This window comes from Erythrobacter sp., from assembly GCF_039988855.1.
Classification (GTDB): domain Bacteria; phylum Pseudomonadota; class Alphaproteobacteria; order Sphingomonadales; family Sphingomonadaceae; genus Erythrobacter.
The window spans coordinates 509,539-567,209 of sequence record NZ_JBDXIY010000016.1; the positions used below are offsets into that span (position 1 = coordinate 509,539).

47 protein-coding genes (2 of these 47 only partly in view) are annotated in these 57,671 nt (G+C 54.9%); 19 read left to right on the top strand and 28 right to left on the bottom strand.

Features of this window, described 5'->3' with window-relative positions; genetic code table 11:
• Positions 1–237, bottom strand: partial view of a tRNA (guanine(46)-N(7))-methyltransferase TrmB gene (locus ABJ205_RS10170; protein ID WP_348159076.1) — the 5' end (the start) only. 468 nt of this gene lie to the left of the window's left edge; only the first 237 of its 705 coding nucleotides appear in the window; the start codon lies at positions 235–237; its stop codon lies beyond the left edge, outside the window.
• A 138-nt stretch (positions 238–375) separates the two neighbouring features.
• Here ABJ205_RS10170 and ABJ205_RS10175 point away from each other — a divergent pair, with 138 nt between their 5' ends.
• A complete protein-coding gene (locus ABJ205_RS10175; RefSeq protein WP_348159077.1) occupies positions 376–1,572 on the top strand; it encodes a mechanosensitive ion channel family protein in 1,197 nt (398 codons plus the stop codon).
• On the opposite strand, the gene ABJ205_RS10180 is transcribed toward ABJ205_RS10175, so the two are convergent.
• From ABJ205_RS10180 to lptB, 7 genes are all read right to left on the bottom strand, one after another.
• A complete protein-coding gene (locus ABJ205_RS10180; protein ID WP_348159078.1) occupies positions 1,569–2,615 on the bottom strand; it encodes an alpha/beta hydrolase in 1,047 nt (348 codons plus the stop codon). The genes ABJ205_RS10175 and ABJ205_RS10180 overlap by 4 nt on opposite strands.
• 69 nt (positions 2,616–2,684) lie before the next feature.
• Positions 2,685–3,356 (bottom strand): LytTR family DNA-binding domain-containing protein, encoded by a 672-nt coding sequence (locus ABJ205_RS10185; protein ID WP_348159206.1) that lies wholly within the window; start codon positions 3,354–3,356, stop codon positions 2,685–2,687.
• A 151-nt stretch (positions 3,357–3,507) separates the two neighbouring features.
• On the bottom strand, positions 3,508–4,203 hold the full coding sequence (locus tag ABJ205_RS10190; RefSeq protein WP_298305869.1) for a response regulator transcription factor CtrA: 696 nt from the start codon (positions 4,201–4,203) through the stop codon (positions 3,508–3,510).
• A 526-nt stretch (positions 4,204–4,729) separates the two neighbouring features.
• On the bottom strand, positions 4,730–5,641 hold the full coding sequence (locus ABJ205_RS10195; protein ID WP_348159080.1) for a hypothetical protein: 912 nt from the start codon (positions 5,639–5,641) through the stop codon (positions 4,730–4,732).
• Positions 5,642–5,675: 34 nt separating this feature from the next.
• The gene (locus ABJ205_RS10200) at positions 5,676–5,876 is read right to left on the bottom strand and encodes a hypothetical protein (protein ID WP_348159082.1); all 201 of its coding nucleotides are present in this window, start codon (positions 5,874–5,876) and stop codon (positions 5,676–5,678) included.
• A gap of 275 nt (positions 5,877–6,151) precedes the next feature.
• Complete coding sequence (gene rpoN / locus ABJ205_RS10205) at positions 6,152–7,663, bottom strand: RNA polymerase factor sigma-54 (protein WP_348159083.1); 1,512 nt, start codon at positions 7,661–7,663, stop codon at positions 6,152–6,154.
• A gap of 11 nt (positions 7,664–7,674) precedes the next feature.
• Positions 7,675–8,475, bottom strand: a complete 801-nt coding sequence (gene lptB, locus ABJ205_RS10210; RefSeq protein ID WP_348159085.1) for an LPS export ABC transporter ATP-binding protein — start codon at positions 8,473–8,475, stop codon at positions 7,675–7,677.
• Positions 8,476–8,720: 245 nt separating this feature from the next.
• Between lptB and ABJ205_RS10215 the strand changes: the two genes are divergently transcribed.
• A complete protein-coding gene (locus tag ABJ205_RS10215) occupies positions 8,721–9,104 on the top strand; it encodes a hypothetical protein (RefSeq protein ID WP_348159087.1) in 384 nt (127 codons plus the stop codon).
• A 32-nt stretch (positions 9,105–9,136) separates the two neighbouring features.
• Here ABJ205_RS10215 and ppa read toward each other — a convergent pair whose 3' ends face one another.
• Complete coding sequence (gene ppa, locus ABJ205_RS10220; protein ID WP_348159089.1) at positions 9,137–9,664, bottom strand: inorganic diphosphatase; 528 nt, start codon at positions 9,662–9,664, stop codon at positions 9,137–9,139.
• A gap of 155 nt (positions 9,665–9,819) precedes the next feature.
• Here ppa and hisS point away from each other — a divergent pair, with 155 nt between their 5' ends.
• The 8 genes from hisS to ABJ205_RS10260 all read left to right on the top strand — a co-directional run bounded on the left by hisS (position 9,820) and on the right by ABJ205_RS10260 (position 19,372).
• Positions 9,820–11,067, top strand: coding sequence for a histidine--tRNA ligase (gene hisS, locus ABJ205_RS10225; RefSeq protein WP_348159090.1), 1,248 nt, complete (start codon positions 9,820–9,822; stop codon positions 11,065–11,067).
• Positions 11,067–12,134 (top strand): peptide chain release factor 1, encoded by a 1,068-nt coding sequence (gene prfA, locus ABJ205_RS10230; RefSeq protein ID WP_348159092.1) that lies wholly within the window; start codon positions 11,067–11,069, stop codon positions 12,132–12,134. The genes hisS and prfA overlap by 1 nt, the downstream gene beginning before the upstream one ends.
• Entirely contained in the window at positions 12,131–12,955 is an 825-nt protein-coding gene (prmC, locus tag ABJ205_RS10235) for a peptide chain release factor N(5)-glutamine methyltransferase (RefSeq protein ID WP_348159094.1), read from the top strand. Before prfA ends, prmC begins: the two co-directional genes overlap by 4 nt.
• 257 nt (positions 12,956–13,212) lie before the next feature.
• Positions 13,213–13,863, top strand: a complete 651-nt coding sequence (locus ABJ205_RS10240; protein WP_348159096.1) for a DUF4167 domain-containing protein — start codon at positions 13,213–13,215, stop codon at positions 13,861–13,863.
• A gap of 50 nt (positions 13,864–13,913) precedes the next feature.
• A complete protein-coding gene (lnt, locus tag ABJ205_RS10245) occupies positions 13,914–15,572 on the top strand; it encodes an apolipoprotein N-acyltransferase (RefSeq protein ID WP_348159098.1) in 1,659 nt (552 codons plus the stop codon).
• A gap of 107 nt (positions 15,573–15,679) precedes the next feature.
• Positions 15,680–16,927, top strand: coding sequence for a methionine adenosyltransferase (gene metK / locus ABJ205_RS10250; protein WP_348159100.1), 1,248 nt, complete (start codon positions 15,680–15,682; stop codon positions 16,925–16,927).
• A 19-nt stretch (positions 16,928–16,946) separates the two neighbouring features.
• On the top strand, positions 16,947–18,164 hold the full coding sequence (locus tag ABJ205_RS10255) for a DUF418 domain-containing protein (protein ID WP_348159101.1): 1,218 nt from the start codon (positions 16,947–16,949) through the stop codon (positions 18,162–18,164).
• 113 nt (positions 18,165–18,277) lie between these two features.
• Entirely contained in the window at positions 18,278–19,372 is a 1,095-nt protein-coding gene (locus ABJ205_RS10260) for a hypothetical protein (RefSeq protein WP_348159102.1), read from the top strand.
• 21 nt (positions 19,373–19,393) lie between these two features.
• On the opposite strand, the gene ABJ205_RS10265 is transcribed toward ABJ205_RS10260, so the two are convergent.
• The 7 genes from ABJ205_RS10265 to ABJ205_RS10295 form a co-directional block, all read right to left on the bottom strand.
• A complete protein-coding gene (locus ABJ205_RS10265) occupies positions 19,394–19,786 on the bottom strand; it encodes a hypothetical protein (RefSeq protein WP_348159104.1) in 393 nt (130 codons plus the stop codon).
• 32 nt (positions 19,787–19,818) lie between these two features.
• Complete coding sequence (locus ABJ205_RS10270; RefSeq protein ID WP_348159106.1) at positions 19,819–20,337, bottom strand: hypothetical protein; 519 nt, start codon at positions 20,335–20,337, stop codon at positions 19,819–19,821.
• 26 nt (positions 20,338–20,363) lie between these two features.
• Positions 20,364–20,909 carry a MarR family transcriptional regulator gene (locus ABJ205_RS10275; RefSeq protein WP_348159108.1) on the bottom strand — a complete coding sequence of 182 codons (546 nt, stop codon included), beginning with the start codon at positions 20,907–20,909 and terminating at the stop codon, positions 20,364–20,366.
• Positions 20,910–20,987: 78 nt separating this feature from the next.
• Positions 20,988–22,151 (bottom strand): CoA transferase, encoded by a 1,164-nt coding sequence (locus ABJ205_RS10280; protein WP_348159110.1) that lies wholly within the window; start codon positions 22,149–22,151, stop codon positions 20,988–20,990.
• Positions 22,152–22,165: 14 nt separating this feature from the next.
• On the bottom strand, positions 22,166–22,831 hold the full coding sequence (locus ABJ205_RS10285) for a CoA transferase subunit B (protein ID WP_348159111.1): 666 nt from the start codon (positions 22,829–22,831) through the stop codon (positions 22,166–22,168).
• Positions 22,832–22,847: 16 nt separating this feature from the next.
• Positions 22,848–24,029 carry a hypothetical protein gene (locus tag ABJ205_RS10290; RefSeq protein ID WP_348159113.1) on the bottom strand — a complete coding sequence of 394 codons (1,182 nt, stop codon included), beginning with the start codon at positions 24,027–24,029 and terminating at the stop codon, positions 22,848–22,850.
• A 13-nt stretch (positions 24,030–24,042) separates the two neighbouring features.
• A complete protein-coding gene (locus ABJ205_RS10295; RefSeq protein ID WP_348159114.1) occupies positions 24,043–24,765 on the bottom strand; it encodes a CoA transferase subunit A in 723 nt (240 codons plus the stop codon).
• A 621-nt stretch (positions 24,766–25,386) separates the two neighbouring features.
• Between ABJ205_RS10295 and ABJ205_RS10300 the strand changes: the two genes are divergently transcribed.
• Positions 25,387–27,696, top strand: coding sequence for a CDC48 family AAA ATPase (locus tag ABJ205_RS10300; protein ID WP_348159116.1), 2,310 nt, complete (start codon positions 25,387–25,389; stop codon positions 27,694–27,696).
• A gap of 18 nt (positions 27,697–27,714) precedes the next feature.
• On the opposite strand, the gene polA is transcribed toward ABJ205_RS10300, so the two are convergent.
• Positions 27,715–30,552, bottom strand: coding sequence for a DNA polymerase I (gene polA / locus ABJ205_RS10305; protein ID WP_348159118.1), 2,838 nt, complete (start codon positions 30,550–30,552; stop codon positions 27,715–27,717).
• Positions 30,553–30,814: 262 nt separating this feature from the next.
• Here polA and ABJ205_RS10310 point away from each other — a divergent pair, with 262 nt between their 5' ends.
• Complete coding sequence (locus ABJ205_RS10310) at positions 30,815–31,138, top strand: hypothetical protein (protein WP_348159119.1); 324 nt, start codon at positions 30,815–30,817, stop codon at positions 31,136–31,138.
• Positions 31,139–31,239: 101 nt separating this feature from the next.
• Here ABJ205_RS10310 and ABJ205_RS10315 read toward each other — a convergent pair whose 3' ends face one another.
• The gene (locus ABJ205_RS10315) at positions 31,240–32,295 is read right to left on the bottom strand and encodes a serine hydrolase (protein ID WP_348159121.1); all 1,056 of its coding nucleotides are present in this window, start codon (positions 32,293–32,295) and stop codon (positions 31,240–31,242) included.
• A gap of 282 nt (positions 32,296–32,577) precedes the next feature.
• Here ABJ205_RS10315 and ABJ205_RS10320 point away from each other — a divergent pair, with 282 nt between their 5' ends.
• A complete protein-coding gene (locus ABJ205_RS10320) occupies positions 32,578–34,926 on the top strand; it encodes a DUF305 domain-containing protein (protein WP_348159123.1) in 2,349 nt (782 codons plus the stop codon).
• 4 nt (positions 34,927–34,930) lie between these two features.
• Here ABJ205_RS10320 and ABJ205_RS10325 read toward each other — a convergent pair whose 3' ends face one another.
• The 5 genes from ABJ205_RS10325 to ABJ205_RS10345 form a co-directional block, all read right to left on the bottom strand.
• Entirely contained in the window at positions 34,931–36,346 is a 1,416-nt protein-coding gene (locus tag ABJ205_RS10325; protein ID WP_348159125.1) for a tetratricopeptide repeat protein, read from the bottom strand.
• A 120-nt stretch (positions 36,347–36,466) separates the two neighbouring features.
• On the bottom strand, positions 36,467–38,305 hold the full coding sequence (locus ABJ205_RS10330; RefSeq protein WP_348159127.1) for a DUF885 domain-containing protein: 1,839 nt from the start codon (positions 38,303–38,305) through the stop codon (positions 36,467–36,469).
• A 190-nt stretch (positions 38,306–38,495) separates the two neighbouring features.
• Complete coding sequence (gene groL / locus ABJ205_RS10335) at positions 38,496–40,151, bottom strand: chaperonin GroEL (RefSeq protein ID WP_348159129.1); 1,656 nt, start codon at positions 40,149–40,151, stop codon at positions 38,496–38,498.
• A 69-nt stretch (positions 40,152–40,220) separates the two neighbouring features.
• Complete coding sequence (locus tag ABJ205_RS10340) at positions 40,221–40,508, bottom strand: co-chaperone GroES (RefSeq protein ID WP_348159131.1); 288 nt, start codon at positions 40,506–40,508, stop codon at positions 40,221–40,223.
• Positions 40,509–40,636: 128 nt separating this feature from the next.
• Positions 40,637–42,064 carry an MATE family efflux transporter gene (locus ABJ205_RS10345; RefSeq protein ID WP_348159132.1) on the bottom strand — a complete coding sequence of 476 codons (1,428 nt, stop codon included), beginning with the start codon at positions 42,062–42,064 and terminating at the stop codon, positions 40,637–40,639.
• Between the two features lie 200 nt (positions 42,065–42,264).
• Here ABJ205_RS10345 and ABJ205_RS10350 point away from each other — a divergent pair, with 200 nt between their 5' ends.
• On the top strand, positions 42,265–43,548 hold the full coding sequence (locus tag ABJ205_RS10350) for a hypothetical protein (RefSeq protein ID WP_348159134.1): 1,284 nt from the start codon (positions 42,265–42,267) through the stop codon (positions 43,546–43,548).
• Between the two features lie 135 nt (positions 43,549–43,683).
• Here ABJ205_RS10350 and rplL read toward each other — a convergent pair whose 3' ends face one another.
• From rplL to ABJ205_RS10375, 5 genes are all read right to left on the bottom strand, one after another.
• On the bottom strand, positions 43,684–44,058 hold the full coding sequence (gene rplL, locus ABJ205_RS10355) for a 50S ribosomal protein L7/L12 (RefSeq protein ID WP_348159136.1): 375 nt from the start codon (positions 44,056–44,058) through the stop codon (positions 43,684–43,686).
• A 73-nt stretch (positions 44,059–44,131) separates the two neighbouring features.
• A complete protein-coding gene (gene rplJ, locus ABJ205_RS10360) occupies positions 44,132–44,647 on the bottom strand; it encodes a 50S ribosomal protein L10 (protein WP_348159137.1) in 516 nt (171 codons plus the stop codon).
• Positions 44,648–44,903: 256 nt separating this feature from the next.
• Positions 44,904–45,158, bottom strand: a complete 255-nt coding sequence (locus tag ABJ205_RS10365) for a helix-turn-helix transcriptional regulator (RefSeq protein ID WP_348159139.1) — start codon at positions 45,156–45,158, stop codon at positions 44,904–44,906.
• Positions 45,155–45,670 (bottom strand): hypothetical protein, encoded by a 516-nt coding sequence (locus ABJ205_RS10370; RefSeq protein WP_348159140.1) that lies wholly within the window; start codon positions 45,668–45,670, stop codon positions 45,155–45,157. The genes ABJ205_RS10365 and ABJ205_RS10370 overlap by 4 nt, the downstream gene beginning before the upstream one ends.
• Positions 45,670–46,194, bottom strand: coding sequence for a DUF2975 domain-containing protein (locus tag ABJ205_RS10375; RefSeq protein ID WP_348159141.1), 525 nt, complete (start codon positions 46,192–46,194; stop codon positions 45,670–45,672). Before ABJ205_RS10375 ends, ABJ205_RS10370 begins: the two co-directional genes overlap by 1 nt.
• A 382-nt stretch (positions 46,195–46,576) precedes the next feature.
• Between ABJ205_RS10375 and rpoB the strand changes: the two genes are divergently transcribed.
• The 5 genes from rpoB to gltX all read left to right on the top strand — a co-directional run.
• Entirely contained in the window at positions 46,577–50,764 is a 4,188-nt protein-coding gene (rpoB, locus tag ABJ205_RS10380) for a DNA-directed RNA polymerase subunit beta (RefSeq protein ID WP_348159143.1), read from the top strand.
• Positions 50,765–50,834: 70 nt separating this feature from the next.
• Positions 50,835–55,142 (top strand): DNA-directed RNA polymerase subunit beta', encoded by a 4,308-nt coding sequence (rpoC, locus tag ABJ205_RS10385; protein ID WP_348159145.1) that lies wholly within the window; start codon positions 50,835–50,837, stop codon positions 55,140–55,142.
• A gap of 125 nt (positions 55,143–55,267) precedes the next feature.
• Positions 55,268–55,993 carry a hypothetical protein gene (locus ABJ205_RS10390; RefSeq protein ID WP_348159147.1) on the top strand — a complete coding sequence of 242 codons (726 nt, stop codon included), beginning with the start codon at positions 55,268–55,270 and terminating at the stop codon, positions 55,991–55,993.
• Between the two features lie 84 nt (positions 55,994–56,077).
• Positions 56,078–56,530 carry a DNA-directed RNA polymerase subunit beta' gene (locus ABJ205_RS10395; RefSeq protein ID WP_348159148.1) on the top strand — a complete coding sequence of 151 codons (453 nt, stop codon included), beginning with the start codon at positions 56,078–56,080 and terminating at the stop codon, positions 56,528–56,530.
• Positions 56,531–56,585: 55 nt separating this feature from the next.
• Positions 56,586–57,671, top strand: partial view of a glutamate--tRNA ligase gene (gltX, locus tag ABJ205_RS10400; RefSeq protein WP_348159150.1) — the 5' portion only. 240 nt of this gene lie beyond the right edge of the window; only the first 1,086 of its 1,326 coding nucleotides appear in the window; it begins with the start codon at positions 56,586–56,588; the stop codon falls past the right edge of the window.

The following is a 57,671-nucleotide window of genomic DNA, read 5'->3' on the forward strand; positions in this document are numbered from 1 at the left end:
GGGCAAGAGATCAGCCCGGTATGCGAGATGCTCACCCCCGCCAAAGCCGATTTCGAAATGCAAGGGGCAGTCTTCGCCAAATAGACCTTCGGCAGTCACCGGACCTTCTGCTGGCACCGCGATTTGCGGTAACAGATTGTCGACCAAATCCTGCTGCTTGGCACTCAATGGCTTGCCGACGCTGCGGCCATACAGCCGGCTCAGAGTGGTGGGATCGCCTTCTTTATATGCGCTCATAATGGGTCCGCTAGTCGGGGAAGTGACTGTTTGTCTACCCCTAGTCCGCCCGCCAACACGCCCACCCCCAAGAAACATGCCTCCTTACCTTGAGGGGGAGGGGGCTCTTCCTATATCGCGGGTCATATGGAACAGCTTATGGCGATTTTCACAGCGCAGCCCATTTGGTTGCAGACCATTGTTGGCGCAGCGGGGCTCGTTGTTGCGGCTCTTGTGGTCAACTTCATCCTGAAAGATGTGATCCTGCGGCTTGCGGCTCCTTATCTGGATGGGAAGACCAAGACAATTGACGCGTCGGCGACCTGGTTCGCAACGGTCGCGCCTTTGTTGATTGTGTCTAATGGCATTGGATGGGTTCCCGGACTGTCCGAGGTCGCGGTGACTATCATCGCCAATGTGACACAGGCCTTGATTGTGCTCTCCATCGCGATGGGGATCGTGCGGGCGCTAACTTACGCAAATGAGGTTTACGAAAGACGCCCTCAGTCGAAGAACCGGCCGATCAAAGGTTACCTTCAGGTGGTTAAGATCATCGTTCTTTGCGGCGCGGCGATCATCCTCATCTCGATCTTGATAAACGAGTCTCCGTTCCTGTTGTTGAGCGGCCTGGGTGCAATCACTGCGGTTCTTCTGCTTGTCTTTAAGGATACAATCCTTAGCCTTGTCGCCTCGGTTCAACTTACAACCAATGACATGCTGCGCGTAGGCGATTGGATTGAAATGCCGGGCATGAATGCTGATGGCGACGTGATCGATATCTCACTTCACACTGTAAAGGTGCAGAATTTCGATAAGACCATCACCACCATTCCCACTCATCGCCTGGTTTCAGACAGTTTCCGAAATTGGCGCGGCATGAGCGAAAGTGGCGGGCGGCGGATTAAACGGTCACTCGTGATCGATCAGAATTCGGTGCGTTTCCTTTCCGATGATGAGGTGATCAGCCTTAAGAAATTCAATATTCTCAAAGACTATCTCGCCAATGCCCGCGATGCGTTGGCGAAGTGGAACGAAAGCGAGCTTGCCAAGGATGATGCGCCCGTCAATGCGCGGCGCCTGACCAATATCGGCACTTTGCGTGCCTACATCGCCGCCTATATTAAATGGCATCCCCGTATCAGCGAGAACTTCACGCTTCTGGTCCGGCAATTGCCGCCGGGGCCTCAAGGCCTGCCAATTGAGATTTATTGCTTCACGGATACGACCGATTGGAACACTTACGAAGGTATCCAATCAGATATCTTCGACCACCTGATTGCGATTGTGCCTGAGTTTAAACTCAGCCTATTCCAAGAGCCAAGCGGGCACGATCTGCAACAGATTGTGAGAAGCTAACTCAGGCCGCGCAGCCACTGCGCTACTGGTTCAACGAGCACGTCATGCTGCCGAACTCCCCCGTCAAACAGGAAGGCGGAATAGGGATCGGTATAGAGGCTCATTCCATGACCGGCTTGAGGTATTTCGAGCCATCTCGCACTGCCTGGACGCAGCCGGTTGATTGTGTCGACAATCACACGGTGGCCGTGCCTCTGTTCAAATTGCTCGTATTCCCCAAAAACAACCATGACGGGCGCCTCTACCTTCGCCCATGCGGCGAGCCAGTTTTGGTCTGCTGCCTGCCAATGCCATGCATAGGGCCGGCCATAATGGGGCGCTGCATCAGTCCCTCTTAGTGATTGCCAGACGCCGCGAAGGTCCGGGCGCAGTCTTTCGATCTGATCTGGCATCATTTTATGATGGAGATAAAGTCGATGAAACTCCATCCGGCGCCGGATTTCGCCATCAAGCTCCTCCGGCCGAAAATCTGGCTGGCGTTCAAGTTGTATCCGGTCAAAATGCAGCATTCTTTCGAAATACGTCAGAGCGCCGCCTCCCTGCACAACAACTCCGGCTACGGGTTTGCCCATTGCTACTAGGGGGGCAGTTGTTGAACCTAGGCTTGAGCCAAAGATTACAACTCGCGCCTGATCGACCCATGCGTGCTGGGTAAGTTGATCAAAAGCCTCTCGATAATGGCGAACTTCAGTGTTGTAGTCGAGTTTGTCGCAACCTGGCCCTTCGCTCTTCCCCGTTCCTGCTCGGTCGATTCTGATTAATGCGTAGTTAGACGCTAAGGCGATGCGTTCGGCTTCACTTAAACGCTCTGGACTTGGTGCGATTGAGCCGCATGACACCCATTGAGTAAGCATCAAGGAGGGCAAGGGTGAAGCACTTCTAATAGGCCGAGTGACATAGCCAGAGAGTGAGAGACCTTCACTTGTTTCGATGCGAATCTCGTCATGCTCAAGGTCGGCTGGCGAAGGTTGAGCGAAAGCTGGAAAAGCGAAAGACATGATCGCAAATCCAGCGGCGACAATCTTGGAAAAAGCGTGTTTCATATCTCTTCAGTTGCAAATTGATTGCTTGCCGCAAGCAGTTTGGGACGAAGGGACGAAACGGTTTGCAGACTAAAGGTTGTCAAGGGCAGAGCGATAGGCATTGCCGATGGGTAAACGCTTGCCGTCTGTAAGCCTGACATGGTGTCGTTCACAGACTTCGACCACTTCTGGTGCGACCGCAAACGATCGGTGGATACGTACAAGCTCAGACCCGCTCGACTCTACAAAATGCGCTAACGAGGAGCGTTTCAAAACTGGCCTGCTACCCTGATATTTAATCTCGACATAATTGCCCGCAGCTCGGATCCATTCGCATTTATTGGTTGCGGCTTCGCCTGAAATAGAGGCTGTTTGATGAGCCCGCCGCCCTTGCCAAAGGGAAAGTCCAATGAGGCAGGCTACGGAAAATACCGCGCCCGGAAGGCGCCGCACCACTTCCAACGAATTTGGTAGCTCGCCATCGTAAACTGCACCAAGCAGGAGTGAGATCGAAAACGCACCGACGACAAGAAAGAAGATGTTTCGCGCGCGCCGGATTTCTCTTCCGATTTCGATCACGGCGACCCAAGGGGCAAGGTTTATCGCTCCCCATGAAAACGCGTCGGATAAGGTCGCCGGGCGGCCCGCGCTATAGGTGTAGGCAAGGCAATAGGCAGCGCTCAACGCTACCACTGCGCCGATTGCGACGATCAACCGCAGATGAAGTGCGTTTGAGTTGTATGAGGCAATCGCGGCATGCATTTGACCCAAGTTTGGTAGGTTTCTGACCTCACAGCGAGAGCAATTCGACCAACGTCCTCTTTGTCCCGACAAGTTTTCCTAGCGGCAAGAAAAATGCGTCCGGAAGCCATGGGCACTCCGGACGCATCGATCAATTTCATTGGTGCGAAGCTTAAGCGGCTTCGACTTCCTCTTGCGGGTCGCGCAGCACATAACCGCGGCCCCACACTGTTTCGATGTAGTTCTCACCGCCGCATGCATGGCTGAGCTTTTTGCGCAGCTTGCAGATAAACACGTCGATGATCTTGAGCTCTGGTTCGTCCATCCCGCCGTAAAGGTGGTTGAGGAACATCTCTTTGGTAAGAGTCGTGCCCTTGCGAAGCGAGAGAAGCTCAAGCATCGCATATTCTTTACCGGTGAGGTGCACACGGGCGCTGTCGACTTCGACGGTCTTGGCGTCGAGGTTAACCGCAAGCTTGCCAGTGCGGATGATTGATTGGCTGTGGCCTTTCGAACGGCGCACAACAGCGTGAATACGCGCCACCAACTCTTCGCGGTGGAAAGGCTTGGTCACATAATCGTCTGCGCCAAAGCCAAATGAGCGGATCTTACTGTCCATCTCGGCAATGCCAGAGAGGATAAGAACCGGCGTTTGCACCTTGGCAACGCGCAGCTTCTTAAGCACGTCATAGCCGTGCATATCCGGCAGATTAAGGTCTAACAGAATGATGTCGTAATCATACAGTTTACCCAGATCGAGGCCTTCTTCGCCCAGATCGGTTGAATAGACATTAAAGCCTTCGGTTGTCAGCATAAGCTCAATGGCTTTCGCCGTTGTCGGCTCGTCTTCAATCAACAGCACTCGCATTACTGTTCCCCTAATTGCGCCCCATCGTGTGGAGGGAGGTGTGCATGGTAACGTCTCGCTAAGAGATGTTGCACTCTATTAACCACACAAGTTCTGAACGGAAAAGGTTAATTTAGCGTAAACCCTAGTTTTCCGGCGAGTCGCAGGGTTAATACGTAATGTCTAGAGGGTGTGTCGGTGCGGTTTGAGACACTGTTCAAGGGGTAAAAAACTGTATTTCGCAATTGATCCGGGTGTGTGCGTTAAGAAAGGTAAGCGTTTGGTCAACATAACACGGCATCTAACGCGCCAGCCATCGTGTAGGAAAACGGTTTTGCTTTCAGGGTGGAGTGAGGTTGGCCGCATTGGGTTAAGGTATGGATTCTTTTGAATGACCGAAACTGGGTGTGGGAGCGGACGCCTGACTGAGTTCATTCGAGCCATTGACCAATGCAGTTATTTGGAAACCTTCAATTTCACCATGGATACTATCTACTCGACTTTCAGATTTTCTTGAGGGATCCAGGTGCCAATACGATTGTTCTCATCACTTTTCCGCCGTTGATTCTTGAATAAGTAGGTCTGCTATCGCTTCACTAATCGATAGTCCCGCCAATTTCTCGATCCATAACCATTGGCCAACGGGATTTACCTCGAGGAATACGGGATTTTGCTCTCCATCCAGCATAAAATCATAAGCGCCGTAATGCAGTCCGAAGTTTTGATGTAAATCCAACAAACGGTCCTTGAGGCCCTTGTCCAATTCGAATTGGACAATTTCGTTTCTTGCATGAGACCGACGCCAATCTAGGTCGTTCTCAATAGGCTTCTGGATTGCTGCCGCGAAAGCTCTTTTGCCTACGACGGTCACTCTCCATTCGACTGGAGACGATATGTACTCTTGGTAGAGTGACGGGGCAACTCGAACGTTTTTCGCCATCTCATTGGCCATCTCGATCGTAAAAAACCGTGTGTAAGATGTTCTGCCAGTTGGACTATCGAAAGATGTCAGCGGCTTTTGGATGCACAACCCATCTTCTAGGCCAGCAATGAAAGCCGAGATTTGGTCTGGATCGTTTGAGCACAGAGTCTTTGGGACGCGAAACCCACATTCCGCAGCAAAACCAAGTTGTCGGAGTTTGTTGCTGCTAACCCCCTCACTTGCATAGGAATTTACGCACTTAATGCCGCTGCCGCTAAGCGAAATTCCCGCAAATAGTGAGCGCCATTCATCGATGACAAATCGCGTGTGATAATATTCGTCTAAGTTTGCGTAATCAAGAATGAACGGAGGCTTTAGTCGCCGCCAAATGACTGAAAAAGGCTGATCATCAAGGCGTGAAAGGGGCTCCACACTAAGTCGATGTGGATTGTAGATGTCAAACCTGAAATGCTCCGCGCCTCTGGCCTTTAAGGCTTGAGCGACCTCATCAATGTGGACGTCGTCATTCGCACCCAATAAGCAGATCATAAACCCAAATCAGCCAAGATCACTAGTGATCTACCCCGACGTCGGAACCACCGTCGGTAGGTACCGGGTGGCCTGTAGTCCATTTCGTAGGTACAGTTACTCCAGCGCTATCGCTAACCATGTCGCCCGTTGGCGTTTCTGAAAGTTCGGCCGCTACAGCTTCGAATTTCAGGTTCTTGACATCATCCTCGTCGCTCAAATCAATCTCGATATTAATCTTCATAGGAGCCTCCAAAAGAAATACCGAGACAAACTGTATGAATAGATTGTCCTTGGCAAGAGTTTTTAATTGAAGAGATGTTTCAGTTTCGCGACAAAACTCGACCTAATCGTTATTCGTTGACATTTCAAACGTCTAAAGGTCAATCTTAATTGATGAATAATGAGCAGCCAATTTTCGTTAGACTGAACGTCCGCTTTGATACACAAAATCCCAAAACGAGATGCTCAGCAATCGACGGGCCACGATCGATGGCGAGGCCCAGAAGCCGGGTATTCTCAAAGCCCAGACAACTTCTTCGCTCTGCGCCGCTCAGCGCTTGATCCGATCCCGATCGCTTCGCGATATTTGGCCACCGTGCGCCGCGCTAGGCCAAAGCCTTCTTCGTTCAATAGGTCGGCAAGTTTTTGGTCGGACAGTACTTTCTTTGGCTCCTCGGCATCGGTGAGGGCCTTGATGCGGGCCTTGATCGCCTCTGACGATGCGCCTTCGCCATCCGATGAGGCTACCCCGCTGGTGAAGAAATATTTGAGCTCAAACGTGCCCCGGTCGCAGTGAAGATACTTATTCGATGTCACCCGGCTGACCGTGCTTTCGTGCATATCAATTTGTTCCGCTACTTCGCGCAAAGTGAGCGGGCGCAGTTCAGAAACCCCGCGACGGAAGAAGCCTTCCTGTTGCTTCACAATCTCGGCGGCCGTTTTCAGGATCGTTTTCTGGCGTTGGTCCAATGCCCGGATCAACCAATGCGCATCGGCGAGCTTTTCTTTGAGCCACCCTTGCGTCTCTGCATCCGCGCTTTTGCTCTCTCCGCCGAGCTCTACATAATAGTCGCGGTTAACAATCAGGCGCGGCAAGGTCTCTTCGTTAAGAGTAATGTCCCAGCCGCCATCGTCCTTGGCCGCCAACAAGACATCGGGCACGACGGCCTCAATCATCGACGAGGTAAAGGCGAGGCCAGGTTTTGGATCGAATTGCCGGATTTCGCTTAACATGTCGGCAAAATCTTCATCATCGACACGGCACAATCGCTTCAGCCGCGCAACCTCGCCTTTGCCCAATAGCTCCAGATTGGAGAGCATCGTCGCCATGGCTGGGTCATAACGGTCGGCGTCCTTGGCTTGCAGGGCCAAACATTCCCCCAAATCACGCGCGCCAATTCCGGTGGGGTCGCACATCTGAACGACTTCCAAAGCATCCTCGATGCAATCCATGTCGACATTCAGATCGAAGGCGACTTCGCGCAAAGAGGCCGAAAGATAACCCGTATCATCAAGCAGCCCTGCAATATGACGAGCGACGAACTCTTCACGCGGATTGGTCGCAATTCCTCCGATTTGAGCGTCCAAATGCTCAGCCAGAGTAAGCTCTGCGGCCTTTGTTGCTTCGATGCCGGGAAGATCGTCGATCCCCCCGCCGGCGCCGGCTGCCGAGCCCCATTCCGCATCCGATGGACCACCGCTCCCAATTCTCGCTTCGCCCGTATCCCGGTCGCGGTCGATTGCGCTCACGTCGATATCAAGCGGCGCTTCGCTTTCGCCTTGAACCTGACCCATCAATTGATCGGCTGTGAATTCCTCGCGGGGGATATCGTCGGGTTCAACGGCTGGACCTTGGTCGTCAGAGGAAACAGCCCCAGCTTCGAGCAAAGGATTGCTTTCCAGCGCATCACCAATGAAGGTTTCGATCTCAAGATTGGAGGCCGCCAGCAGCTTGATCGCCTGCTGCAGCTGAGGCGTCATAACCAGCTGTTGGGATTGGCGTAAGTCGAGGCGGGGGCCTAATGCCATACGCAGTATCGTTAGAGCGTAAAGCTCTCACCGAGGTAAAGACGCTTTACGTTCTCATCAGCGACCAACGCCTGCGGGGTTCCTGCAAACAGCACTTGGCCGCCATAGATGATGCAAGCACGATCCACGATGTCCAATGTCTCGCGAACATTGTGATCCGTGATCAAAACGCCAATGCCGCGACTTTTGAGGTCTTTCACAAGATCGCGAATATCGCTGATCGAAAGTGGGTCAATCCCTGCAAAGGGTTCATCCAGAAGCATGATCGATGGTTTGGCCGCCAACGCACGCGCAATCTCACAGCGCCGCCGTTCACCACCTGAGAGCGCCATGGCTGGGCTTTCGCGAAGCCGGGTTAGGCCGAATTCGTCGAGCAAGCGCTCCAACTCGCGCGCGCGTGTTTCTGCGTCAGGTTCGACCATTTCGAGGACGCAGTTGATATTCTGCTCAACCGTCATCCCGCGAAAGATGCTGGTTTCTTGAGGCAAGTATCCAAGGCCAAGGATCGCCCGCCGGTACATCGGCAGAGTGGTGACATCTTCGCCGTCCATCAGGATGCGCCCCGAATCCGGCTTCACCAAACCCATGATTGAATAAAAGCAGGTCGTCTTACCTGCACCATTGGGACCAAGCAGCCCAAGCACTTCGCCTTTGGCAACGGTAAGGGAGATGTCCGTTAGGACCGCTCGTTTATCGTAGCTTTTGGCGATGGATATGACTTCAAGCCCGCCATCGGGCATCGGTGCAGTGGCATCCGCAGCGCCGTCTTGAGGGGCGCTTGCAGCGTCATCAATGGTCGTTGTGTCGCTCATATGATTCTCATGTAGCACCCTTGTTTTTACATGAAAGGGGCAGATGGTGCATTTTGGCAAGATTTTTGCTTAACTCGGCATACTAAAGAGCGAACCTTGGGAAAACCCCGCGATTCCAAAGCTTTTGGGCCCTGTCGGATCTCGAGCAGATCGAATATTTCAAATTGGTTACTGACCTTGCAACATTGCGCTGTCTTTGAGATACTCCTTTTCAGAGAGAGAAGAAGTCGTTGGGGAACGCACTGATGAATGAGCTGATAAACAGCCACGACGTCGCCGAACATACGGCAACAGACGTGAAGGTGCGCGATTGGCGCAAATCCATGAGTGACCACGTCGCTTATGCTTTGCTGGTTTACACCGGCCTCCAAATTTTCGCGACGGTAAAAGCCATGAGCGGGGGGACGTCCTCGCTTTTGCCTTATGCGGCTTTGGTCATTTTGGTTGCGGCCATCATCCCGGCCTGCCGTTGGTTTGAACGCCGTTGGACCGGAATGTCTAATGAAGAGGCGACGGATCAATCCTATGCTGGCGCATTTCGCCGTGACATCACCATGTTGTGGCTTCTTGCAATCGGCCTACCGCTTGTGCTGACATGCGTTTGCATGGCGATCTTCGCGGTTATGTGATCCGTTTTGGCAATTTGGACTGAGGCGGCGGCCTATTTTTGGGCCCGCTCGATCGCTTCCAACACAATTTGACGCGCCTCTTTGGCATCGCCCCATTTGCCGATCCGCACCCATTTTTCTGCTTCTAAATCCTTGTAGTGCGTGAAGAAATGCTCGATCTGTTGCAGGATGATCGAAGGCAAGTCCTTGGTCTCACCCACATCTGAATAATATGGGAAGGTTGTGTTCACGGGCACACAGATCAGTTTTTCATCTCCGCCATGCTCATCTTCGAGGTTCAGCACACCGATCGGGCGCGCTTTCACAACGCAGCCCGGAATAAAGGGCGAGCGCGCAATCACCAGTGCATCAAGTGGGTCGCCATCGGGTGAAAGCGTGTGCGGAACAAAGCCATAATTAGCCGGATAACGCATAGGGGTGTGCAAGATACGGTCGATGAAAAGCGCGCCGCTTTCCTTGTCGAACTCATACTTTACTGGTTCGCCGCCCAAGGGCACTTCGATAATGACATTGAGGCTTTCGGGCGGTTTGTCACCAGTAGGGATCTTGTCGATACGCATATGAGTGTCCTGACTGTAAGTATGCTTCGTTTATGCCTTCGCCCCTCTCCCAAAAGGCTTGAGGCGCGCCACTTAGCGAAGGGCGGAGGATTGCGAAAGACCTTAGTTACCCCTAATCGCTGCCACAAAGAACCAGACCAAAGATCAAAAACGCTATGAGCAAGAACACTCCCAAAGCCATTCGCGGCACTCAGGACATTTTCGGGGCAGATGCCGAGGCCTTCGCCTTTGTCGTCGAAACCTTTGAGCGCGTGCGCAAGCTTTACCGCTTCCGCCGCGCGGAAATGCCGGTGTTTGAAAAAACCGAAGTGTTCAGTCGTGCGATTGGCGAAACAACCGATGTTGTCTCGAAAGAGATGTATTCTTTCAACGACCGCGGCGATACTTCGCTCACCCTCAGGCCAGAATTCACCGCTGGAATTGCGCGCGCTTATCTCACTAATGGTTGGCAACAACACGCGCCGCTAAAACTGGCAACGCACGGCCCCTTGTTCCGTTATGAGCGTCCGCAAAAGGGCCGCTATCGCCAATTCCATCAGATTGATGCGGAGATTTTGGGCGCAGGCGAACCGCAGGCTGATGTTGAACTTCTCGCCATGGCCGATCAGCTTCTAAAAGAGCTGGGCATTGAAGGGGTCACGCTGCATCTCAACACGCTGGGCGATGCGCAAAGCCGCGATGCATGGCGCGCCGGCTTGATCGAGTATTTCGAAGCGGTTTCAGGTGAGCTTTCCGAGGACAGCCAAGAGCGGCTGCACAAAAACCCGCTACGCATCCTCGACAGCAAGGACTCTCGGGACAAAGCCTTTGTGGCCGATGCGCCGAAGATTGACCAGTTTTTGTCTGATGAAGCGCTCGCCTTCTTTGAAAGCGTGACCAGCGGCCTTGATGCAGCGGGCGTCAAATGGAAGCGGGCCGAAAGCCTTGTTCGCGGGCTCGATTATTATCGCCACACCGCGTTTGAGTTTATCCCGGATGAGGGTTCTGCTGCGGCGGATGCTTTGGGTGCGCAAAGCACCGTGCTTGGCGGGGGCCGGTATGATGGGTTGATGGAAAGCCTCGGCGGGCCTGCCACACCTGCGGTCGGCTGGGCAGCTGGGATTGAACGGCTGGCGATGTTGGTGGGTGAGCTGGATGCTGACAAACCTGATATCGTTGTTGTTGTCGAAGATGATGAGATGACCGGTGCCGGCCAAGCCGCGGTAAGCGCTATTCGCAAAGCTGGTTTGTCAGCAGACTTCATTGCTAGCGGCGGTAAGAAAAAGCGGTTTGACAAGGCCGTTAAGGTCGGCAGCCATGTCATCCTAGCAATGAGCGATGGCGAACGGCGACTGCGATATCAAACCGAGGGGGCAAGCCGTGATCGACTTGTGGCCGCACTCAAAGAACTGGGCCTCGACTGATGACCATCCCCGCCCAGCGCCTTGAGCAGATTGCCAATCGCTTTGCCGAGCTCGAAGCGCGGATGGCGTCTGGCACGCTCGAAGGCGACGCCTTCGTCCAAGCTTCGCGCGATTACGCTGAGCTTGAACCGGTTGCCAAAGTCGCCGCCGAAGTTACCGCAATGCGCGAAGAAATCACTGGGCTGGAAGAGATGCTCGCTGATCCTGAGATGAAGGATATGGCGTCCGAAGAACTCGCCGCGATCAATGCGGCTCTGCCAGAAAAAGAACGCGCGCTTGCCATCGCTCTGCTCCCCCGCGACCGGGCAGATGCCAAACCTGCCATGCTCGAAATTCGCGCTGGCACGGGCGGGGACGAAGCGGCGCTGTTCGCTGGCGACCTTTTCCGCATGTATGAGAAATTCGCAGGCGAACAGGGGTGGAAAGTCGAGCCTGTTTCCATGAACGCATCAGAAGTCGGCGGCTTCAAAGAGATCGTCGCCAACGTCACCGGACAGGGCGTGTTTGCAAAGCTTAAATTCGAAAGCGGGGTTCACCGGGTTCAACGTGTGCCCGTGACTGAAAGCGGGGGGCGCATTCACACCTCTGCTGCAACAGTGGCGGTGCTTCCCGAACCCGACGAAGTCGATGTGCAGATCGATCCGGGCGACCTTAAAATCGACACCTACCGGGCGAGCGGTGCAGGCGGTCAGCACGTCAACACTACCGATTCAGCCATCCGCATCACCCACGAGCCAACCGGCCTTGTGGTCACCTGCCAAGACGGGCGAAGCCAGCACAAGAACAAAGAAAAAGCGATGCAAGTGCTGCGCGCGCGGCTCTTCGAAGCGCAGCGCGAGGCCGCCCAAGGTGCAGAGGCCGAAGCGCGCAAGGCGATGGTGGGCTCCGGCGACCGTTCAGAACGCATCCGCACCTATAATTTCCCTCAAGGCCGCGTGACTGATCACCGGATCGGATTGACACTGCACAAGCTTGAAGAAGTGCTGGCGGGCACGGGGCTTGAGGAACTTGTCGGTGCATTGATTTCTGAGGACGAAGCCAAACGTCTGGCAACGCTCGCCGAATGAGTGTTGCTGAGGCCATTCGCGCCGCCACAGCAAAGTTAGAGGCGACCAGTGACACAGCGCGCCTCGACGCTGAATTGCTTATGGCACATGCGCTTGGGGTGAGCCGGTCTGAAATGCTTTTGCGGCATATGAGGGACAATGCACCTGAGCCATATGATGGTCTGGTCAAACGCCGCGCCTCTCACGAGCCTGTCGCCTATATTACGGGCACTCAAGAGTTTTACGGGAGATCCCTTGCTGTCACTCCTGACACTCTAATCCCACGGGGCGACACCGAAACCTTGATCGATGTAACACTGGAGATGGCGCCAAATGCAAAGCGTGTGCTCGATCTGGGAACAGGGTCTGGCGCGCTGATTGTTACCGCACTTCTGGAACTTGAAGGGGCGAGCGGGGTCGCCATCGACTGTTCAGTTGCTGCTCTTAACGTTGCCGAGGCCAATGCGCGAACGTTCGGAATTGATGGGCAAGAGGCGCAATTTTGTTTGGGTGATTGGACGAAACCCGATTGGAGCGAAGGTTTGGGCACTTTCGACCTCATCCTTTCGAACCCGCCTTACGTCGAAGATGATGCCAAGCTTGAACAGGATGTGGGAGCGTTCGAGCCCACGGATGCGCTTTTTGCGGGGCCTGAGGGGCTGGATGACTACCGCATCATCATACCGCAATTGCGCGGTTTGATGACCCATGACGCGGTCGCCATTTTCGAAATCGGCCACACTCAAGCACCCGCAGTCACTCAGATCGCGCAAGACCATGGTTTCGTTGTTACTACGCGCAAAGACCTTGCGCAAAGGCCCCGCGCGCTAGTGCTTCGTTGACGAAAAAGTCATCAGGGCTTGGCAAATGCAATAAGGCTCGCTAGCTATCGAGTCGGAACACCGCTTTGCGAATTTTGCGCAAAAGGTTGAACCAAGCTCCTAATTCCATGTTGAACGGCCTTTTACGGGGCAATCCCGATAGGTCAGACAACGTAGAGTGCGAGCGCGCTGTATGTGCGGCGCAAAGACGAAAGGTCTATGAGCCGAAGGTGCCATTCTTTTAGGAAACGCTAGGCTCGTTAACAGGAAGATATTCCTTGAATAACAATCGTAATAACAATCGTCGCCGCGGTCGCGGTAATCGTGGCAATCAAGGCGGCAGCAATAATCAGAACCGGATCGACAGCCGCGCGCGGGGCAATGCGCCGCAACTGCTCGACAAGTATAAAAAGCTTGCTCAAGACGCGCAGCACAATGGCGATAGGGTTCAGGCTGAATATTACCTCCAGTTCGCGGACCACTACTTCCGTGTGATCGCTGACAATAAGGCGCGTCAGGACGAAGCGCGGGCCAAACGTCAGGAAGAGCGCGGCGGAAATAACGAAGATGGCGATGAGGATGATGGCGAAGGTCGTCGCCGCAACAATCGCCGTGGCCGTGGCCGCCGCGATGCCCAAGAGGGCGATGCCCAAGAAGAAATGGCGCAAGGCTCTGAGGGTGAAGCGGGTTCCGAAGGCGAGCCAGCCGGTTCTGAAGAAGAAAACACCAAGCCTAAGCGCCGGGCACGCAAACCCAGAGATGATAAGCGTGACGAGAACTCGGACGAAAAACCGCGTCGCCGTTCACGCAAGCCAAGACCTGCTGAAGACGCTGGTCAAGATTCTGAGTTTGACGCAGCTGCCTTGCCCCCTGCAATTGGGGCCGGCGCAGGATCGGACGATGCGGATGACCTCGAGGTCGCTGGTTGATCTAAGGGTCCTGAGCTAAGAGCGGTCGAAGCGGTAAGAGCTCAGCAATTATGGCGGATCAAGCGCTGAACACATTTCGGAGTAAGCTCGGTAGCTATTGGAACCGGGCGACCAAATTTGCACAGAGTTGGCCGGGGCTGACCTCTGGCGCTCTGGGTCTGGTCGCAGCGCTTGGATTTCCGCCTGTTCACGCATGGTGGGTTGCGCTTCCTGCACTTGCGTTGTGGGTGGCGCATTTGCGCAGCGCCGCCTCATGGAAGGGCGCTTTGTGGATCGGTTGGACATTCGGTTGGGCGCATTTGACGCTCGCCAACAATTGGATCGCGACCGCTTTTACATACCAAAGCGACATGCCCGAGACGCTGGGATGGGCGGCGGTGCCGCTTTTGTGCGTCTACCTCGCAGTCTATCCAGCGTTTGCGGCCATGGTGACGCATTTGCTTGCGAAGCGAAGTGGGGTGCCGGCGTTCGGGGCGGTTCTGGCGAGCGCTTGGATCGTGACCGAATGGCTTAGGAGCTGGGTGTTTACGGGCTATCCTTGGCCGCCTTTGGGTCTGATGCTGCTTGGCGGATGGGAAACGCCGGGTTGGGCAAGGTATCTTCCGTGGCTGGGCACTTACGCCCTGTCTGGATTGGCTATTTGGCTAGCGACAACGCTGATTTGGGCCGTGATAAGCAATCAGCAAAGCCGTGGGCGCTTAGCTGCGGCGTTTGTTGGGACCTTCGCAATTATTGCGGGACCTATGTTCCTGCGTGTTTGGTCGTTCGAGCACACCGATATTAACTACACACTCGTCCAACCTCTCATCCCGCAAGATGAGCTTAACGACGGCTCCAAGTTCGAAGAGCAGTTCCAGCGCACCGCGGGTCTAACATCCAAGAACGCGGACCAATCGCGGCTTGTTCTATGGCCGGAAAGCGCGGTGCCGGATTATCTCGAAGACGGCTATCCGCAGCGATATTACACTCGGATGACGGCGGGAGCGGATCCCGATTTCGCAAGGCGCCGCATCGGCATGGTGATCGGTCCGCAATCGACTTTGCTTGCCGGCGTTGTAAACCTCAATATCAGCACGGGCGCTGATGGTATCCCTCGGGCGCTGTCTGCGCGCAACTCTGTAATTGCGATGAACGGCGAAGGTGCGATCACGGATCACTACGCTAAGGCGCATTTGGTGCCTTATGGTGAGTATTTGCCGCTTGAAAGCGTGCTGGGTGCGATCGGATTGTCGCGCCTGACCTCTGGCACCATTCCTTATATTCCCGGACCTGGGCCCGAAACGCTTGACCTAGGTGAGCATGGCAAGGCGGGTGTCCAGATTTGTTATGAGATCGTGTTTTCCGGCCAAGTGGTCGACCGGGAAAACCGGCCGGATTACCTCTTCAATCCTTCAAACGATGGTTGGTTCGGCGCGTGGGGCCCGCCTCAACATTTAGCACAGGCAAGGATGCGAGCGATCGAAGAGGGGCTTCCTGTACTTCGCTCCACCACCACTGGTATCAGTGCAGTGATCGACGCAAAGGGTTTGGTCGTCCAGCATGTCCCGTCTGGCGAGGCAGGGGCGCTTCACGGTCAAATCCCCGAAGCGCGCGCTCCAACACTATTTTCCAAGCTCGGAAATGCTCTTCCCCTCATGTGGGCGGGATTGCTCGCCTTTTTAGGTTTGGTAGGCCCAAGATTACTTGCGCTGCGACAACCGCGCAGCTAGGCCATCACCAAGCAGACATAAAGGTTTCCTTATATCTGTAAGTAGCGCGTCAAAGCGCGGATCGATCATCGGCGTTTATCATAAACTGGGGAGGCCCCATTAATACCATGCGAAGCGATTATCTCTTTACGTCTGAAAGCGTTTCTGAAGGTCACCCTGACAAAGTCTCTGACCAGATTTCAGATGCCATTGTTGACCTTATGTTGGCCAAAGACCCCGAAGCGCGCGTGGCTTGCGAAACAATGACCACGACCCAGCGCGTGATCCTCTCAGGCGAAATTCGCTGCGCGCCGATGTATGATGAAAACAACGATGCTTGGGCGGTTAATGGCGGCTGGGCTCCGGGTGCCAAAGAAGAGATTGAAAAGGCTGTGCGCCAGACAGTGCGCGATATTGGATATGAGCAAGATGGCTTCCACTGGAAGACGTTGAACTTTGAAAACCACCTCCACGGCCAATCTGAGCATATTGCGCAAGGCGTGGATGCAGGCGCAGAAGGTTCGAACAAGGATGAAGGCGCAGGCGACCAAGGCATTATGTTTGGTTTTGCCTGCGATGAAACGCCCGATTTGATGCCGGCGACCCTCGATTACAGCCACAAAATCCTCGAGCAGCTTGCGAAAGATCGGCACTCTGGCGCTGCTCCTTTCTTGGAGCCTGATGCCAAGAGCCAAGTGACCTTGCGTTACGAGAACGGCAAGCCGGTTGGATGCACTGCATTGGTGGTAAGCACCCAGCACTCAGAAGGTTATGACGAAGGCGCAAAAGAGGCGGAGCTTCACGCTTACGTCAGAGGTGTTGTTGCCGATATCCTGCCTGACGGTTTCATCTCTGATGAGACAAAATGGCACATCAACCCTACGGGCAGTTTTGTCATTGGCGGGCCTGATGGGGATGCGGGTCTGACGGGCCGCAAGATCATTGTCGATACCTATGGCGGCGCAGCTCCGCATGGTGGCGGCGCGTTCAGCGGTAAAGACCCAACCAAAGTCGATCGCAGCGCCGCTTACATCACGCGTTATTTGGCAAAGAACGTTGTGGCCGCAGGACTTGCCACCCGCTGCACAATCCAAATTGCCTATGCAATCGGGGTGTCTGTGCCATTGTCACTTTATGTTGATACGCATGGCACTGCGGCCGATGGTGTGACCGATGCAAGCCTCGAGGAGGCTATCAATTCGATCGGAAAACTGGGCGGTCTAACGCCGCGCGCAATCCGCACACATCTTGGTCTGAATAAGCCGATTTACCGGGTCAGCGCGGCCTATGGTCACTTTGGCCGCAAGGCTGAAGGTGACAGTTTCCCATGGGAGCGCACGGATTTGGTCGAAGACTTGAAGGCAGCGCTCGCCTAATCGGGTAGGGCGTCTTCTGATGGAGACGCCAGCACCCAATAAAGCCTCATCCAAACCCCGGATCATAGAGCTGGACGCCCTGCGCGGTGCGGCGGTGATCGGCATCGTTTGGATGAATATCTATGTCTTCGCATTGCCCGCGCAAGGCTATTACAACCCGACTGTTTGGGGACCGGGCCTCGGCGAGGCATCGCGGCTTGATCGCATCATCTGGGCAATCAGCTTTGTCTTTATTGAAGACAAATTCCGCACCTTGTTTGCGATCCTGTTTGGGGCCGGTTGCTTGATACTGTTGGAGCGCGGCGGAGGCAGGCCTTGGCGTGCGCATTACGCCCGAATGGCGGTGCTTTTTGCAATCGGCGCGGTTCATTCAATATTCTTTGCGAGCAATGATGTTTTGCGGGTCTACGCGCTGGCGGGCTGCGCTTTGCCCCTGCTTAGCGCGCTCAGCGCAAGGGCTTTGTTCGCAATTTGCGTTGGTCTGATCGCTTTGCACGTTGGCGGCGGGATTGTTGCTTTGGGTGTGAGCGTGCTTGATTTCTATAAGGGTCGGGAAGCAAGCGATGCCGCAATTTTCGCAGAGCGCGTCTTTGGCTCCAACCCTGCGTCGGTCCAATACATGATTGACCAAGGCCGTTTGGCATGGGGTGATCGCATTGCGGGAAGGATTGAGGGCTTTGGCTCTCAGCTTACCGTTGTTGCCAGCGCTATTCCCATCAATTTAGCCGCGATGGCTTTGGGAATGGGGCTTTGGAAGAGTGAGTTTCTGAAAGGCAAATGGCGACTTTTTCTCCTCCAACGCTGTGCGGCCATTTCCGCACTCTTTGCCATTCCTGGGTTGCTTGGGCTGGCATGGTGGGTGTCCGGCAATGGGTTTCCGGCGAGCATCGTTGGCATGACAGGCCTTGTCCTGTCCGCCCCTTTTGATACCGCCTTAGGTTTGGCATACGCCGCTTTGGCGATGGCTTTTTTCCGTTCAGACGCTCCCGCACGAAAACGCATGGCAGCTGTGGGCCGCTTGTCGCTCACCAACTACTTGCTGACCTCGGTCATCCTGGCCGCCATCTTTGCGAGCTGGGGTTTAGGGCTTTTTGCGGAGGTCTCCAGAACGCAAGCGCTCGTGATCAGCTTCGTGCCAATCGCAGCCATGGTGATCTGGTCGCCCATTTGGATACAGCTCGTAGGGCAAGGGCCAATTGAACGGCTCTGGCGCGGCGGGTCGCGCGCGTTGAGTTAACCCCTTAGGGATTCTCGGGACTGTTCCTGTGCGCAAATAATGCTTTGAACTCTTGCCCCTTGCTGCGAGACTGATCCCAGTTAATCGCGCAGGGTATTGGTAGGGGGTTTTATATGCGTTCAAGTATTCTTGGGGTTTTGTTTCTCACAGGTATTTGGGCTCTGCCAATGGCATCTGCCAGCGCGCAGGTACCAATTGAAATTGAGGTAGGCGCGCCTTGGACGCATCCTCATAGCGGTATCACCGTGCCCAGTGAATTGGGAGGGTTGCGCCGCGGGCAAGCGACGCAGTTTGCGGAAGATTTTCTGAATATTGGATTTTCATTTCCTAGCCCCGACGGGACAGCAGAAATCTCGCTCTATATCTATCGCGACACAAATGGCGCGGTACCGGTATGGTTTCGGCAAGCGCAGACAGGGATTGAACTACGCGATATCTACGCAAAACCCGAACTGACTTTTGGGGTGGAGCAATATGGTTGGCCAGGAGCTGAAGAATGGCAAGGGTTGCGCGCCATCTATGCCACACCAAATAGCCGCCAGATCGCTAGCACTGCCGTAGTCTTGTTCTCGGTCGATGGATGGCTTGTTAAGATGCGGGTGTCCTCTTTCAACAAGGGACCAGAAGAGATGGCCCTTATGATCGACGCAGCCTTTGCGGAGCTAACGCCGCCAAATGCAAAGGTCGCCCAGTCTCCTGCCATTGCTGTCGAAGACTGCGAGGAGAAGCTTAAGTTTAAAAAGGCCAGAGATGCAAAGACCGACGGGGCTTCTTCGATTTTGGGAGCTTTATTGGGATCAATTGTCCCTCGCGGTGAGCAGGATGAAAGCGAAGAGGGTGAGGCGGCCACGCCAGAACCAGCGAGCGTTTGGTGCCGCGATGGGTCTCTAAACCCCACTCAAGTCGCTTACCGCGCCAATGGCGCGACCGATGCCTATCTTTTGGCGATTGGCGATAGCGGAATGGGCGTTTCGGTTGGTCCCGATGCGGCTGGACAAATTCTCCAGACTGAGCGCCCAGATTCCAAGCCGAACTATTCCATTACCCTCATCACAGACAGTCGCAGGGTCAATTATGCGCCTCAAGACCGGTTGCCTTCATTGCGCCGTGTAATGGAAGTTTTGAATGCGAACCAGGCGGTGAGCAGCATGTCGACTTGGGGGGACGAGAATACGATCAACATCCAATCGGGCGCCCTCGAAAATTGAGGGCGCCTTTACTGGGTTGGATCAAGCTTGGGGGTCGGCGGCTTTTGCGGCCCATTGTTCTTCTCGGAACCAATGGCCCACTTTGCGGCCGAACTTGGCAATCGCATTCATATTGAAGAAGTGCATTGCGCCAAGGGCAACGACCACAACTCCCACTTTGCTAGACAGGAACTGGATCGCGGCAATCGCGCTTTCGGGCGGGGTTCCAAAACGCAGGGTGAGAAGGATCCACCCAAGGTTCACAAGGTAGAAGCCGACCACCAGCAAATGGTTGGTGGAGGCGGCAAGGGTTTCATCATGGCCAAAACACTCCGTCAGGAACACAAGGCCGTTCTTTGACAGAGTTTGCGCAACCCAAACGGTCAATGCGATGCTGAGGGCGAGGTAGATCAAATAAGAAGTGAGCGCGTACATAGGTAATTCCTTTCGCTTCTTCGATTTAGAATTCAGTGAGTGAGATCGTGGATGGGGTTGGTTCTGCGCTGTGCGACGATTTCCTTGGCGACATTTCGCCTTTGCGCCGCGCCTTCGCGCCACCGTCCCCAAGGGTAGGCGCAGGCGAAGCCAGCCACTGCTCCCACTGCCGGAAACAAGAGCATGTCCGTTGGCTGTCGGTGCACTTCGAAAATCACTGCGGTAGCTAGGAAACCAGTGATCGCGCCGGTTGCTGAGTAAACAGCGACAGTTTCCTTGCCCATGGCTTTAAGTAGCCAAGTGATCGGTAGGCCGATGGCGACGAAGCCCATGAATGTAAAGATGGCTACAAAGAGCCCGACAAAGACCACAGCTGCACCAAAGTTGGCCAGATCAGTGTCAAAGCCAGCTTTCAAGCCGAGCCCAATCAACATGGCCAGCGTGCCTGCCAAAATGCCGCAGCCAACAGATACAACAAATTGATTCAACCCAGATCCTTCGTTAATTTCTGTAATTTCAGAAACTCCGTTTTGCAGATCGTCATCAATCATTGTGACCTCCTTACAATTGCAGTGAGTTACTCGGCCGATTTGACGGGAAGAAAGCGGGCAATACCGCGCCCAAGTTTCATCAGTCGCACCAAAGTTGGTTTGGGCAGGCCGCGCACATCAGCGTACCATCCAGTGAGTGTGCCGATAAATTCGTGCATGCGGCCGATGCGCTCGCGCACATGGGCAGGCACGTCATCTCGGCCCTCAAGGCTTTCCGCAAGCTCGCCCATAAGCTGGACCGTTGGGTCCATCTCGCGGCGCTTTCGCTCGGCCGCGATCTTCATCAGCATGTCCCAAAGGTCGGTTTCCGGCACAAAGTGGTCGCGCCGATCGGCTTCGACATGGACACGGCGCACAATGGCGTAAGACTGCAATTCTTTGAGGCCAGTGGAGACGTTGGAGCGCGCTAACCCCAAGGCCTCGCAAATCTCTTCTGCGTGAAGGGGTTTGTTGCTCAGATAAAGCAGCGCATGGACCTGTGCGACGGAGCGATTGACGCCCCATTCGGTGCCCATCTCACCCCAATGCAGGATGAAAGACCGTGCCTCCGGAATATCGAGCAGCTTGCTCACGACTCGCCTCGCTTTCGTTATTTCTGTAATTACAGAAATTCACGGAACTTGCAAGAACTTCGTTTGTCGCGGCGATGTTTACGAGGGATCGGCTGTGTCTTCACCCAGCATCGGGGATGGGCGATCAAGCGCCAGTTCGGCATCAGAAAATGTGAAAGGGCTGCGCACACCGGGCATTCCGCCAAGATCCACCCGGAGGCCTCGAGCCAGCACTTGTGGATCGGCGAAAACCTCGTCCAACTGATTGATCGGTCCAGCAGGCACGCCTTGGGCATTGCACGCTTCAATCAGGTCCATCTTGGCCCAGCTGGCGGTCTCCTTAGCAATCTCGGCATCGAGCGCGCTCGCATTCTCTACCCGCCCGCCATTGCTGGCAAAGCGTGGGTCTGAGGCAAGGTCGTCGCGACCGAGAACTTTGGTCAACTTCACAAAAAGCCGGTCATTGGCAGGCGCCAAAATGACATGCCCGTCGCTTACCGGGAACACGCCGTAAGGCGCCACTTGCGCATGGGCATTGCCCATCCTTGGCGGATTTTCGCCTGTGGTTAGGTGGTAGGTCGCCTGATTGGCTAGCAGTGCGACTGAACAATCGAGCAGGCTCATATCGACCTGTTGCCCCTTGCCCGTCCTTCCTCGCTGGATCAGCGCGGCTTGAATAGCGTTGGCCGCGTAGATGCCGGTTGTCAGATCGCTGATCGACACACCCATTTTCACTGGCACGTTTTCCGGCTCACCCGTCACGGACATAAAGCCGCTCATACCTTGAACGACGAAATCGTACCCAGCCTCGTCTTTGCGCGGTCCTGTCTGTCCAAATCCCGTGATTGAACAATAGACAAGTGCGGGATTTTTGCCGCCCAATGCCGCAAAGTCGAGCCCGAATTTCGTAAGACCGCCAGTTTTGAAATTCTCGATCAATACGTCTGCATCGCGCGCCAGATCGCAAACAAGGTCAAGGTCTTCTGCCTTGGAAAAATCAGCGATGACACTGCGCTTTCCGCGGTTGCAGGCGTGATAATATGCCGCTTCGCGGTGGACCGTGCCATCGACGCCAACCCGCTCCACCCACGGCGGCCCCCACTGCCTTGTGCCATCACCCTGTGGGCTTTCAATTTTGATCACATCTGCGCCAAGATCGGCCAAAATCTGACCCGCCCAAGGCCCTGCAAGTACGCGCGCAAGCTCGAGGACTTTAAGCCCAGCAAGCGGGGCATTCGGGTTTCGAGGGCTATCCAGCCACATAAGGTTTACGCCTCTTATGCCGCTTCCAGAGCCACTTCGTACGCTGCCGTGGTGGAGGCGGCGATATCCTCTTCGCTGACGCCAGGGGCAAGCTCAATCAACCGGAAGGCTGCATCTTTCGATGAGCGGTGAAACACGCCCAAATTGGTGATGACCATATCGACCACATTTGCACCTGTTAGAGGCAAAGTGCACTCCGGTATCAGCTTGGCGCTGCCGTCTTTTGCGGTGTGATCCATAACCACGATGATCTTTTTGACCCCGGCGACAAGATCCATCGCGCCGCCCATGCCTTTGATCATCTTGCCCGGGATCATCCAGTTGGCGATGTCGCCATTTTCGGCCACTTCCATCGCACCCAAAACGGTCAGGTCAATATGTCCGCCGCGGATCATTGAAAAACTGGTGGCGCTGTCAAAATAGGCGCTGTGCGGCAATTCGCTGATGGTTTGCTTGCCAGCATTGATAAGATCTGGGTCCTCTTCGCCCTCGTAAGGGAAGGGGCCGATACCAAGCATGCCGTTCTCGCTTTGCAGGGTCACCAGCATCCCTTCAGGAATGTGGTTGGCAACCAGCGTCGGGATGCCGATCCCAAGATTGACGTAATAGCCATCTTGCAGCTCCTTGGCCGCGCGCGCCGCCATTTGGTCACGGGTCCAGCCTTTCGCCTCATCACTCATAGTCTTGCCTCTTTGTTTAGAGCAGGGGTTGCGGGATGAGGAACCATCCATCGCCAATCAGGGGTTCAAGAGAATTCGCATCCGAAGGGTTCTTCAGATAGTCGTAAAGCTCGTCAAAATCCGAGCGTGTATCGCCAGCAATCGCGATCAAGCAACTGATCTGCGACAACTCTTCGCGAAGGGTTTGTTTGCGGTCATCGGACCCGCGAACAAGCAGAACGCGATCTTCGTTCGCAAGGTCAAGCCCGCTATACGTAAGAGAGCGCTTGATCGCGTCCAACTTGTCGATTCCATTGCCGGAGATCCATGCCACCGAAACACCGCTTTCGCGCAATTGCGCAAGGCCGCGTGCAAGTCCTGACGGCGGACGCGAAGCAGTGGTCGAATCAAACAAAGCCCCTTCTGGGTCTAGATCGATCAGAATCGTAGGCGAGACGCCGCCGCATTGCGCCTTCACCGGCTCCAGTGTGACGCGGTTGCTCAGCACCGCGGCCTCTGGCTCATCTTCGGTGCCGATCTGACGTTGGTTTGCGTAAGAGAGAAACTGATTGACCCCCGATGGCGGCCCCAACACAGAACTTGATGCGAAGCCTGGGGCTGGGGCTGGGTTATCAGCTGCCGCGCTGACCGGCGCCGTAGTTGCAGAAGAAATAGGCGCAGTGAGCGGTTCGCGCGCTGATGGAACCGGCGTTGGAAGAGGGCGCACGATCCGATTAGTGGGTGCAGGTATCTGCACAGCTGTTTGCACAGGAGGTTCTGGCGCAGATGAAATTGAAGAGGCTGGCGAAATTGTAGAGGCTGGCGCTGCGGCCAGTTCGCTTTCCGGCCTTGCGATCGGTTCCGGAGTTGCCGCGCTGATTGAAACGGGATCGCCGACCTGCGCATTGTTTGCAAAAGCTGCGTTGAAGTCCGCACTTGCAGAACTGGCAGGAGGTGAGGCCGGCGCAGGTTCTGTTCTAACGGGCGCAAGGTCAGAATTTACAACCTCGCCTTCATCACCTGATGTCGCAACTTGCACGGTTGGATTGGGCAGGTTCGCATCGCTGTCGTCTTTAGAAATAGAGCGGTCGCCCAGCAATCCGCCTGCCGCCAAGGGAAAAGCCGCCGCAACACACCCTTGCAGTGCAAGGGCTGAACCTAGAACAAATGCTGCCGATGCCAGCTTATTGGAGCGGGTGTTTCGAAGTTCCTTTGTCATTTAGGCCTCCCCCTTACGCTTCCTCGCGTGAGCGAACGGTGCGGAATTCGATTTTTTTGTCATACGGCGCACCAAGAACCATACGATTGACAAATACGCCCGGCAAATGAATCTCATCCGCTTCCAAAACGCCCGCCGGAACTATTTCCTCAACCTCCGCGATACAAACCTTCCCGCAGGTTGCCGCTGGTTGGTTGAAATTGCGCGCTGTTTTGCGGAAAATGAGATTGCCCGTCTCATCCGCCTTCCAAGCCTTTACGATGGCCAAATCAGCGAAGATGCCGCGTTCCAAAATATAGGTGGACATGACGCCGTCTTGATCTGGGAATTTTTGATGTTCCTTACCCTCGGCCACCTGTGTTCCGACACCGGTCTTTGTGAAAAAACCAGGAATGCCGGCCCCGCCTGCGCGCATCCTTTCGGCTAATGTGCCCTGAGGGCAAAATTCCACCTCAAGCTCGCCTGATAAGAATTGCCGTTCAAACTCTTTGTTCTCACCGACATAAGAAGAGATCATCTTCTTCACTTGGCGTGTGCGCAGCAGCTTACCGATGCCTTCATTGTCGATGCCCGCATTATTGCTTGCAAATGTAAGGTCGGTGACGCCGCTCTCTTTGATCGCGTCCAAAAGGTGTTCTGGGATGCCGCAAAGGCCAAAACCGCCTGCGGCAACAATCAAATCATTGGCGATGACGCCCTCAAGCGCAGCAACAGCGTTCGGGTAAATTTTTGACATAGGAAAAGTCGGTCCGTTCAATTTCCATCGGAAAGCCCGCCAAAACCCGAACGATCCGCATCAAAAGGCGGCGCTTGGCTTTGGTCGGACCATATGAGGTCACAAACCCCTGATTAGTATGATGCAACCGCGATGTCACGGGTTAGAGATTAAGCATGAGAGATTGTATCTGGGCACACGCAGAAGCGCAAACCTGCTCAAAAAGCGGGCAAACGCATAACAATTAGGCCTAACCTTTTGCGCAAATTCGCATGAAACCGGATTTCTTCCGACTATGTGGTGCATTTCTTGCATCTAACGATGCGGCTTTCGCACTTGCACAATAACGCTGGTGACGGCAAAAAACCTGCGTGCCTTCGGGCATCCTCTCCCAAACTTTAAAGCCCGGCCTTTGTGCCGGGCTTTTTTTGTCTCGAGTCTATGGCGATCGAGACAAATATCCTTCTTTTGCCGTCCGTAGTTGCTGATGAACGGTTGGCTTTGGCCACGCGGCTCTGAGGCATGCCCTTATGTGCACTTACAAAGTGCTATTTGCATTCCCACCTTCTGCATCCTAGCTAATTGTGATCATTCCATTAGATCACTGAGTTGATCGTATTTTTCAGCCAAAGGATATCGCCCATGGCAGACGCTGATACAGCCGCCAGTTCTAGTAACACTCTTCGGCTTCAAGTGGCGCCTGCACGACAAGAGGAATCGGGGCAGGGCATCACAAGAATGCCCCGCACGGCATTCCAAAAGCTTGGCATCACCGAGGGCGATGTTGTGGAGATCGTCGGCAAGCGTTCGACTGCGGCGATCGCACTGCCTGCCTATCCGGAGGATGAAACATTAGATGTCATTCGGCTCGATGGGCTTCAACGCGGCAATGCGGAAGCCGGGTCAGGGGAGCATGTTGATATTCGTGCCAGCGAATCGCGCCCTGCGACACGAGTCGTATTCGCCCCGGCTCAACGCGATATGCGTTTGCAAGGTCCAACGCAGGCGCTGAAACGCAATTTCTTTAAAAGACCATTGGTCACAGGGGACCTTGTCGCCACTGCTGGACAACAACCCGTCCAGAACATGCCATCAGATGTGCGCCAATTGTTGCGCGCTCCGGCCTATGCGCTGACGCAAATTCGGCTTTCGGTCCATGCAACCACTCCGAAGGGTATCGTCCATATCGACGAGAACACCGAGGTTGAGCTGCGCACTGAATTTGAAGAACCGCGTGATGCGCGCGGCACAGTCAATTATGATGATGTAGGCGGGATGGAAGACACCATCACGGCGCTGCGTGAAATGGTTGAACTGCCCTTGCGCTATCCGGAATTGTTTACGCGCCTTGGCGTCGATCCACCTAAGGGCGTGCTCCTTCATGGCCCTCCGGGCACCGGGAAAACTCGTCTCGCTCAGGCGGTTGCCAGTGAAAGTGACGCTGATTTCTTCATTATCAATGGGCCTGAAATCATGGGCTCGGGTTATGGCGAGAGTGAAAAGCGACTTCGCGAGGTATTCGAAGAGGCCACGAGGGCATCGCCTGCCATCATCTTTATCGACGAAATCGATTCTATCGCTCCCAAACGCACGCAAGTGCCCGGTGAGGCCGAGAAACGGTTGGTCGCCCAGATGCTCACCTTGATGGATGGGCTGGAAGCGCGCGCAAACATCGTTGTGATTGCGGCAACCAATCGGCCTGATGCAATTGATGAGGCGCTGCGCCGTCCGGGCCGTTTTGACCGAGAGATCATTGTAGGCGTGCCTGATCAAACTGGTCGGCGTGAGATTTTGTCCATCCACACTCGCGGCATGCCGCTGGAGACGGGAATCGATCTGGATCAGCTTGCACGCATGACGCACGGCTTTGTTGGGGCCGATCTTGCCGCGCTTGCTCGTGAAGCTGCGATTGATGCCGTGCGCCGGATCATGCCCAAGCTTGACCTTGATGCGCGGGAAATCCCGCCTCAGGTACTCGAAGAATTGCGCGTGACACGCGATGATTTCCAAAGCGCTCTAAAACGCGTTCAACCCTCGGCAATGCGCGAAGTCATGGTGCAAATGCCCAAAGTCGGATGGGACGATATTGGCGGGGTTGGCGATGCAATCGACAAGCTCAAAGAGGGTATCGAGCTGCCCTTGAAAAACGCCGAAGGGTTCCGCCGTTTGGGTATTCGCGCAGCCAAAGGCTTCCTTCTTTATGGACCTCCCGGCACAGGCAAGACCTTACTGGCAAAGGCCGTTGCGAAAGAGGCTGATGCGAACTTCATCTCTCTGAAAAGCTCAGACCTCCTCAGCAAATGGTATGGAGAGAGCGAACAGCAGATCGCCAAACTCTTCGCGCGCGCGCGCGCCGTTGCGCCGTGCGTCGTGTTTATCGACGAGATTGATAGCCTTGTTCCTGCACGCGGAAGCGGGCAGGGCGAGCCGCAAGTGACGGGCCGCGTCGTGAACACGGTCCTTGCTGAGATGGACGGGCTCGAAGAACTGCAATCGGTAATCGTCATTGGCGCGACCAACCGTCCGACCTTGGTGGATCCAGCTCTCCTTCGCCCGGGCCGGTTTGATGAGCTGGTTTATGTCGGCACGCCCGACCTAGAAGGACGCCGACATATTCTGGGCATTCACACAGAGAAAATGCCGCTTTCAAGCAATGTCGATTTGGATGAAGTCGCGGCCAAAACCGAACGCTTCACTGGCGCAGACCTTGAAGATGTCGTGCGCCGGGCGGGTCTGGGGGCTTTGCGGCGGATGGGCGGCGACGTTTCAGCTGTCGAGATGCAAGATTTCGATGACGCGCTGGGAGACAGCCGAGCGACAGTGACGCCCCGGATGGAAGCCGAATACCGAGCAATGCGAGGTGAGCTCAAAAAACGCGCAGTAGAAGCCAATCCGATTGGCTTTTTTGCGCCGGAGAATTTGGAAGCGACGCGCGCCGAAAAGCACGAATAGGCCGCGCGTTCCTTTGCCCTAATGCGCCGCGTCCCAACTGGCCCCGGTACCGATGTCGATTGCCAAAGGCACGTCGAGCGTTACCGCTGGTAACGCGGCCTCTGCCATGACACGTTCGACAATAGGTGAGGCAGCGGCGACATCGCCCTCTGGCAATTCAAACACCAATTCATCGTGGACCTGAAGTAGCATCCGGACATCGTTCAATCCGGCATCGCGCAGCGCGGGAAGCATCCTTGCCATGGCGCGTTTGATGATATCGGCGCTGGTGCCCTGGATCGGCGCATTGATCGCGGCGCGCTCTGAGCCTTGGCGTTCGGCCTGGTTCTTTGACTTAATCCGCGGGAACCATGTTTTGCGTCCGAACAGTGTCTCTGAGTAGCCCGTCTCGCCAACGCTTGTGAGTGTCTCGGAGATATAACGCTGGATACCGGGGAAGCGCTGAAAATAGGTGTCAATCATGGCTTGGGCTTCATCGGGTTCGACTTCCAACCGGCCAGCAAGACCCCAGCGTGAAATACCATATAGGATCGCGAAGTTGATTGTTTTTGCCTGCGCACGGGTATCGCGGGTGACTTGCCCAAACATCTCTGTCGCTGTGCGCGCGTGGATATCTTCACCCGCCGCAAAGGCTTCTTTTAGCGTGCCAACATCGGCCATATGTGCCGCCAAACGCAGCTCGATTTGGCTGTAGTCAGCCGCAAGAAGGACATTGCCGTTCTCCGGCACAAAAGCCTCACGGATTTGCCGGCCAATCGGCGTGCGAATGGGAATGTTCTGAAGATTGGGATCGGTTGATGACAGTCTGCCAGTCTGCGCTCCGGCAAGGCTATAGCTGGTGTGCACTCGGCCTGTGTTCGGGTTGATCTGGGCTTGCAGCGCATCGGTGTAAGTCGATTTCAGTTTTGACAAATGGCGCCATTCCAGCACCTTTTTGGTGATCGCCGCGGCCTCCGGATCGCTGCTTAGCTTCTCAAGCGTGGATTGATCGGTCGAGTAAGCGCCGCTCTTGCCCTTGCGCCCGCCTTTGAAGCCCATCTTATCAAAAAGGATTTCGCCCAATTGTTTAGGTGATCCAACCGAAAACTCTTCGCCGGCGGCCACATGGATCGCTTTTTCGAGGCGCGCTGTCTCGGTTGCAAATTCTTCTGAGAGTTTTGCGAGGCGTGCGCGGTCCACCTTGATGCCTTCGCGCTCCATTCCAGCGACCACCGGAATAAGGGGGCGATCAACGCGTTCGTAAATGGCGCTACCGCCTTCCTCGGAAAGGCGCGGTTTGAACATGCGGTAAAGCCGCAAAGTAACGTCCGCGTCTTCGGCGGCGTATTCAGTGGCTCGATCCAACGGCACTTCGCCAAACGGGATGGCTTTCTTGCCCGTCCCGCAAACCTCTTTGAAGGAAAGCGGTGTATGGCCAAGGTGGCGGGTCGAAAGGTCGTCCATGCCATGCCCTCCAACGCCTTCCCCGCGGCCTGCGTCAAGATCAAAGCTCATCACCATTGTGTCTTCAATCGGCGAAACGCTGATCCCAGAGCGCTCCAACACGTTCATGTCATACTTGCCGTTCTGGAAGACTTTGAGGACAGAATCATCCTCAAGCATGGGTTTGAGTGCAGCGATGGCATCGGCCATCGCGATTTGATCCGGGGTTTCGGCCAACAGGTCCGTGCCGCCATGGGCGAGCGGGATATAACAGGCGTCATTGGGCCCAAGCGCAAGGCTAACCCCGACAAGATCGGCCCGCATCGCGTTGAGCGAAGAGGTCTCTGTATCAACCGCGACAATCCGTGCCGTCGTTGCCCGGGCCACCCAATCACGTAACCGTTCCGCAGTCTGCACGGTCTCATATGCGGTTCGATCCACATCCGGCATTTCTGGCAAGGCCTGGCTGTTGCCCTCAGCTGTGCCTTTGTCGCCGCCTTTATCCGCTTTGGCAGGATTGAGGTTGTTGGCCCGCTCGGGCGAGCCAGCGCCCGTACCAAGCCGTTTGAGAAGCGAATTAAAGCCGTGCATTTGAAGAAATTCGGCCAACGGTTCTTCAGGGATCTTGCTTAGGGCCATGTCCTCGATCGCGACTGGCAAATCGCAGTCTTCTTTCAAGGCAACCAGAACGCGCGACAGCTCGGCAGCTTCGCGTCCTTCGAGCAGGCGTTCTTTCAGCTTGGATTTTTTCATGTCCGGCGCTTGGTCGAGCGCCGCGTTGAGCGAGCCGTGTTCGGCAATCAGCTTGGATGCGGTTTTTGGGCCTACGCCGTAAATGCCGGGCACATTGTCGACGCTGTCCCCCATCAAAGCGAGGACGTCACCTACCAATTCAGGCGTCACCCCAAATTTCTCATGCACTTCATTCAGATAGATTCGCTGTGACTTCATTGTATCGAGCATGTCGACGCGCGCACCGTTTTCTTCGCCAACGAGCTGCATCAAGTCCTTGTCAGAGGACACGATAGTGACATCCCACCCTTTGCGTTGAGCCTCGCGCGCATAGGAAGCGATCAGGTCGTCTGCCTCCAACCCCTGTTCTTCAATGCAAGGGAGGCTAAAGGCGCGGGTCGCATCGCGGATCAGCGGAAATTGTGGTCGCAAATCTTCGGGCGGCGGAGGACGGTTGGCCTTATATTCTGGATAAATGTCATTGCGGAAACTCTTGGAAGATGCGTCCAAGATAACCGCCAAATGGGTGGGACCATCTGCAGCATCCAGATCTTCGGCCAGCTTCCATAACATGGTCGTATAACCATAAACCGCGCCAACCGGGGTCCCTTCCGGATTGGTGAGGGGCGGTAACCGGTGGTAGGCGCGGAAAATATAGGCCGACCCATCGACGAGATAGAGATGCTGCTTCTTATCTGACATGGCCCACCTGCTAGCATTGCGCGGGCGCGGGCGTAAGTCGCCTTTGTGCTTCTAGCCCCTGTTGCCCACCAAAAGTAACGTCCCGAAGGCCTGCCTAATTGCGGCAAAAATGAGGCGGGAAAGAGGCGTTTTGCCACATTTTACTTGTCTGGCCACATTTCTGCCACTATTTAGAAGCCCAAGTCAGGCCGTTCTGCCGGGCTTTAGCGCGTTCCTCTAGGAGGGGGGTGCGTGTTCTAAACGCTGAACAAGGAATTTTATTATGCGTAAGATCGTTCTTGCCGCTGCTGTTGCAACTTCTGCTCTTGGCCTCGCTGCTTGCGGTGAAACCGCAGACGCAGTTGCTGACACCGGTGACGCGATGGCTGCTGACGCTGCTTCAATCGTTGAAGAAGGCACCGAAGCTGTTGGCGACGCTGCTGAAGCAACCGGTGAAGCTGCTGAAGGCGCTGTTGACGCGACTACAGACGCAGCTGGCGAAGCTGCTGATGCAACTGCAGACGCTGCAAGCGGTGCGGCTGATGCCGTCACCGAAGCTGCAGAAGCAGCTGCTGACAAAGCTGAATCTATCGTGGACGGCGAGTAATCGCTTTTCGCTAGTTTCAGACTAGTAAAAGAAAAGGCGGCGTCCCTATGCGGGCGCCGCCTTTTTCTTTGCCTGAATTGGACGGGTTCGGGGAGCGTCTCTTAACCGCCGCCCAAACGGGGTGCGCTGACCCAATTGCGGTCCTGGCGCGCGCGCGCTCCAAACCCATCGTAAAGCGCACGAGCAATCGATGCGATCCGTGCTTCACGGGCACGGCGTGTCCCTTGCCCCGTCACATAAATGGCAACAGCAATCGCGCGTCCATCGGGGCTCTCGATAAGGCCAATATCGCTCGATGTGTTGTTGAGTGATCCAGTCTTATGACTGACCTTTGCCTCACCGGGCATATTGGCGATGATACGGCGTTTGCCCGTGACAGTGCGGCTCATCGCGCCAAGTAAGATGCGGCGGCTTTCGTCAGACAAGTATTCCCCGCGATAAAGTCCTGCCAGCAGGCGGACCATGGCTTTGGGTGTTGCCGCATCGCGCGGATCGATCCAATTGGCGGGGTCAAATTCGCCATCATCGCGTACCAATGTCGCGATATCGCGGTCGATCGAAAAATCGGTGATGCCTTGGCGGCGCATCCAGTCGGTTACCGCTGAGGGGCCTCCAACAGCCTTTAAGAGGGCATCGGTCGCCGGGTTGCTGGAGCGTGTGATCATAATCTCGATCAAGTCTATCGCTGCCATCGAATTACCATTGCGCACAGGCGCGGCTGCGGATGAAAACTTCTTCGAACGGACGGGGATAAGCAGAGGGAACTCAGTCGTGAGCGAATAGCGCCCCTGTTCCACCATTTCGAGATATTTGGCAGCGACCGCGATCTTACTGGTCGAAGCCATTGGAAACAATTGATCGCCAAGGACCATGACTTGCTCGCCGGTCGCAAGGTCCCATGCCGCAACGCCAATTCGTCCCTGACTAGCATCAGCAAGTTCAGCAATACGCTGCTCGAACGAAGAGGAATAGATCGCCTCGAAGGTAGAAGGCGCACGGGCCTGCGTGCCAAAAGCGCTGTCAAAGCTCGACTGGAGTTCATGATCTTGCTGGGGTTCATTGCCTTGAGCGAATGCGGGCGTGAAACTTGCAAAGATAAGAGCTGCAGCCGGAATAGCGGCGCGGGCGATCGAGGAGAGAATATATCGGATTGCCATTTGCAGTGCTTACTCCGGACAAGGTTAGCGGCAGCTTAAGCGCGACCCTAGAGTCCTACGATTCGCCGCGACAAGCACTCTTCCCATCGCATGCGGCGAATTGTGCAGCGCTCACGACCGATTCGCGATCTTGGGCCTTATCGCTGCACTAATGATAATGCGCACTGCCCTTCGATTGTTCCCTTGTTGCGTTTCTATAGCTCGGGTCCGGCAGAGCCTTGACTGACGCAGTCAATCGGGCAGGAATGCTGCCAAACGGAATATCATAAGGACTATATGACCATGCAACGCACTTTCGCTTTGGGCTCACGGAGCTTTATCACGGGCCTTCTTCTGACCGGTTCGAGCATAGCGATGGCACAGAACGCTCCAATCCTCTTGCCAGGCGCGCCGGGCGAGGCGAGCAAAACGTTAAGTGCGAGCGAGGCGAGTGAGATTGCGAAAGCAAGCTATACCGACGCGGACGTTGGCTTCATGCAAGGCATGATTGTGCACCACCAACAAGCGGTCGAAATGTCGCAGCTGGTCGAAGCGCGCACCAATAACAAAGAAGTCGTCACCATTGCAGGCCGTATTCTGTCGAGCCAAACTGACGAAATCGAGTTTATGAACGAATGGCTTTCCGCGCGCGGTCGGAAGACTGTGATGGTTGGGATGGATCATTCGGGGACAGACCATGCCACTATGGATCACTCCAATCACACGATGGGGCATTCGATTGACCATTCGCAGATGGCGGGCATGGCAAGCACCGAAGACATGGCCAGGCTCGCAACGCTTGAGGGGACCGAGTTTGATCGTCTGTTCCTGACACTAATGATCGCTCACCATGAAGGCGCGATCACCATGGTTGATGACCTGCTTGAACAACCTGGCAGCGCATCCGATCCAGTGCTCTTTCAGTTCACCAATGACATTGAAAACGACCAGCAATCTGAAATTGATCAGATGGATGTGATGCTGGCTGGCCTTTCCACCGATCCACGCGTCAATCTGGCTGTAGGTTTTGACAATGCAGGCGAGGCGATCATGAACCTTCGCCATGTTGTGGCTTTGTCTAAGCCTGCAGGATTCTTCGATCCGGAGAATCCTGCTGACCTGCGCCCAGCCAAGGTCGATCCTGAAGAAAAGCAGGTCGCCGGGGAAGAGGGCGACCTCACTCCGGCACAGCAAGCAGTGGTCGATGCACGCAATGCGCTCTCTAAAGCCGAGGAAGCCGCAGCCAAAGAGCGCGGCGATGAAGTGGAAGAAGAAAGCCTGACCCAATTTGCAGAGCGTTCACCGCTGCTTGATTTTGCAAACACCGACATGGCTTTCTTTGACGATATCATGGTCACCGGCAATTATCACGGCTTCAACATCTACAAGCTTGGCGATGACGGGGTGCCAAACCTTATGTCATCGGTTGTTTGCCCGGGCGGTCAAGGCGACGTTTCTGTCCACGAAAACCTTCTGATCATGAGCGTTGAGCAAACACGCGGCCGCGTGGATTGCGGGCTTCAAGGTGTTGAAGGCGACGTCAGCAACGAGCGTTTCCGCGGTCTTCGCATTTTTGACATCTCGGATCTAACCGCCGTTCGCCAAGTGGGTCAGGTGCAAACCTGCCGTGGCAGCCACACGCACTCAATTGTCAGCGCCGATGCTGAGAAGATCGTTGTCTATAACTCAGGCACATCGCGGGTACGCAAGCAGGAAGAGCTTTCGCGCTGCATCGACAATGTGTCCGACAGCCGCACCGCTCTGTTCAGCATTGACGTGATTGAAATTCCCCGTGCTGATCCATCAAAGGCACGTATCACCAGTTCTCCGCGTGTGTTCGCCGACAATGAAACCGGCGAGATCGCAGGTCTTTGGAAAGGCGGCACATCCGAAGATGGGGCGCAAGAGACCCGTCAAACCAACCAATGCCACGACATCACTGTGTTCCCGGCACTCAAAATTGCGGCTGGCGCGTGTTCGGGCAATGGGATCATCATGGATATTTCCGATCCTTATAACCCGGTCCGCACGGACAGCGTGTTCGACAAGGGTTTTGCCTATTGGCATTCAGCCACGTTCAACAATGACGGCACGAAAGTGATCTTCACTGATGAATGGGGCGGCGGCGGTCGTCCGCGTTGTAAGGCATCAGACCCAATGACTTGGGGCGCGAACGCCATTTACGACATCGCCGATGGCAAGCTGGAATTCCGCAGTCACTATAAGATGCCAGGGCCGCAATCCGAGAATGAGAATTGCGTTGCACACAATGGTTCGATCATTCCGGTACCTGGCCGTGATATCTTCGTGCAGTCTTGGTATCAGGGCGGGATCAGCGTGATGGACTTCACCGACAGCACCAATCCCAAGGAAATCGCCTTCTTCGACCGTGGTCCAATCAGCGATGAACAATTGGTCGTTGGCGGTTTCTGGTCCAGCTATTGGTACAATGGCCGCATCTACGGCACAGAAATCACGCGCGGTTTGGATGTGTTCGCGCTTCAGGCTTCAGAGCACCTGACAGCTGAAGAGGTCGCAGCGGCAGAGGCAGCAAGCTACGCCAACACCCGCTTTAACCCGCAAACCCAAACGCAGGTTACATGGGATGAGGACGTGATTGAGGCAGCAGCGGCGAGCCGCAAGGGCGGGTAGATTCCTAGTTGGCAGGTGACTGGTCGTGAATTGCGGCCAGCACCAGCTGGCGAAGCTCCTCGCCTTTGACCGCAGCTGGATGTTTATCGCCCAGCGCTTTCATTTGTTCGGGCAAAGCCAGTTCGAGGATTCTGCTTGACCGTTCTAGATTTCCAATTCGGTATAGCAACCGAGCGAGAAAAACTTGAGCGTGAAGCGTCTGCGGATGAAAAGAACCTAATGCCTTCTCATGATTGGGTATACTTCTTTCCAGCTCAGAAATCGCCTCATCAAACTCTCCTATTTCATACAGAATATCTGCTCTCAATGTTCGGCCCTGAAGCGCGCCTATGGTTTCCTCTCCGTGCACTGCTTCCAAGATGTGAAGGGGTTCTTCTAGGCATTTCAATGCATCCTCATTCTTGCCCAGCTTGCGCAAGACTTGGGACTTTAAGGTGCGAGTAAGAAGAACTGTATCTGAATCATCAGGGAGCACCCCAACAAATAGTTTTAGAAGTGTCTCAACCTCTTCCAGAGCCTCTTTATCGCGCTGAGCCGCTGATAGAATTGCGACAAGCAGGTTGTGTGTAACCAGAACGGAGATTGCCTTCTCGCCCTCTACACGTTGCCGCACCGGAAGAAGCTGGCTCACTACGGCCAGCGCCTCTTCTACCAAGCCAGAACGCCACATCGATTCCGCTAGATTGTGTCTGACAGACAAGCCGTTCGGCGTGGCTTCAAGACCATGCCGCCGCGCTAGATGCAAACCGCGCGTATTGAAGAGCAAGCAAATTCGATATCTTCCGTTTGCATAATGCTGTTTATGCGCTTTAGAAATTGCTGATATTACGCGCTCAGCTTCCAATGGTGAGGATGCGTCAAATCTGGAGGCAGCGAGTTGAAGCGGCTCACCGTCGACGATCTCGATATTTTCGAGGTCGGTGGTTAGCGCTGCGGAATTTTCGAGACCGGGGGCGAGGCTCTTTGCAATCTTCGATAAGCGCAAAGCACTTTCGTGCTCAAACGCGGCGTCCTCACCAATCATGCGGCTCGCATGGAACTCTGCTAATTGGTGCACTACTATTCCTAATGATCCGCGCATTCGTTGATAGCCTTGATCTAAAATATCGACTGCTATCGCATCATTGCCAAATGCACGCTCTTGGTCGGCATTCGCGATCCATTTCCTTGGCATCCATTCATCGCGCTCGTTGGCGAGTTGTTTGTTTTCCTGCTCGGCCTCAGAGAGGTCGAGCCTGAGTTTTCCCAGATCGTCTGACATGCGCAGTTGAGTCTTGGTGACTGTTCGCAGTTTCCAACGTGTCCGAATGTACGCGCCCACAGCGATCAACGCCAAACCAAGGCTGATTACTGTATCAAATGTGACGATACTCTCCCAAACGGATGAGGCTGGTTCACTGCTGGAAAGAACTTTCAACACAAAGGTGACCCCCAAATGTCATCTGAAAATGCAAGCTATGTCTCTTCGCCTTCCAAACAAAGAAAAATCCCCGACAGATGTATCTGCCGGGGTCTTGGTTTTTCTAGATTGGAAGGGAAATTACTCCGCCTTCACACTCGCGATCCACTGGTCTATCCGCGTCTCAAGGATCGACAATGGCACTGCGCCCCCGCCAAGAACGGTATCGTGGAACCCGCGAATGTCGAAATTGTCGCCAAGCTCTTCTTCCGCCTTGGCGCGCAGTTCCTGAATGCGGATCATCCCAATCTTGTAGGATGTCGCTTGGCCTGGAAGCACGTAATAGCGCTGCACCTCGCTGCGAACCGCGCCTTCCGGATTGGGAGAGTTCGCCAGCGCATATTGTACTGCTTCTTCCTCGCTCCAGCCCTTGGCGTGAATGCCGGTGTCGACCACCAGACGGATCGCGCGCCAAATCTCGCCCGAGAGGCGGCCAAAGTCAGAGTAGGGGTCCTGATATCCGCCCATCTCTTTGGCCAGTAGTTCGGTGTAAAGCGCCCAGCCTTCGCCATAGGCGGAAATAAACCCGCCTTGGGATTGGAATTTGGGGACGCCTTCCAACTCTTGCGCAATGGAAAGCTGCATGTGGTGGCCCGGATTGCCTTCGTGATAGGCGATCGATTCAAGCTCAGGGATCGGCATCGTGGTCATGTCAGACAGGTGCGCATAGTAAATGCCGGGCCGCGATCCGTCGGGCGTGCCAGCTTGATAGTGCTGTGCTGCGCCGTCCTGTTCACGGAAGGATTCCACTCGGCGAACTTCAAGCGGCGCCTTTGGCAATGTGCCAAAGAACTCAGGCAAACGAGCGGTCAGTGTCTCGATGTGGGCTTTGGCTTGATCGATATACTCCTGAGCGCCAATATCGTTATCCTGATAAAAGAACTGCGGATCGGTACGGGTGAATTCGAAAAACTCCTGAAGAGTACCCTCAAAACCGACCTGTCCCATGATTTCGCGCATTTCGGTTTGAATGCGCTCCACTTCGTCAAGCCCAATCTGGTGGACTTCATCTGCGGTTAGATCGGTAGTGGTCATCTCTTTGAGCGAGGCAGCATAAAAGGCCTCGCCATTGGGTAGAGCGGTCACACCTTGTGTTTCTTCACTGGTGTTGGGCCGATCTTCTTGGAACCATGCTATCGTCCGTGCGTAGGCCGGCGCGAAACTCTCAGTCAGGACCGCGCGGGCTTCAGCGCGAAGTTCTTCGGCCCGTTCTTGCGTGATTGTTCCGCTTTCAAGAAGGCCGGTGAGATGGCGTTCAACCCCGTCCCACATCGCGGAAGGTTCGCCATCATCAAAGGGTGCACCAGAGGTCAGATTGGTCGATTCCAAGATAACCGCGTCATAGGCAAATCGCGGAGCGCGTGTGCCCGCTTCTGCATTGGATTGTGCGCGGGCCAAAAGCTGGTCCATCGCAGTCCCAATCCCGCCGATACGAGCGATAAAGGCCTGCATATCGCTTTCATCATCGACTGCGTGCTGTGTCAGCAGGAAGGTGGGCAGGCCGCTTTGCGCAGAACCCATTTGGTGCAGGATGTAAGCCTGCTCACGAAAGTCCCAAGCGCGTTCCGCTTGTTCCAAACGGAATTGCCACATTTCGTATGACAATTTCGCGGCCTGGGTCAGTTCATCATAGTTGAAACTTGCTTCCATTTGAGCGGTCGCTGTGCGCATCCATTCAAGCTGAGCAAGCTGAGCTTCTTCGCTCATGTCATCGATCTTGTCGTAATCGGTCTTGCGGCCAAGAGCCGTCTGAGTGATCGGGGAAAAGGCGAGTTGCTCCTCAAATTTCTCATCGAACCACGCATTAAGGCATTCAGACTGGGCGACATTCCCGCATTCTACCGTTTCCACCGGGGTGAACGCGTCGCATCCAGCGATCGCGACAGTTGAAAGCAGCAACGCTGCAAATTTCGTCTTCATTGGAGTTCCCTTTGATTTTTAGTAGCCGGATCATGGCTCAATGCGGTGTGCAAGGGAAGAGCCCGATCCATTGCACCAGAAAAAATTGTCGACCGGTCATTTTGCTCCGTTCAACAACAAAAGACCCCGCCGGATGTGATCCGACGGGGTCTTTTTGTAAGCTCTGAAAAGCTTGGGTGGAGGGGGCTTCTTAGAAGCCCATTCCGCCACCCATGCCGCCCATTCCGCCCATATCAGGCATCGCTGGTGCGCCAGCAGCTTTGTCTTCTGGAGCGTCCGTGATCGCCGCTTCGGTGGTGATCATAAGGCCAGCAACAGAAGCTGCGTCTTGAAGAGCTGTACGAACGACCTTGGTTGGGTCGATCACGCCGGCTTCGACGAGGTTCTCATACGTGTCGGTCGCAGCGTTGAAACCTTGGGTTTCGTCGCCTTCGCGAAGGAGGTTGCCAGAAACAACCGCGCCGTCATGACCTGCGTTTTCAGCGATCTGACGAACTGGCGCCATGATCGCACGGCGAACGATGTCGATTCCGCGGGTCTGGTCGTCATTGTCGCCTTTGAGGCCGTCGAGAGCTTTGGTTGCGTAAAGAAGCGCAGTACCGCCGCCAGGGACGATGCCTTCTTCAACCGCTGCACGGGTTGCGTGAAGCGCGTCATCAACGCGGTCCTTACGTTCTTTCACTTCGACTTCCGAAGCGCCGCCAACTTTGATAACTGCAACACCGCCTGCGAGTTTCGCGAGACGCTCTTGCAGCTTTTCACGGTCGTAGTCCGAAGTCGTGGTTTCCATTTGAGCCTTGATTTCGCCGACGCGGGCTTTGATGTCGCCTTCTGAACCGGCACCATCGACAATGGTTGTGTTGTCTTTGTCGATAGTGACGCGCTTGGCTTCGCCGAGCATGTCGAGTGTGACTTTATCAAGCGTGATGCCAAGCTCTTCACTGACCAATTCACCTTTGGTGAGGATCGAGATATCTTGCAGCATGGCTTTACGGCGATCACCAAAGCCAGGAGCCTTAACAGCAGCCACTTTCAAACCACCGCGCAGCTTGTTGACCACGAGGGTCGCGAGCGCTTCGCCTTCGATGTCTTCAGCGATGATGAGAAGCGGACGGCCCGACTGCATTGCAGCTTCGAGCACTGGCAGCATGGCTTGCAAGCTGGAGAGCTTGCCTTCGTTGATCAGGATGAATGGGTTTTCGAGTTCAACCAACATCTTATCAGGGTTGGTGATGAAGTATGGCGACAGGTAACCGCGGTCGAACTGCATGCCTTCAACAACGTCGAGCTCAAATTCGAGGCCCTTGGCTTCTTCGACGGTGATGACGCCTTCTTTGCCAACCTTATCCATGGCTTCAGCGATTTTCTCGCCGACTTCTTTGTCGCCATTGGCCGAAATAACGCCGACCTGTGCAACTTCTGAAGAACCAGCGACTTCCTTCGAACGTCCTTGAAGGTTCGCGACAACAGCAGAGGCCGCTGTGTCGATGCCGCGCTTAAGGTCCATTGGGTTCATGCCAGCAGCAACGGCTGTCATGCCTTCGCGGGCGATTGCTTGACCCAGAACGGTGGCAGTGGTGGTGCCGTCGCCAGCAAGATCGTTCGTTTTCGAAGCGACCTCTTTGAGCATTTGCGCGCCCATGTTTTCAAACTTGTCAGCAAGCTCGATTTCTTTGGCAACCGTTACACCGTCCTTGGTTATGCGCGGTGCGCCAAAGCTCTTGTCGATTACGACGTTACGCCCTTTAGGGCCGAGGGTGACTTTAACAGCGTTAGCAAGCGTATCTACGCCGCGAAGGATACCTTCGCGTGCTTCGCGGCCGAACTTTACGTCCTTTGCAGCCATGATTGTTTCTCCTGAAAGATTTTTTGAGTTGGGTAAGCGTATAAGAGCATCAAACTAAGGTCTGTGACCTCAACCGATGATGCCCATGATGTCGCTTTCCTTCATGATGAGGAGGTCTTCGCCGTCAATTTTGACTTCGGTGCCGCCCCATTTGCCGAACAGAACGCGGTCGCCTGCTTTAACGTCGAGAGTGACACGGTTGCCCGCATCGTCGCGTGCGCCTTCGCCAACGGAGACGATTTCGCCTTCGGATGGCTTTTCCTGAGCGCTGTCAGGGATGATGATGCCGCCAGCGGTCTTTGTATCGGCTTCGATACGGCGAACCAAAACGCGGTCGTGAAGTGGACGAAATGCCATTTTTGTGACCTTTCTTGAGTGGTTGATAAACGAGTTTGGCACTCTCGCGTGGGGAGTGCCAACGCAGGCGCAAATGGTTGTCCTCTGGGCAAGAGTCAACAGGTGTGGTCGGAAAAAATTCAGTAGAATTATTCGGGCAGGTTTGGAGCGGACCGAACCAAGCCCAACCGCTCGCGCGCCATCCAGCGCCAAGTGAGCAAGATAGCAGCGAACGTGAGACCTGTCGCAAGGCCGATCCAAACGCCTGTCCCTTCAAGCGGCGTGAAGAAACCAAGTCCAATGGAAAGGCCGATACCGGGTACCCAATAGCTGAAAATCGCGATCCACATGGGTGCGCGCGTGTCTTGAAGTCCGCGCAGGGCCCCGGCCGAAACCGCCTGAACTCCGTCCACCAATTGGAAGGCAGCGGCGAGCACAAGGTATTGCAGCGCAAAGCCAACGAGCGCTGCGTTCTTGGCGGCATAAGGATCGACGTAGATCGACAGCAGCGTGTAAGGTGCGATCACCATCGCGCTGGCCGTGCAAGTCATAAATGCCGTTGAGATTGCAAGTGCGACCCAGCCAGCACGCTTGACGCCAACCGGATCGCGCGCTCCGTAGAAATAACCAACGCGGATCGTAACGGCTTGTCCCACGCCAAACGGCACCTGGAATGCCAAGGCAGCCAACTGCAATGCAACTGTGTGCCCTGCAAGTTCACTTGCGCCAAAGCGGCCCATCAGAAACGCTGCGGCACCGAAAATTCCGGCCTCGGCAGTTACGGTCAAGCCAATGGGAACACCAATGCGGATGATCTGCCAAAACCGATCCCAGTCCGGCGACCAAAGCCGTCCGAAAATACGGTAACGGTGCAGCTTTGGGTCGAGGCGTATCGCGAGAATGTATGTGCCAAGGACAACAAAGGCTGTGATGATTGTGGCCACCGCTGCGCCCTTGAGCCCCAACTCAGGCGCGCCGAAATTACCGAAAATCAGAGCGTAGTTGGCAAAGGCATTCACGAAAATTCCAAGGCCAGTGATAGCGGTAGCGAAAATTGGACGCCCCAATGTAGAGACGAAATTGCGCAAGACGCCTGCCAAAAGCATAGGGATCAAGGAGAAGATGATGATGAAGTTGTAATCGCGCGCCAAAGCGATGATTTGCGACTGCTGCCCGGTCAAATGCATGATGGGTTCGAGCAATAGGCAAATTCCCATACCGATGACGCCAGTGATAACTGCCAACCAAAGAGCCATGCGCACAGACCGTCTCACGGGACGCAATGTTGGACCACCGGCACCAACCGCTTCGGCAATGAGAGGGGCCACCGCACCGGTTAGCGAGGTCATTGCCCATAAGATCAAGCCGAACAGCGATACTGCTAATGCTGATGCGGCGAGCGGCTCATCACCAAGCCGCGCAATAAAGATCACATCGACTGCGTAGGTGAGCATTTGCAGGAGATTGGCAGCCGCAAGCGGAGCCGCAAGCGATAAGGTCGCTCGGAACTCTTGGCCCCAAGTTGGGGTGGCCCTCAATGCTGGATTGGAGCGGGTTTGATGGGCATCTTTCTTCACTATACCTAATCCGCCCGCACTAAAGCGAGCCGGACCGGATAGGAGGGCTAAACGCGTTGGAAAAGCAAATTCATCGAGGAAGACGGTTTGGCGCCCTGATGTGTTGTATTGAGGCATCGCGGTGCAGATCTGCAAAAAAACGCTTTATCCAAAATGTAAATAATTTATTAGCGGAGGTTGGACATTAGAGGGGGGCTCAAGTGAGCGGTATTGACGGCAAGGATGGCACAGTGATCGCGCAAAGCGATTGGCTACTCCATACCCGTTTCATACCTGCGCCTTTGACAGCGGTTGAGAAGGCGGCGATTGCCGCCAGTATTAAGGGTGCCCCTGCCAGCAAGACACTCAATCGAGCGCGTTTGGCTTTCGGCAGTGCGGCGGTTGCTGTTGCTGTTGCCGTACCCAACCTTTCGCTAGAGGCGATGGTTGGTGCTATATCAGAAACCTCTTTTGGAAACGCGCTTTCGTCACCCGAACTTCAGCCGATAGTGAATGATAGTCAGCCGGCGGCTGCGCCGAAGCTTGCGACGGAGATCTGGACGCCTGAAGGCCAAGTCGCCGCGCAGATTTCTGGGCTATTGTATGCCGATGTAATCGATGCAGATGATGGTGCTGTTACATTCAGTAGCGAAATCCGGCTCAGCGCGTTTGATCGCGAATTGCCGATGGCTGTTCTTAACGCGGGCTCACAAGAATTCGATCTTGCCTTTTCTGGCGTAGGGATGCCTTCGGCCCTTACTGCCTTGGTCCCGCCCAGTTTGCCAGTGGGACCGTCGCCTGTAACGCAGTCTCGCAGCGACGCTATTGCGACCGGCAGTTTGGCGATTGAACAGATCACTGATCTTGATTTGGTTGTTCGCGCGACGCCTGAAAATGCCGGTCCCGACACTCAATCGCTTGCGCTTAGTTCGTCTTCAGCGCGCACCGATGCGATTGCCAACCGGTCGGTTGAAGCTGCGTTTGCAGGAGCAATCGACGCATCGACTGCTGTGCGAAGCTCGCTTCCTATTGCGGCCAATCGCGGGCCTGCGCCGCGATCTGAAGGTGTTGATGAGGTTCGCCGCGCCATTCCGGTGGGCGCTCCGTCTCCTGATGTTAGCGCCACGGCTGCTGCGCAAGCGGTGCTTGTGCCTAAGACAAAGCTTGATGCGCGGGTAAACGGTGTTCTCACTGGCAGCGTCGATTTTCAGCAGCGTGATGGCACGATTGCTATCCGCCTGCGCTCGGTGGCTGACATGATGCGCGAACAGTTCAGCAAAACAGAATTTGCAGCAATTTCCCAAGGCTCAGCCATTGATAGCTTCGTTACCTTGGCCCAGTTGCAAGCCGCAGGCATTCCTGTGAGCTACAACCCTGCCTATGACGAGATTGAATTTGGCATCGATTATCAAGATGCCCCCAACGCCGAAAAGGTGCAGGTAGATCAGATCTCGGTCCCTTCCTTGGGTTCAGAACTGACCGCGATTGAACAGATCGGGCGCTAAGCCGTGATAAATCTCATCGGTGGCAGAGGCCAAAGTTTCGCTGGCATTGCCTGCAAACAAAAAGGGCGGCGCCATTGCTGACACCGCCCCCTAATTGCGAGCGCTTCAAGACACTCACAAAACTTTGTCCAAGATTTACTTGAGCTCGACGGTGCCGCCAGCTGCTTCGATCTTGCCTTTGATTTCTTCGGCTTCTGCCTTGTTGACAGCTTCCTTGAGAGGCTTTGGTGCGCCTTCAACAAGACCTTTGGCTTCGGTGAGGCCCAGGCCAGTGATGGCGCGGACTTCTTTGATGACCTGGATTTTCTTGCCACCGTCGCCGGTGAGGATGACGTCGAATTCGTCTTTTTCTTCAGCAGCAGCTTCGCCGCCGCCAGCAGCAGGTGCTGCAACAGCTACAGCAGCAGCTGCAGAAACGCCCCATGCTTCTTCAAGCGCGGTAGCAAGTTCAGCTGCCTCAAGGACGGTCAGCTTCGAAAGTTCTTCAACAAGCTTGGCGATATCAGCCATGATGTTAACTCCAAATAATGTTCGGGGCGTAATGGGTGCCCCATGATGTTTCGTTTATCGTGCGAGTAGCGTCTTAAGCGGCATCTTTGGCGGCATATGCGCCAACGACACGGGCAAGTTTGTTGGCAGGTGCCGTTGCAAGCTGAGCGATCTTCGTCGCAGGTGCATTGACAAGGCCAACAATCGTGCCACGCAGCTCGTCAAGGCTTGGCATCGAGGCAAGCGCCTTGATTCCAGCTTCGTCGAGTACCTGACTGCCCATTGAGCCACCGACGATTTCCAGCTTGTCGTTTGCTTTCGCAAACTCAACAGCAGCCTTAGCCGCCGCCACCGGGTCTTGTGACCAGGCGAGAGCTGTTGGACCGTTGAGGAATTCCTCAAGGCCTGTGTAATCGGTGTCTTTCAGGGCGAGCTTTGCAAGACGGTTCTTCGCAACCTTATAAGTTGCACCGGCTTCACGCATCTTCCCGCGCAGTTCAGTGGACTGATCCACCGTCAGGCCAAGGTTGCGGGTGACAACCACCACACCGACCTCGTTGAAGACATCTGTGAGCTGCGCAACCGCATCGGCTTTTTGCGAACGATCCATGCATTTGCTCCTTCACTATGGCTGATTGCAGGACAGACCTGCGCACAACCGGCTCAAATCATCTCATGCCGTTCATCGGCACAAGACAAGTCCATCAATGGGGAAGGAGGGTGAACCAAAGGCTCGGCTGCAGCTGCGCTGCGAAATCTCTTTTCCCCGTCTAGGCTGGAAATTAAGAGAGGCATATTCCTCTCACCAACGGTCTTGGACGGATGACCACCCGAAAGCAGTCGAGGGCGCAATTAGCGCAGGCGATCTAAGAGTCAAGTGTTTCCGCGCCAGGCTGGCTCGCGACATAGGAAAGCAAATCCCCTGGCTGGCAATCCAGTTCTCGGCAGATCGCGACAAGAGTTGAGAATCTGATCGCTTTTGCTTTCCCGGTCTTCAATATCGACATATTGGCTAAAGTGATGCCAATCCGCTGTGCCAACTGCGTCATGGTCATTTCACGTTTGGCAAGCATCTGATCAAGCGTGACGATGATTGCATCTTCGGTTTTTTCTTCACTCATGCGAGGCAACCTTCTTTGCCACTGTCGCGTTCATCCGTGGCCCAAGCTTGTGCGAGTGCGAACATCGTCAAGAGAGCCAGAAACGCGATGATTTCATATGCCATGGCCACTTCCGAAGTTGGACCTTTGAATGCCGTTTCGACCACGAGCGCCGCATCGCCCAATGGGAATAGAACAATGTGCATTGCGAGCATAAGCCACGCCAAGATTTTTACTGATTGAACGGAGCGATTATCTTTTGGCGGACGCACAATGCGCGCAAGTACCCAGCAATATGCGGCGGCAAGCGCGGCCAAACAGGCAGCGATTAAGAAAAACGTAGCGACCTCATGCGCGGGATAGACCGAGGCAGGTTCACCAAAATGCTGTTTCACCAATGCGAAACCTTCCTGCGCGAACGGGATTGAAGTGGCTGCAAGCACCGCAGTTAAGACGGTGGCAAAAGCGCAAATCGCTCCCACACCAGCTGTGATCCACCAGAAAAGCGGGCGGGGGGCTTTACCGCATTCCATTATACTGTCCCCTCCAAGTCGCTTCGCATTTCAGTGCCCAGTCGAAATATGCGCGCAAGCATGAAGAGAAGCAGGACGAGGACAACCCCAGCGATCGAGAGATCGCTTTGCAACTTGATCCGAGAGCCGATCGCTAGGACTTCGACCGGGAAGAACCACATCATTGACCCCAGAACCTGGATCGCAAGAGCAAGCCAAGCCATCGTATTCAGGCGATCCGCGTTTTGGTCGAGGAACGGATCACCGTTTGGAAGAGGCGCAAGGATCGCGTTGATTTTCGAAAGGAACCGCTCTGCGAGCAATAGCATTGACATGGCAGTGCCAATCGCAATGCCCAATCCAACCCGTGCGTCGACGTTCAAGATACCCAGCCTCAGGCTTTCTTCAATCTGCACAAAGCTTGGACCGTCTCCCGCCAAGGAAATGACGAAACCGAGAGTGAGCGCGATTGCGGCAAGGATAAACGCCAGGCGAATGGCTTGCACAGTCATCCGCGTGAATTTCCATAGAAGATCATTGTTCACGGTTTTAGGCTCCTTTGGCTTGATCCAATAACGCAAACCAAATTTATTGCAAAACAATAATATTGAAAAACGATAAGATTGGTTAAGTCAGTGCGTCAATTCCCCCTTTACAAATCCAACATTCCCCCTAAATACGCTTCCACACATCCGCTTCGAGCCGGACCGATTCATGCGCGACGAATGGGTTCAAGAATGGAAGCGATGCTTTGCCATATTCGCGAGTGCTTTAGCTGCATCCACTTTGGACCCGTATTGGGCCCATCTTCGGAGTGCGGCTTGTTTGCGTCTCATATGGCATGCCAGTCTCGCGTGACGACTGAACACTTTACCCGCGTCTTGGACTTTCCCACGGCGCGCTCAAGCAAAGAGGCAAAATTCCTCCATGGCAACCAAGGCGAAAGCAACCCGCAGCCGCGAGGCAAAGGGTACCGCAAAGCGGCGCATCCGTAAGATTTTTGGCGACATTCACGAAGTCGTCGACATGCCCAACCTGATCGAAGTGCAGCGTGAGAGCTATGAGTTCTTCCTGCGCTCTGACAAGGAAGCGGGCTATGTGTCGGGTCTGGAAAAGACCTTGCGCAGTGTCTTTCCGATCCGCGATTTTGCAGGGACCGCAGAGCTCGACTTTGTTCATTATGAACTCGAAGAGCCAAAGTACGATACCACCGAATGTCGTCAGCGCGGGATTACCTATGCGGCTCCTATGAAGGTAACGCTTCGCCTGATCGTGTTTGAAGTCGATCAGGAAACCGAAACCCGCTCTGTTCTCGATATTAAAGAGCAAGACGTTTACATGGGCGACATGCCGCTCATGACGGAAAACGGCACCTTTATCGTCAACGGTACAGAGCGTGTGATCGTCTCGCAAATGCACCGTTCTCCGGGCGTTCTGTTCGACCACGACCGTGGTAAAACGCACTCCTCGGGTAAACTTTTGTTTGCAGCCCGCGTTATTCCGTACCGCGGCTCATGGCTCGATTTTGAGTTTGACGCCAAGGACATCGTCAATGTCCGCATCGACCGTAAGCGTAAGCTGCCGGTTACGGCGCTTTTGTATGCGCTGGGCCTCGATAGCGAGGGCATTCTGCACCACTTCTACGACACTATGAAGTGGAGCCGGGATAAAGACGGCTGGAAGATCCCTTACACGCCAGAAGCTTGGCGCGGTTCTAAGCCGTCCTTCCCTCTGGTCGATGCAAAAACGGGCGAAGAGATTTTTGCTGCTAACCAAAAGATTAGCCCTCGCGCTGCCAATAAGGCGGCCAAGGATGGCCTGACGCACCTGCTGCTTCCTACCGAGGAGGCTGTTGGACGCTTCGCTGCTTATGATATGATCAACGAGCAAACAGGCTCGATCTATATCGAGGCAGGCGATGAAGTTACGCTTGAGCACATTGAGGCGCTTGATGAAGCTGGCTTCGATACGCTTGAGCTGCTCGACATTGACGAGATCAATACCGGCCCATGGATCCGCAACACGTTGAAAGTCGATAAGGCTGAAAACCGTGATGAGGGCCTTGAGGCGATCTACAAGGTCATGCGTCCGGGCGAGCCGCCCACCAAGGAAACCGCAGAAGCTCTGTTTGAAGGCTTGTTCTTCGATGGTGAGCGTTATGACCTTTCCGCTGTTGGCCGTGTGAAGCTGAATATGCGTCTTGAGCTTGATGCTGAAGACACTGTGACGACGCTTCGTAAGGAAGACATCCTTGCTGTGGTTAAAGAGCTTGTCGATCTGAAAGACGGCAAGGGTGATGTCGATGACATCGATAACCTTGGCAACCGCCGCGTTCGTTCGGTGGGCGAACTTCTCGAAAACCAATACCGCGTTGGCCTGCTACGTATGGAGCGTGCGGTTAAAGAGCGTATGTCTTCGGTCGATGTGTCGACCGTTATGCCGAACGATCTAATCAACGCGAAACCTGCTGTGGCAGCGGTTCGTGAGTTCTTTGGTTCCTCGCAGCTTTCGCAGTTTATGGACCAAACCAATCCGCTTTCAGAAGTCACTCACAAACGCCGCGTCTCGGCGCTTGGGCCGGGTGGTTTGACGCGTGAGCGCGCTGGCTTTGAAGTCCGCGACGTTCACCCAACGCACTATGGCCGTATCTGCCCGATTGAAACGCCTGAGGGCCCGAACATCGGTCTGATTAACTCGCTGGCATCGTTCTCGCGCGTTAACAAATATGGCTTTATTGAAACGCCTTATCGTCAGGTGAAAGACAACAAAGTTACTGGCGATGTGAAATATCTCTCCGCAATGGAAGAGCAAAAGCACACGGTTGCGCAGGCCTCTGCTGAGCTCAACGATGATGGCACTTTCGTCGAAGACCTGATTTCGGCACGTCAAGCAGGTGACAACCTGATGGCGCCAAACGATCAGATCACTTTGATGGACGTCTCGCCAAAGCAGCTCGTTTCGGTTGCAGCATCGCTTATTCCGTTCCTGGAAAACGATGACGCGAACCGCGCACTCATGGGCTCGAACATGCAGCGCCAAGCTGTGCCGCTTGTGAAAGCAGAGGCACCGTGGGTTGGCACCGGCATGGAAGAAACCGTGGCGCGCGATTCAGGCGCGGCTATCGCGGCGAAACGCGGCGGTATTGTCGACCAAGTCGATGCGACGCGTATCGTGATCCGTGCAATTGGCGATGTTGAACCCGGTCAGTCGGGCGTCGACATTTACACGCTCCAGAAATTCCAACGCTCCAACCAAAACACCTGCATCAACCAGCGTCCGCTGGTGAAAGTGGGCGAGACGATTGAGCCGGGCGATATTATCGCTGATGGTCCTTCAACCGATCTTGGTGAGCTGGCGCTGGGCAAAAACAGCCTCGTCGCCTTTATGCCTTGGAATGGCTACAACTATGAGGATTCGATCCTCATCTCCGAACGCATCGTGAAAGACGACGTCTTCACCTCGATCCACATTGATGAATTCGAAGTGATGGCCCGCGATACTAAGCTTGGCCCAGAGGATATCACCCGCGACATTCCAAACGTGGGCGAAGAGGCCTTACGCAACTTGGATGAGGCAGGCATCGTCTACATCGGCGCAGAAGTGCATCCCGGTGACATTCTCGTCGGTAAGATCACACCAAAGGGTGAAAGCCCAATGACGCCGGAGGAAAAACTCCTTCGCGCGATCTTTGGTGAGAAAGCATCAGACGTCCGCGATACATCACTGCGCCTGCCGCCGGGTGTGGCTGGCACGGTTGTCGAAGTTCGCGTCTTCAACCGTCATGGTATCGAAATCGATGACCGTACCCGTGCAATCCAAAACGAAGAGATCGAACGTCTTCGTAAGGACGCAGCCGACGAACGCGGCATTTTGAACCGTGCGACATATAACCGTCTTAAAGACATGCTTATGGGTCAGACCGCATCTGCTGCGCCTAAAGGCATCAAGAAGGGCCTCGAAATCTCTGAGCAAGTGCTCGCCGATATTGAGCGCCACGAATGGTTCCAATTCGCAGTGGCCGATGATGGCCGCCAAACTCAGATTGAGGCGATCAAGTCGCAATATGATGAGGCTGTTGGCCTGATCGATGCCAAGTTCGACGACCGCAAAGAAAAGCTTGAGCGTGGTGATGAACTCGCGCCGGGTGTTCTTAAAATGGTCAAAGTCTTCGTGGCGGTGAAGCGCAAGCTGCAACCGGGCGATAAGATGGCTGGCCGTCACGGTAACAAGGGTGTGATTTCGCGCATCCTTCCGGCCGAAGACATGCCATTCCTCGAAGACGGTACGCCGGTTGATGTCGTACTGAACCCGCTGGGCGTGCCCTCGCGTATGAACGTCGGGCAAATCTTTGAAACGCACCTTGGCTTTGCCGCTCGCGGGCTGGGTATGGATATCGCGGAGAAGCTCGACGAGTGGAAACGCGCCAATCCAAACGCTGCCGAAGACTATTCCGATGTGAAACCACCCGAAGCGGTTGTTGATCGTCTCAAGGATGTTTACGGTGAGCAATATCACCAAGACCTCGACAGCCGTTCAACCGCTGGCATCGTTGAGCTTGCGACCAACCTTAAAGCAGGTGTTCCAATGGGTACGCCGGTCTTTGACGGCGCACGCGAACCAGACGTGACCGATTACTTGGTCAAGGCCGGTGTCGATAGCTCTGGCCAGTCGACGCTGTTTGATGGGCGTACCGGTGAAGCGTTCGACCGCAAGGTGACAGTGGGCATTATCTACATGCTCAAACTGCACCACTTGGTCGACGACAAGATCCACGCTCGTTCCATCGGTCCATACTCGCTCGTCACGCAGCAGCCGCTGGGTGGTAAAGCGCAGTTCGGTGGTCAACGCTTTGGTGAGATGGAGGTCTGGGCACTGCAAGCATACGGCGCCGCCTACACCTTGCAGGAAATGCTCACCGTTAAGTCGGATGACGTTGTCGGACGGACGAAAGTCTATGAAGCGATCGTCAAAGGCGATGACACCTTCGAGGCAGGCATTCCGGAGAGCTTCAACGTTCTCGTCAAGGAAATGCGCTCGCTGGGTATGAATGTCGAACTCACTTCGCTCGGAGACGGCGAAGAGGACGACGATTTCGGCGCGATTGCAGCGGAATAGCGGGAGCGGGCTTATCGGCCCCTCCCACCTTTCCGCCTAAGAGTTTTCATCCCACAAGGGAAACACAGTCATGAATGAACTGACAAAATTCACCAACCAGCTGGCTAAGCCGGAAACATTTGACCAGATTCAGATCGGCATCGCCTCGCCAGAGCGCATCCGTTCGTGGTCTTTCGGCGAGATCAAAAAGCCAGAAACGATCAACTATCGTACGTTCAAGCCTGAGCGTGACGGTCTGTTCTGTGCGCGTATCTTTGGTCCGGTAAAGGACTACGAATGCCTTTGCGGCAAGTATAAGCGCATGAAGTACAAAGGCGTCGTTTGTGAAAAATGCGGCGTTGAAGTTACTGTTACCAAAGTGCGCCGTGAGCGTATGGGCCACATCGAGCTTGCTGCTCCTGTTGCTCACATTTGGTATCTCAAATCGCTGCCATCGCGCATTGGCCTTTTGCTCGACATCCAGCTGAAGCAGCTTGAGCGCATTCTCTACTTCGAAAGCTATGTTGTGGTTGAGCCGGGTCTGACCCCGCTTGAGAAATTCCAACTGCTGACCGAAGATGAACTGCTCGAAGCGCAAGACGAGTATGGCGAAGACGCCTTCTCTGCCGACATCGGTGCAGAAGCGGTTAAGGTCATGCTGATGGAATTGGACCTTGAGCAAGAGCGCGAAGACCTTCTTGAGGAACTCGCGACCACTAAGTCTACGCTTAAGCCGAAGAAAATCATCAAGCGCCTTAAGGTGGTTGAGAGCTTCATTGAATCTGGCAACCGTCCTGAGTGGATGATCCTCGAAGTGATCCCTGTGATCCCGCCTGAGCTGCGCCCGCTGGTGCCGCTGGATGGTGGCCGTTTTGCAACGTCCGATCTCAACGATCTGTATCGCCGCGTGATCAACCGGAACAACCGTCTGAAGCGCCTGATTGAACTGCGCGCGCCAGACATCATTGTCCGTAACGAGAAGCGTATGCTTCAAGAAGCGGTTGATGCTCTGTTCGACAACGGCCGCCGCGGCCGCGTGATTACGGGTGCCAACAAGCGCCCTCTGAAATCACTGTCTGACATGCTTAAAGGAAAGCAGGGCCGTTTCCGTCAGAACCTGCTTGGTAAGCGCGTCGACTATTCAGGTCGTTCGGTCATCGTGACCGGTCCTGAATTGAAACTGCACCAATGTGGTTTGCCTAAGAAGATGGCTCTCGAGCTGTTTAAGCCGTTCATCTACGCCCGTCTGGATGCGAAGGGTCTTTCCATGACCCTCAAGCAAGCCAAGAAGTGGGTTGAGAAAGAGCGCAAAGAAGTCTGGGACATCCTTGACGAAGTGATCCGTGAGCACCCGGTTCTCCTGAACCGTGCGCCAACGCTTCACCGTTTGGGCATCCAAGCGTTCGAGCCCGTCCTCATCGAAGGTAAAGCGATCCAGCTTCACCCGCTGGTGTGTTCGGCTTTTAACGCTGACTTTGACGGCGACCAAATGGCGGTCCACGTACCGCTGAGCCTCGAAGCTCAGCTCGAAGCGCGCGTTTTGATGATGTCAACGAACAACATCCTTTCGCCTGCCAACGGTAAGCCGATCATCGTTCCGTCACAGGATATGGTTCTGGGCATCTACTATCTCTCGATGGAGCGTCAGGAAAAGACCCCTGAATTCCTCGAGAACGAAGATGGCACCAAAGCCGAAAAGCTGCCGCGCTTTGCCGATATGGCCGAAGTGCACCAGGCGCTTGAAACCAAGGCTGTGACGCTTCACTCCAAAATCATCGCCCGCGTTCCGCAGGCCGATGAAGATGGTAAGATCGTTCAGCGCCGTTTTGTAACGACGCCGGGCCGGATGTTGATCGGTGAATGTCTGCCAAAGAACCACAAGGTTCCTTACGACATCATCAACCGTCTTCTGACGAAGAAAGACATCGGCGACGTGATCGACGAAGTGTATCGTCACACAGGTCAGAAGGACACGGTCCTTTTCGCTGACGCCATCATGGTATTGGGCTTCCGCCACGCGTTTAAGGCGGGCATCTCCTTTGGTAAGGATGACATGATCATTCCTGACTCGAAGGAAGGCATGGTCGAAGAAACCAAGTCGTTGGTTGCTGACTATGAACAGCAATATCAAGACGGTCTCATCACTCAGCAAGAGAAATACAACAAGGTGATCGACGCTTGGTCCAAGTGTGGTGATCTGGTTGCTGATGCGATGATGGATGAGATTAAAGCTCAGCCCATCGACGACGATGGCCGCGAGAAAGAGATCAACTCGATCTACATGATGAGCCACTCAGGTGCGCGTGGTTCGCCAGCGCAGATGAAACAGCTTGCCGGTATGCGCGGTCTTATGGCTAAGCCTTCGGGCGAGATCATTGAGAACCCGATTATCTCGAACTTTAAAGAGGGTCTGTCGGTTCTTGAGTACTTCAGCTCAACCCACGGCGCTCGTAAAGGTCTGGCGGATACTGCACTTAAGACGGCGAACTCGGGTTACCTGACCCGCCGTCTGGTTGACGTATCGCAAGACTGCACCATCGTTGAGAAAGACTGTAAGACAACCAACGCCATGGAAATGCGCGCCATCGTCCAAGGCGGTAGTGTAATTGCGTCCATTGGTGAGCGTATTCTTGGTCGTACCGTTGCCGAAGACATCATGAACGCCGCAACCGGCGAAGTGATTGTGCCTGCGGGGACGATGGTTGACGAGCCAATGGTGAAGGAAATCGAGGCGGCTGAAGTTCAGTCTGTTCGCATCCGTTCGCCGCTGCTTTGTGAGAGCGATCAAGGTGTTTGCGGGACCTGTTATGGCCGTGACCTTGCGCGCGGTACTCCGGTGAACATCGGCGAGGCTGTGGGCGTTATTGCTGCACAATCCATCGGTGAACCTGGTACACAGCTGACTATGCGGACCTTCCACATTGGCGGTGCCGCAACGCTCAACGAAACCTCGCACCTTGAAGCGATTTCAGACGGTAAAGTCGAACTTCGCGATATGCCGACGATCACCGATAAGAAGGGCAACATCTTGTCGCTCGCTCGTAACGGTGAAATCGCGGTTATCGATGCCGAGGGCCGTGAACGCGAGATGCACAAAGTGCCTTATGGTACGGTCATCAAATTCAAGAGCGGCGCGAAAGTCAAAGAAGGCGATCGTCTCGCTGAATGGGACCCGTTCACTCTGCCTATCATCACCGAGCAATCGGGTGTGGTGAAGTATCAAGATCTGGTTGAGGGTACGACGCTCGAAGAGCAGACCGATGATGCAACCGGTATCGCGCAGCGCGTGGTCACCGAAAACCGCGCCACGGGCCGCAAAAAGAAGGAAGAGCTGCGTCCGCGCATGATCCTTCAAGGCGAAGGCCAGACCATTGAGGACGAAACTGATGCGCAGCGTTATATGCTCGCACCGGGCACGACCCTCTCGGTTGAAGACGGTCAAACGGTTGATGCCGGCGATATCCTTGCGCGTGCATCGCGTGAGGCGGCAAAAACCCGCGATATTACCGGCGGTCTGCCGCGTGTGGCTGAATTGTTCGAGGCGCGTTTGCCAAAGGACATGTCAGTCATCGCCAAGATCTCTGGTAAGATCGAATTCGTTCGCGAATATAAAGCGAAACGTAAGATCGCGATTGTGCCTGAAGAGGGTGATGCAGTTGAGTACCTGATCCCCAAAACCAAGGTGATCGACGTGCAAGAAGGCGACTTCGTGAAAAAGGGGGACACCCTGATTTCCGGCGCGCCAAACCCGCACGACATCCTTGAGGTGATGGGCGTTGAGGCGCTGTCTGAGTATCTCGTCAATGAGATCCAGGAAGTCTACCGTTTGCAAGGCGTGAAGATCAACGACAAGCACATCGAGGTGATCGTTCGCCAGATGCTGCAAAAAGTTGAGATTACCGCTGGCGGCGACACGACGCTTCTGCCTGGTGAACAGGTCGACTATGCCGAAATGCTCGAAGTGAACGGCAAGCTTGGCAAGAATAAGAAACCTGCGGAAGGTGTTCCGATCCTGCTTGGTATCACCAAGGCGAGCTTGCAAACTCGCAGCTTTATCTCTGCCGCATCGTTCCAAGAGACGACCCGCGTTCTTACCCAAGCTTCGGTTGAAGGTAAGAAGGACACGCTGATCGGTCTCAAAGAGAACGTGATCGTGGGCCGCCTGATCCCAGCTGGGACGGGCGCTGGCATGAACCGCATGCGCGTGACCGCGTCTAGCCGTGATGCCGCTCTCAAGGCTGCGTGGAAGAAACAGCAAGAGAAGCTTGCAGCGGCGGGCGTCAAAGAAGAAGAGCCGGCAGCTGATCCGGTTTCTTCGGAAGAAGCGATGAAAGCAGCTATGGCTGCGGCAGCGCCGACACCAGCACCAGAAGCGGATGCAGGTGACGCTGGAGAGTAATTCTTCGCAACCACTCACAAAAAGGCCCCGCAGGAACAATCCTTCGGGGCCTTTTTTGTGCCTGTTCAGATTGTAGTTTGGTTTGCAGGCATAGCCTCCCTACACTTTATCGGAGGAGGGACCTTATGAAACGATTGATTCTACTGGCTTGTGCAGCTTCTATCGCCGCACCTGTTCTGCCGCTCAGCGCTCAAGACACCGTGGTCGTCACGGGCGCGCGTCAGGACCGATCTTCGCTTAATGCCTATCTTGCGCCGAGCCGCAATGGCAGCGGGCCTTCTGCCATCGGAGTAACGCGGAGAGCAGATTATTTCGTGACCCCGCTGTTCGTCAGTTCGGATACGCGCAACTATGAAGAGCGCCGCGAAGAGCTTTTCGAAATGCTGGGCGAAACGCTCAAGAGCGCTGATGCGCAGGGCATCGATATCGTTGCAGGCCGCTACAAATTGGAGCCTGTCACGCTTGCCAATATGCGCGAGCTTCCTCTGACAAACGGCAATCGTCCCGATACCAACCGGGTGCAGATTTATGCGCGCATTCCCTTGCGCGGCGAAGACCCTAACGTCGGCAAAACGGCGGAGCGGATCGAAGAATTTGTCAAAGGGGTTCCGGCGACAGGCCGCTCATTCATTGATGTGGGCACAACAGGTCTCGGCATTGATGACCCCGAGCAGTATCGACGCGCTGTTGTTCGCGGAATAGCTCAAGAAGCCAATGCCTATGCGAAACTGTTTGGCAGTGACTACGGTGTCTCGATCACGGGCCTTCACGGCGATCTGTACTTCCAACAATCAAGCGAGACAGAGGTGTTCCTCTATATTGAGCACTCATTCAGTATCGCACCAAAGTGATTATATCAAGCAAACGCTCTTGCGACGCATTCGCAATTAGGTCATAGTGCTCCCAACCAGTCACACCGACTCATAAGGAGCATCATGACCCCCAAGGATCAAAGCCAAGCGCAAAGCAATGCGACAACCAAGGCTGCCATTGCGCGGCTGGCGGAGCCTCGACTTATTCAATCGACCAATCCAATCGCGGGTCGTTTCCTCTATTCGCTTAGGCTGATCGCGATCCATCAAAAGGCGAGGCGCGACCCCGTGCCTGAGCTCGCTTCTCGGCTTAACAGCGTGAACATCGCGGCAAAGACGCTTGCGCTTAGTCAGTCCGTGTCTGCGCAATGGCCTGAGAGCATTCATGTGTCGCGCTTTTGTTGCTGCAAACTCACCCATGATGAAATGACCCTTGCCTCTATGATTGAAAGCGCGTGCGATCGTGATCGCACTGCGTTCAACCGCGCTATTGAGGGCTTTATCCGCCCTGAACGCGGGGTGCCGCTATGGGATGGTGTCCTTGCTCTGGTCGAAGCAGAACTCGCCGCTTGTTGAACCGGCCTATTGAACTCGCTTGCAGCAATGCGCGCAGGGCTTTACCGGGGCGCGCATGGTTACAACACGTTTTGCCCCTTCACCCACGGGCCGGCTGCATGTCGGCAATATCCGCACCGCTCTCCACAATTGGATGCTTGCCCAAAACTCTGGGGGCGAGTTTATCTTGCGTATTGATGACACCGATGCAGAGCGTTCGCGCGAAGAATATGTCGAGGCGATCCGAGCTGACCTTAAATGGCTAGGTCTCGATTGGGCTCGCGAAGAACGGCAGTCTACCCGCCTTGATGCCTATGAAGCAGCCTTTACGAAGCTGCGCGATGCTGGCCGGATATACCCTGCTTACGAAACGCAGCAGGAGTTGGAGCTCAAGCGCAAAGTCCTGCTCGGCCGCGGTCTTCCGCCGATTTATGACCGCGGCGCATTGGAGCTCACCGACGAAGAGCGCGCTGCCAAAGAGGCAGAAGGCATTCAGCCGCACTGGCGTTTTAAACTCGACCACGGCGAAGCCATTGAATGGATTGACGGTGTGCGAGGCAAGGCAAAGTTTGATCCCGCAACGCTCAGCGACCCGGTAATCCGCCGGGCCAATGGCTCATGGCTCTATATGCTCCCAAGCACGGTGGACGATGTGGACATGGGGGTGACACAGGTTTTGCGCGGCGAGGACCACGTCTCCAACACCGCTGTTCAAATCCAAATGTTCACCGCCATGGCGGCAACCCCGCCATCCTTCGCGCATGAAGCGCTTTTGGTGGGCACGGAAGGCAAACTGTCGAAGCGCCTTGGCTCGCTTGGCTGCGATGCGTTTCGCGAGAAAGATATTGAGCCTGAGGCGATTATCGCCCTGTTATCGCGCCTCGGCACATCGCTTCCGGTGGAACCGATCGCGGACCGAACGAAGCTGCTGGAAACCTTTGATCTTGGCACCTTTGGGCGTGCGCCTGCCAAGTTTGATGATGCCGATTTGGAGCGGGTTAACACTGCGATTGTTCACGCCATGCCATATGAGGCGGTAAAAGACCGCCTGCCTGACGGTATGGATGAGGCTGGCTGGCATGCGGTGCAGCCTAATGTGGCGACCGTTGGCGAGGTCGCCGAATGGTGGCGCCTTGTCACAGGCCCGATTGAGCAGCCTGAA

Coding starts and splice junctions, on each gene's coding strand:
- ABJ205_RS10390 (WP_348159147.1), top strand. CDS start 55,268: ATGAAACGATTGATTCTACTGGCTTGTGCAGCTTCTATCGCCGCACCT.
- ABJ205_RS10260 (WP_348159102.1), top strand. CDS start 18,278: ATGCGTTCAAGTATTCTTGGGGTTTTGTTTCTCACAGGTATTTGGGCT.
- ABJ205_RS10310 (WP_348159119.1), top strand. CDS start 30,815: ATGCGTAAGATCGTTCTTGCCGCTGCTGTTGCAACTTCTGCTCTTGGC.
- ABJ205_RS10265 (WP_348159104.1), bottom strand. CDS start 19,786: ATGTACGCGCTCACTTCTTATTTGATCTACCTCGCCCTCAGCATCGCA.
- ABJ205_RS10280 (WP_348159110.1), bottom strand. CDS start 22,151: ATGTGGCTGGATAGCCCTCGAAACCCGAATGCCCCGCTTGCTGGGCTT.
- ABJ205_RS10270 (WP_348159106.1), bottom strand. CDS start 20,337: ATGATTGATGACGATCTGCAAAACGGAGTTTCTGAAATTACAGAAATT.
- ABJ205_RS10370 (WP_348159140.1), bottom strand. CDS start 45,670: ATGGAATGCGGTAAAGCCCCCCGCCCGCTTTTCTGGTGGATCACAGCT.
- prmC (WP_348159094.1), top strand. CDS start 12,131: ATGAGTGTTGCTGAGGCCATTCGCGCCGCCACAGCAAAGTTAGAGGCG.
- metK (WP_348159100.1), top strand. CDS start 15,680: ATGCGAAGCGATTATCTCTTTACGTCTGAAAGCGTTTCTGAAGGTCAC.
- ABJ205_RS10190 (WP_298305869.1), bottom strand. CDS start 4,203: ATGCGAGTGCTGTTGATTGAAGACGAGCCGACAACGGCGAAAGCCATT.
- rpoN (WP_348159083.1), bottom strand. CDS start 7,663: ATGGCATTAGGCCCCCGCCTCGACTTACGCCAATCCCAACAGCTGGTT.
- ABJ205_RS10285 (WP_348159111.1), bottom strand. CDS start 22,831: ATGAGTGATGAGGCGAAAGGCTGGACCCGTGACCAAATGGCGGCGCGC.
- hisS (WP_348159090.1), top strand. CDS start 9,820: ATGAGCAAGAACACTCCCAAAGCCATTCGCGGCACTCAGGACATTTTC.
- ABJ205_RS10295 (WP_348159114.1), bottom strand. CDS start 24,765: ATGTCAAAAATTTACCCGAACGCTGTTGCTGCGCTTGAGGGCGTCATC.
- ABJ205_RS10215 (WP_348159087.1), top strand. CDS start 8,721: ATGAATGAGCTGATAAACAGCCACGACGTCGCCGAACATACGGCAACA.
- groL (WP_348159129.1), bottom strand. CDS start 40,151: ATGGCTGCAAAGGACGTAAAGTTCGGCCGCGAAGCACGCGAAGGTATC.
- ABJ205_RS10290 (WP_348159113.1), bottom strand. CDS start 24,029: ATGACAAAGGAACTTCGAAACACCCGCTCCAATAAGCTGGCATCGGCA.
- ABJ205_RS10175 (WP_348159077.1), top strand. CDS start 376: ATGGCGATTTTCACAGCGCAGCCCATTTGGTTGCAGACCATTGTTGGC.
- ABJ205_RS10330 (WP_348159127.1), bottom strand. CDS start 38,305: ATGAAGACGAAATTTGCAGCGTTGCTGCTTTCAACTGTCGCGATCGCT.
- rplJ (WP_348159137.1), bottom strand. CDS start 44,647: ATGGATCGTTCGCAAAAAGCCGATGCGGTTGCGCAGCTCACAGATGTC.
- ABJ205_RS10315 (WP_348159121.1), bottom strand. CDS start 32,295: ATGGCAATCCGATATATTCTCTCCTCGATCGCCCGCGCCGCTATTCCG.
- ABJ205_RS10395 (WP_348159148.1), top strand. CDS start 56,078: ATGACCCCCAAGGATCAAAGCCAAGCGCAAAGCAATGCGACAACCAAG.
- ABJ205_RS10365 (WP_348159139.1), bottom strand. CDS start 45,158: ATGAGTGAAGAAAAAACCGAAGATGCAATCATCGTCACGCTTGATCAG.
- ABJ205_RS10255 (WP_348159101.1), top strand. CDS start 16,947: ATGGAGACGCCAGCACCCAATAAAGCCTCATCCAAACCCCGGATCATA.
- rpoC (WP_348159145.1), top strand. CDS start 50,835: ATGAATGAACTGACAAAATTCACCAACCAGCTGGCTAAGCCGGAAACA.
- ABJ205_RS10340 (WP_348159131.1), bottom strand. CDS start 40,508: ATGGCATTTCGTCCACTTCACGACCGCGTTTTGGTTCGCCGTATCGAA.
- polA (WP_348159118.1), bottom strand. CDS start 30,552: ATGTCAGATAAGAAGCAGCATCTCTATCTCGTCGATGGGTCGGCCTAT.
- ppa (WP_348159089.1), bottom strand. CDS start 9,664: ATGCGTATCGACAAGATCCCTACTGGTGACAAACCGCCCGAAAGCCTC.
- ABJ205_RS10200 (WP_348159082.1), bottom strand. CDS start 5,876: ATGAAGATTAATATCGAGATTGATTTGAGCGACGAGGATGATGTCAAG.
- lnt (WP_348159098.1), top strand. CDS start 13,914: ATGGCGGATCAAGCGCTGAACACATTTCGGAGTAAGCTCGGTAGCTAT.
- ABJ205_RS10185 (WP_348159206.1), bottom strand. CDS start 3,356: ATGCATGCCGCGATTGCCTCATACAACTCAAACGCACTTCATCTGCGG.
- lptB (WP_348159085.1), bottom strand. CDS start 8,475: ATGAGCGACACAACGACCATTGATGACGCTGCAAGCGCCCCTCAAGAC.
- ABJ205_RS10320 (WP_348159123.1), top strand. CDS start 32,578: ATGCAACGCACTTTCGCTTTGGGCTCACGGAGCTTTATCACGGGCCTT.
- ABJ205_RS10180 (WP_348159078.1), bottom strand. CDS start 2,615: ATGAAACACGCTTTTTCCAAGATTGTCGCCGCTGGATTTGCGATCATG.
- rplL (WP_348159136.1), bottom strand. CDS start 44,058: ATGGCTGATATCGCCAAGCTTGTTGAAGAACTTTCGAAGCTGACCGTC.
- rpoB (WP_348159143.1), top strand. CDS start 46,577: ATGGCAACCAAGGCGAAAGCAACCCGCAGCCGCGAGGCAAAGGGTACC.
- prfA (WP_348159092.1), top strand. CDS start 11,067: ATGACCATCCCCGCCCAGCGCCTTGAGCAGATTGCCAATCGCTTTGCC.
- ABJ205_RS10300 (WP_348159116.1), top strand. CDS start 25,387: ATGGCAGACGCTGATACAGCCGCCAGTTCTAGTAACACTCTTCGGCTT.